Source organism: Rhodococcus sp. TAF43, assembly GCF_052113525.1.
Taxonomy (GTDB): Bacteria; Actinomycetota; Actinomycetes; order Mycobacteriales; family Mycobacteriaceae; genus Prescottella.
Window position 1 is genome coordinate 1 of record NZ_JBFRDL010000040.1, and the last position, 56,639, is coordinate 56,639.

At 68.5% G+C, this 56,639-nt stretch carries 53 protein-coding genes, 2 tRNA genes and 2 pseudogenes; 30 read left to right on the top strand and 27 right to left on the bottom strand.

Features of this window, described 5'->3' with window-relative positions; genetic code table 11:
- Positions 1 to 276 precede the first annotated feature (276 nt).
- On the bottom strand, positions 277 to 1,449 hold the full coding sequence (locus tag AB4Z09_RS20840) for an aminotransferase class V-fold PLP-dependent enzyme (RefSeq protein ID WP_442240577.1): 1,173 nt from the start codon (positions 1,447 to 1,449) through the stop codon (positions 277 to 279).
- 86 nt (positions 1,450 to 1,535) lie between these two features.
- Here AB4Z09_RS20840 and egtA point away from each other — a divergent pair, with 86 nt between their 5' ends.
- Genes egtA through egtD form a run of 4 tightly spaced genes read left to right on the top strand, consistent with a single transcriptional unit; the run spans position 1,536 to position 5,789 of the window.
- Positions 1,536 to 2,765: an ergothioneine biosynthesis glutamate--cysteine ligase EgtA gene (gene egtA, locus AB4Z09_RS20845; RefSeq protein WP_442240578.1), complete on the top strand. Its 1,230-nt coding sequence runs from the start codon at positions 1,536 to 1,538 to the stop codon at positions 2,763 to 2,765.
- Positions 2,726 to 4,054, top strand: a complete 1,329-nt coding sequence (egtB, locus tag AB4Z09_RS20850) for an ergothioneine biosynthesis protein EgtB (protein ID WP_442240579.1) — start codon at positions 2,726 to 2,728, stop codon at positions 4,052 to 4,054. Before egtA ends, egtB begins: the two co-directional genes overlap by 40 nt.
- Entirely contained in the window at positions 4,054 to 4,782 is a 729-nt protein-coding gene (gene egtC, locus AB4Z09_RS20855) for an ergothioneine biosynthesis protein EgtC (protein ID WP_442240580.1), read from the top strand. Before egtB ends, egtC begins: the two co-directional genes overlap by 1 nt.
- Positions 4,783 to 4,817: 35 nt before the next feature.
- Positions 4,818 to 5,789 carry an L-histidine N(alpha)-methyltransferase gene (gene egtD / locus AB4Z09_RS20860; RefSeq protein ID WP_442240581.1) on the top strand — a complete coding sequence of 324 codons (972 nt, stop codon included), beginning with the start codon at positions 4,818 to 4,820 and terminating at the stop codon, positions 5,787 to 5,789.
- On the opposite strand, the gene AB4Z09_RS20865 is transcribed toward egtD, so the two are convergent.
- From AB4Z09_RS20865 to AB4Z09_RS20890, 6 genes are all read right to left on the bottom strand, one after another.
- Complete coding sequence (locus AB4Z09_RS20865) at positions 5,790 to 6,299, bottom strand: GNAT family N-acetyltransferase (protein ID WP_442240582.1); 510 nt, start codon at positions 6,297 to 6,299, stop codon at positions 5,790 to 5,792.
- 16 nt (positions 6,300 to 6,315) lie between these two features.
- On the bottom strand, positions 6,316 to 6,993 hold the full coding sequence (locus AB4Z09_RS20870; protein ID WP_114718547.1) for a hypothetical protein: 678 nt from the start codon (positions 6,991 to 6,993) through the stop codon (positions 6,316 to 6,318).
- Positions 6,994 to 7,138: 145 nt separating this feature from the next.
- A complete protein-coding gene (locus tag AB4Z09_RS20875) occupies positions 7,139 to 7,771 on the bottom strand; it encodes a DUF2461 domain-containing protein (protein WP_442240583.1) in 633 nt (210 codons plus the stop codon).
- Between the two features lie 65 nt (positions 7,772 to 7,836).
- On the bottom strand, positions 7,837 to 8,817 hold the full coding sequence (locus AB4Z09_RS20880) for a ribose-phosphate diphosphokinase (RefSeq protein WP_114718281.1): 981 nt from the start codon (positions 8,815 to 8,817) through the stop codon (positions 7,837 to 7,839).
- A complete protein-coding gene (glmU, locus tag AB4Z09_RS20885; protein WP_442240584.1) occupies positions 8,814 to 10,292 on the bottom strand; it encodes a bifunctional UDP-N-acetylglucosamine diphosphorylase/glucosamine-1-phosphate N-acetyltransferase GlmU in 1,479 nt (492 codons plus the stop codon). Before glmU ends, AB4Z09_RS20880 begins: the two co-directional genes overlap by 4 nt.
- Before the next feature lie 302 nt (positions 10,293 to 10,594).
- Positions 10,595 to 10,665 (bottom strand) — tRNA-Gln (locus tag AB4Z09_RS20890).
- A 220-nt stretch (positions 10,666 to 10,885) separates the two neighbouring features.
- Between AB4Z09_RS20890 and AB4Z09_RS20895 the strand changes: the two genes are divergently transcribed.
- The 3 genes from AB4Z09_RS20895 to AB4Z09_RS20905 all read left to right on the top strand — a co-directional run bounded on the left by AB4Z09_RS20895 (position 10,886) and on the right by AB4Z09_RS20905 (position 15,979).
- Positions 10,886 to 11,476, top strand: coding sequence for a TetR/AcrR family transcriptional regulator (locus AB4Z09_RS20895; RefSeq protein WP_114718283.1), 591 nt, complete (start codon positions 10,886 to 10,888; stop codon positions 11,474 to 11,476).
- Positions 11,477 to 11,642: 166 nt separating this feature from the next.
- The gene (mfd, locus tag AB4Z09_RS20900) at positions 11,643 to 15,290 is read left to right on the top strand and encodes a transcription-repair coupling factor (protein WP_442240601.1); all 3,648 of its coding nucleotides are present in this window, start codon (positions 11,643 to 11,645) and stop codon (positions 15,288 to 15,290) included.
- A 5-nt stretch (positions 15,291 to 15,295) separates the two neighbouring features.
- Entirely contained in the window at positions 15,296 to 15,979 is a 684-nt protein-coding gene (locus tag AB4Z09_RS20905) for a MazG family protein (RefSeq protein WP_114718285.1), read from the top strand.
- A 69-nt stretch (positions 15,980 to 16,048) separates the two neighbouring features.
- On the opposite strand, the gene AB4Z09_RS20910 is transcribed toward AB4Z09_RS20905, so the two are convergent.
- The 4 genes from AB4Z09_RS20910 to efeU form a co-directional block, all read right to left on the bottom strand.
- Entirely contained in the window at positions 16,049 to 16,789 is a 741-nt protein-coding gene (locus tag AB4Z09_RS20910; RefSeq protein WP_442240585.1) for a class I SAM-dependent methyltransferase, read from the bottom strand.
- Positions 16,790 to 16,917: 128 nt separating this feature from the next.
- Complete coding sequence (gene efeB, locus AB4Z09_RS20915; protein WP_442240602.1) at positions 16,918 to 18,165, bottom strand: iron uptake transporter deferrochelatase/peroxidase subunit; 1,248 nt, start codon at positions 18,163 to 18,165, stop codon at positions 16,918 to 16,920.
- A 70-nt stretch (positions 18,166 to 18,235) separates the two neighbouring features.
- Entirely contained in the window at positions 18,236 to 19,369 is a 1,134-nt protein-coding gene (gene efeO, locus AB4Z09_RS20920; protein ID WP_174908908.1) for an iron uptake system protein EfeO, read from the bottom strand.
- Positions 19,370 to 19,381: 12 nt separating this feature from the next.
- Positions 19,382 to 20,278, bottom strand: coding sequence for an iron uptake transporter permease EfeU (gene efeU, locus AB4Z09_RS20925; RefSeq protein ID WP_174908910.1), 897 nt, complete (start codon positions 20,276 to 20,278; stop codon positions 19,382 to 19,384).
- 195 nt (positions 20,279 to 20,473) lie between these two features.
- Between efeU and AB4Z09_RS20930 the strand changes: the two are divergent.
- The 6 genes and pseudogenes from AB4Z09_RS20930 to AB4Z09_RS20955 form a co-directional block, all read left to right on the top strand.
- A pseudogene (locus AB4Z09_RS20930) lies at positions 20,474 to 21,292 on the top strand (lytic transglycosylase domain-containing protein); the annotation flags it as partial.
- Complete coding sequence (gene eno / locus AB4Z09_RS20935) at positions 21,292 to 22,554, top strand: phosphopyruvate hydratase (protein ID WP_442240603.1); 1,263 nt, start codon at positions 21,292 to 21,294, stop codon at positions 22,552 to 22,554. The pseudogene AB4Z09_RS20930 and the gene eno, both read left to right, overlap by 1 nt.
- Complete coding sequence (locus tag AB4Z09_RS20940) at positions 22,554 to 23,273, top strand: FtsB family cell division protein (protein ID WP_254622840.1); 720 nt, start codon at positions 22,554 to 22,556, stop codon at positions 23,271 to 23,273. The genes eno and AB4Z09_RS20940 overlap by 1 nt, the downstream gene beginning before the upstream one ends.
- Positions 23,270 to 23,806, top strand: coding sequence for a DUF501 domain-containing protein (locus tag AB4Z09_RS20945; RefSeq protein ID WP_114718291.1), 537 nt, complete (start codon positions 23,270 to 23,272; stop codon positions 23,804 to 23,806). Before AB4Z09_RS20940 ends, AB4Z09_RS20945 begins: the two co-directional genes overlap by 4 nt.
- The gene (locus tag AB4Z09_RS20950) at positions 23,803 to 24,759 is read left to right on the top strand and encodes a Ppx/GppA phosphatase family protein (RefSeq protein ID WP_442240586.1); all 957 of its coding nucleotides are present in this window, start codon (positions 23,803 to 23,805) and stop codon (positions 24,757 to 24,759) included. Before AB4Z09_RS20945 ends, AB4Z09_RS20950 begins: the two co-directional genes overlap by 4 nt.
- 77 nt (positions 24,760 to 24,836) lie before the next feature.
- Positions 24,837 to 24,910, top strand: a tRNA-Leu gene (locus AB4Z09_RS20955).
- Positions 24,911 to 25,105: 195 nt separating this feature from the next.
- Here the strand turns inward: AB4Z09_RS20955 and AB4Z09_RS20960 are convergent.
- The gene (locus AB4Z09_RS20960; protein ID WP_147283438.1) at positions 25,106 to 25,351 is read right to left on the bottom strand and encodes a hypothetical protein; all 246 of its coding nucleotides are present in this window, start codon (positions 25,349 to 25,351) and stop codon (positions 25,106 to 25,108) included.
- A gap of 404 nt (positions 25,352 to 25,755) precedes the next feature.
- Here AB4Z09_RS20960 and AB4Z09_RS20965 point away from each other — a divergent pair, with 404 nt between their 5' ends.
- Entirely contained in the window at positions 25,756 to 26,208 is a 453-nt protein-coding gene (locus AB4Z09_RS20965) for a hypothetical protein (RefSeq protein ID WP_114718294.1), read from the top strand.
- 163 nt (positions 26,209 to 26,371) lie between these two features.
- Positions 26,372 to 26,575, top strand: a complete 204-nt coding sequence (locus AB4Z09_RS20970) for a cold-shock protein (RefSeq protein ID WP_114718550.1) — start codon at positions 26,372 to 26,374, stop codon at positions 26,573 to 26,575.
- A gap of 81 nt (positions 26,576 to 26,656) precedes the next feature.
- Here AB4Z09_RS20970 and AB4Z09_RS20975 read toward each other — a convergent pair whose 3' ends face one another.
- The 4 genes from AB4Z09_RS20975 to AB4Z09_RS20990 form a co-directional block, all read right to left on the bottom strand.
- A complete protein-coding gene (locus tag AB4Z09_RS20975; protein ID WP_114718295.1) occupies positions 26,657 to 26,914 on the bottom strand; it encodes a hypothetical protein in 258 nt (85 codons plus the stop codon).
- Positions 26,915 to 26,942: 28 nt separating this feature from the next.
- On the bottom strand, positions 26,943 to 27,284 hold the full coding sequence (locus AB4Z09_RS20980) for a GNAT family N-acetyltransferase (protein ID WP_442240587.1): 342 nt from the start codon (positions 27,282 to 27,284) through the stop codon (positions 26,943 to 26,945).
- 229 nt (positions 27,285 to 27,513) lie between these two features.
- Positions 27,514 to 27,996, bottom strand: a complete 483-nt coding sequence (locus AB4Z09_RS20985; protein ID WP_302675478.1) for an SRPBCC family protein — start codon at positions 27,994 to 27,996, stop codon at positions 27,514 to 27,516.
- 10 nt (positions 27,997 to 28,006) lie between these two features.
- Positions 28,007 to 29,644 carry an acyl-CoA dehydrogenase family protein gene (locus AB4Z09_RS20990; RefSeq protein ID WP_174908919.1) on the bottom strand — a complete coding sequence of 546 codons (1,638 nt, stop codon included), beginning with the start codon at positions 29,642 to 29,644 and terminating at the stop codon, positions 28,007 to 28,009.
- 145 nt (positions 29,645 to 29,789) lie between these two features.
- On the opposite strand from AB4Z09_RS20990, the gene AB4Z09_RS20995 reads away from it, so the two are divergent.
- The 3 genes from AB4Z09_RS20995 (at position 29,790) to AB4Z09_RS21005 (ending at position 32,619) form a co-directional block, all read left to right on the top strand.
- Positions 29,790 to 30,878, top strand: a complete 1,089-nt coding sequence (locus AB4Z09_RS20995; RefSeq protein WP_442240588.1) for an LLM class flavin-dependent oxidoreductase — start codon at positions 29,790 to 29,792, stop codon at positions 30,876 to 30,878.
- Positions 30,875 to 31,501 carry an FMN reductase gene (locus AB4Z09_RS21000; protein ID WP_442240589.1) on the top strand — a complete coding sequence of 209 codons (627 nt, stop codon included), beginning with the start codon at positions 30,875 to 30,877 and terminating at the stop codon, positions 31,499 to 31,501. Before AB4Z09_RS20995 ends, AB4Z09_RS21000 begins: the two co-directional genes overlap by 4 nt.
- Positions 31,502 to 31,563: 62 nt before the next feature.
- Positions 31,564 to 32,619 carry an alpha/beta fold hydrolase gene (locus AB4Z09_RS21005; protein WP_174908923.1) on the top strand — a complete coding sequence of 352 codons (1,056 nt, stop codon included), beginning with the start codon at positions 31,564 to 31,566 and terminating at the stop codon, positions 32,617 to 32,619.
- A 3-nt stretch (positions 32,620 to 32,622) separates the two neighbouring features.
- Here the strand turns inward: AB4Z09_RS21005 and AB4Z09_RS21010 are convergent, their stop codons facing one another.
- Positions 32,623 to 32,829, bottom strand: coding sequence for a hypothetical protein (locus AB4Z09_RS21010; RefSeq protein WP_442240590.1), 207 nt, complete (start codon positions 32,827 to 32,829; stop codon positions 32,623 to 32,625).
- A gap of 139 nt (positions 32,830 to 32,968) precedes the next feature.
- Here AB4Z09_RS21010 and AB4Z09_RS21015 point away from each other — a divergent pair, with 139 nt between their 5' ends.
- A complete protein-coding gene (locus tag AB4Z09_RS21015) occupies positions 32,969 to 34,105 on the top strand; it encodes a class I SAM-dependent methyltransferase (protein ID WP_442240591.1) in 1,137 nt (378 codons plus the stop codon).
- Between the two features lie 8 nt (positions 34,106 to 34,113).
- Here the strand turns inward: AB4Z09_RS21015 and AB4Z09_RS21020 are convergent, their stop codons facing one another.
- Positions 34,114 to 34,452, bottom strand: coding sequence for a hypothetical protein (locus tag AB4Z09_RS21020; RefSeq protein ID WP_114718302.1), 339 nt, complete (start codon positions 34,450 to 34,452; stop codon positions 34,114 to 34,116).
- A 244-nt stretch (positions 34,453 to 34,696) separates the two neighbouring features.
- Here AB4Z09_RS21020 and AB4Z09_RS21025 point away from each other — a divergent pair, with 244 nt between their 5' ends.
- Together AB4Z09_RS21025 and AB4Z09_RS21030 are read left to right on the top strand one after the other, a co-directional pair.
- On the top strand, positions 34,697 to 35,542 hold the full coding sequence (locus tag AB4Z09_RS21025; RefSeq protein WP_442240592.1) for a Bax inhibitor-1/YccA family protein: 846 nt from the start codon (positions 34,697 to 34,699) through the stop codon (positions 35,540 to 35,542).
- A gap of 141 nt (positions 35,543 to 35,683) precedes the next feature.
- Positions 35,684 to 36,544: pseudogene (locus AB4Z09_RS21030) on the top strand (DUF559 domain-containing protein).
- 76 nt (positions 36,545 to 36,620) lie between these two features.
- Here AB4Z09_RS21030 and AB4Z09_RS21035 read toward each other — a convergent pair.
- Positions 36,621 to 37,838, bottom strand: coding sequence for an acetyl-CoA C-acetyltransferase (locus tag AB4Z09_RS21035; protein ID WP_114718304.1), 1,218 nt, complete (start codon positions 37,836 to 37,838; stop codon positions 36,621 to 36,623).
- 284 nt (positions 37,839 to 38,122) lie between these two features.
- Here AB4Z09_RS21035 and AB4Z09_RS21040 point away from each other — a divergent pair, with 284 nt between their 5' ends.
- The 5 genes from AB4Z09_RS21040 (at position 38,123) to AB4Z09_RS21060 (ending at position 44,899) form a co-directional block, all read left to right on the top strand.
- Positions 38,123 to 39,508 (top strand): cystathionine beta-synthase, encoded by a 1,386-nt coding sequence (locus tag AB4Z09_RS21040; RefSeq protein WP_174908930.1) that lies wholly within the window; start codon positions 38,123 to 38,125, stop codon positions 39,506 to 39,508.
- Positions 39,509 to 39,586: 78 nt separating this feature from the next.
- Positions 39,587 to 40,195 (top strand): hypothetical protein, encoded by a 609-nt coding sequence (locus tag AB4Z09_RS21045; protein ID WP_174908932.1) that lies wholly within the window; start codon positions 39,587 to 39,589, stop codon positions 40,193 to 40,195.
- Positions 40,196 to 40,255: 60 nt separating this feature from the next.
- A complete protein-coding gene (locus tag AB4Z09_RS21050; protein WP_174908934.1) occupies positions 40,256 to 41,410 on the top strand; it encodes a cystathionine gamma-synthase in 1,155 nt (384 codons plus the stop codon).
- Between the two features lie 162 nt (positions 41,411 to 41,572).
- Complete coding sequence (locus AB4Z09_RS21055; RefSeq protein ID WP_442240593.1) at positions 41,573 to 42,934, top strand: C40 family peptidase; 1,362 nt, start codon at positions 41,573 to 41,575, stop codon at positions 42,932 to 42,934.
- A gap of 57 nt (positions 42,935 to 42,991) precedes the next feature.
- On the top strand, positions 42,992 to 44,899 hold the full coding sequence (locus AB4Z09_RS21060) for an SEC-C metal-binding domain-containing protein (protein WP_254622843.1): 1,908 nt from the start codon (positions 42,992 to 42,994) through the stop codon (positions 44,897 to 44,899).
- 58 nt (positions 44,900 to 44,957) lie between these two features.
- Here the strand turns inward: AB4Z09_RS21060 and greA are convergent, their stop codons facing one another.
- Positions 44,958 to 45,452 (bottom strand): transcription elongation factor GreA, encoded by a 495-nt coding sequence (gene greA, locus AB4Z09_RS21065; RefSeq protein ID WP_174908938.1) that lies wholly within the window; start codon positions 45,450 to 45,452, stop codon positions 44,958 to 44,960.
- A gap of 258 nt (positions 45,453 to 45,710) precedes the next feature.
- Positions 45,711 to 46,136 (bottom strand): DUF4307 domain-containing protein, encoded by a 426-nt coding sequence (locus AB4Z09_RS21070; protein ID WP_174908940.1) that lies wholly within the window; start codon positions 46,134 to 46,136, stop codon positions 45,711 to 45,713.
- A 201-nt stretch (positions 46,137 to 46,337) separates the two neighbouring features.
- Between AB4Z09_RS21070 and mca the strand changes: the two genes are divergently transcribed.
- Genes mca through AB4Z09_RS21085 form a run of 3 tightly spaced genes read left to right on the top strand, consistent with a single transcriptional unit; the run spans position 46,338 to position 49,571 of the window.
- A complete protein-coding gene (mca, locus tag AB4Z09_RS21075) occupies positions 46,338 to 47,213 on the top strand; it encodes a mycothiol conjugate amidase Mca (RefSeq protein WP_174908942.1) in 876 nt (291 codons plus the stop codon).
- A 2-nt stretch (positions 47,214 to 47,215) separates the two neighbouring features.
- On the top strand, positions 47,216 to 47,536 hold the full coding sequence (locus AB4Z09_RS21080) for a hypothetical protein (protein WP_442240594.1): 321 nt from the start codon (positions 47,216 to 47,218) through the stop codon (positions 47,534 to 47,536).
- Positions 47,537 to 47,543: 7 nt separating this feature from the next.
- Positions 47,544 to 49,571 carry a thioredoxin domain-containing protein gene (locus AB4Z09_RS21085; protein ID WP_442240595.1) on the top strand — a complete coding sequence of 676 codons (2,028 nt, stop codon included), beginning with the start codon at positions 47,544 to 47,546 and terminating at the stop codon, positions 49,569 to 49,571.
- Between the two features lie 65 nt (positions 49,572 to 49,636).
- Here AB4Z09_RS21085 and AB4Z09_RS21090 read toward each other — a convergent pair whose 3' ends face one another.
- The 5 genes from AB4Z09_RS21090 to trhA form a co-directional block, all read right to left on the bottom strand.
- The gene (locus AB4Z09_RS21090; RefSeq protein ID WP_429516529.1) at positions 49,637 to 49,783 is read right to left on the bottom strand and encodes a hypothetical protein; all 147 of its coding nucleotides are present in this window, start codon (positions 49,781 to 49,783) and stop codon (positions 49,637 to 49,639) included.
- Between the two features lie 1,025 nt (positions 49,784 to 50,808).
- Positions 50,809 to 51,759, bottom strand: a complete 951-nt coding sequence (locus AB4Z09_RS21095) for an alpha/beta hydrolase (protein WP_254622844.1) — start codon at positions 51,757 to 51,759, stop codon at positions 50,809 to 50,811.
- A gap of 568 nt (positions 51,760 to 52,327) precedes the next feature.
- Complete coding sequence (locus AB4Z09_RS21100) at positions 52,328 to 52,525, bottom strand: hypothetical protein (RefSeq protein WP_442240596.1); 198 nt, start codon at positions 52,523 to 52,525, stop codon at positions 52,328 to 52,330.
- A 123-nt stretch (positions 52,526 to 52,648) separates the two neighbouring features.
- Positions 52,649 to 54,157 carry a wax ester/triacylglycerol synthase domain-containing protein gene (locus tag AB4Z09_RS21105; protein ID WP_174908950.1) on the bottom strand — a complete coding sequence of 503 codons (1,509 nt, stop codon included), beginning with the start codon at positions 54,155 to 54,157 and terminating at the stop codon, positions 52,649 to 52,651.
- 111 nt (positions 54,158 to 54,268) lie between these two features.
- Positions 54,269 to 54,937, bottom strand: a complete 669-nt coding sequence (trhA, locus tag AB4Z09_RS21110; protein WP_174908952.1) for a PAQR family membrane homeostasis protein TrhA — start codon at positions 54,935 to 54,937, stop codon at positions 54,269 to 54,271.
- Between the two features lie 180 nt (positions 54,938 to 55,117).
- Between trhA and AB4Z09_RS21115 the strand changes: the two genes are divergently transcribed.
- Entirely contained in the window at positions 55,118 to 55,885 is a 768-nt protein-coding gene (locus AB4Z09_RS21115; RefSeq protein WP_174908954.1) for an isoprenyl transferase, read from the top strand.
- 7 nt (positions 55,886 to 55,892) lie between these two features.
- Here AB4Z09_RS21115 and AB4Z09_RS21120 read toward each other — a convergent pair whose 3' ends face one another.
- Positions 55,893 to 56,528, bottom strand: coding sequence for a TetR/AcrR family transcriptional regulator (locus AB4Z09_RS21120; RefSeq protein WP_254622845.1), 636 nt, complete (start codon positions 56,526 to 56,528; stop codon positions 55,893 to 55,895).
- Positions 56,529 to 56,639: the final 111 nt, after the last annotated feature.

A 56,639-nucleotide genomic window follows, 5' to 3' on the forward strand; every position in this document is an offset into this window, starting at 1 on the left:
CGGTGGCGCCGAGGTCGTGGTGCTGGGCGCGGTGGACGTGGTTTCGGGCACCGGCGTCCCGTCGTCGTCGTTGCACGCGGCGAGCAGGAGACCCGCCGCGAGGATGCCCGCCGACAGAACGGCGGCCTTGGTGCGCTGCATAACTCAATTCCTCCCCAGTGATCGGTTGATGCCAGTCATGTGACTACCGGCGCGTCGGGGCAGTTATATGAGCATTGCGAAACAGTTGTCCGAAATGTTACTCGAGGGTCAGATGTGGCCGAAGTGGCCGATGCGCTATCGGAGCGTCGACAGCGTCCTGAGGACCCACTCGATGTCGCCGTCGGAGACGAAGTAGTGCGGCGACGCGCGGACGACGGCGTCGAGACCGCGTGCGCTCATGTCCAGCAGGGTCGACGAGCGACCGCTCACCGTGACGGTGATCCGATTGTTCGCGAGGTGTTCCCGGACCAGTGCGGGATCGACGCCGTCGACGGTGAAGGTCACGATGCCGCTCCGGTCGACGCCCAGGTCCCGGACCTCGACACCGGACAGTGCGCCCAGTCCCTCGCGGAGGGAATCGGCGCGATCGGCGATCGCCCTTGCGGCGTAGTCGATTCCGATGCCCAGGAGGTAGTCGACCGCGGCGCCGAGGCCGAGCCTCGCCGCGACGYCGCACTCCCACAGTTCGAAGCGGGTCGCGTCCGGCGCGGGCCGGTAGTCGTCCGCCGAAATCCATTCCGCACCATGAAGATCGAGGGCCGACGGCGTCAGTGATCCGGCAAGTTCGGTCCGCAGGTACAGGAATCCGGTTCCGCGCGGGCCCCGCAACCACTTTCGCCCTGTCGCCGACAGTGCATCCACCCCGAGGTCGTCGACGTCGATCGGAACCTGCCCGATCGACTGGCACGCGTCGAGCAGTACCAGCGCGCCGTGCCGGTGCGCGAGTTCGACGACCTCACGGACCGGGTTGATCAGCCCGCCGTTGGTGGGCACGTGGACGAGCGAGACCAGTCGTACCCGGTCGTCGAGCATCCGGTCGAGGGCGTCGAGATCGATCCGGCCACTGGGATCGCTCGGCACCACCTCCACCGTCGCCCCCGCCGCGCGGGCGCGGTGCAGCGCGGTGATCGCGTTGCTCGCGTACTCCACCCGTGAGACCAGGATCCGGTCGCCGGCGCGCAACGGGACGGCCCCGAAGAACTCGCACCACGCCCGCGTCGCGCTGTCGACCAGGGCGATGGCGGCCGGTGTCGCGCCGATCAATCGGGCGATCGAGCCGCGGACGGCGGCGAGGTCGTCGGCGCGCTCGTCGGCCGCGACGTACCCGCCGACCTCGGCCTCGCGGCGCAGGTGCCCGATGACGGTCGAGAGGACCGGCTGCGGCGGTAGCGACGATCCGGCGCTGTCGAGGAACACCCGCTCGAGGCATCCCGGGGTGTCCTGCCTGAGCCGTTCGAGATCGAGCACGGCAATTCCTCCTCATCGGTAGCCACATCGGGGAGCGGGCTCTACCCTCGAGAAGGACGCTCGACCGCCCCCGAGGGGAGGATGGCATGGTTGTCGCTGTCGAGTCCACCAGTCTGACGTCGCGCCCCGCAGCGGAGTCGTACGTCGGCGGTGTCTGCTTCAAACTGGGTCCGCCGAGGCTGATCGGCGCGGAGCTCGAGTGGCTCACCGCGCACCACAGTCCTGCTCCCACGCGCCCCGGGCTGGCTGCCATCGCCGCAGCTCTCGGCCCCCACGCACCCCGATCGCTCGTGCCCGATTCCCCCGCTCTACCACTGCCGGCAGGCAGTCTCGTCACCGTCGAACCCGGCGGTCAGATCGAACTCTCCAGCGCTCCCCGTGACAGCGCCTTCGCGCTCTGCGAAGCCCTCGCCTCCGACGAACGGGTTCTGCGCCATCTCCTCGCCCGCCGCTCCATCGCCGCCCATTCGGATGCCGCCGATGCGCGCCGCGCGGCTCACCGACTCCTCCAGCTGCCCCGATACCGGGCGATGGAGGAGCGCTTCGAGGACATCGGCCCGTTCGGCAAGCTCATGATGTGCAACACCGCCGCCGTGCAGGTCAGCGTCGACGCGGGTGCCGATGTCGACGAGGTGGCCCGTCGGTGGAACCTCCTGCACGCCGTCGGGCCCGCGCTGCTCGCCGCGTTCGCGTGCTCGCCGCGGCTGTGTGGCATTCCGCCGGGGGACTGGGCGTCGCAGCGGATGCGTACGTGGCTCGAGTTGGACCCGCCGCGCACCACCGGAACGGCCGACGTGACGCTCGATCCGGTCGGTGACTACGCGCGCTGGGTCCTCGATGTCCCGCTGCTGTGCGTGATCCGGGACGGGCCGTGCTGGACGGCGCCACCCGGCGCGACGTTCGCGGACTGGATCGACGGCGGGCTCGACGACGAACTGGGGCGCCGGCCCACCCACGCCGACCTGGACTACCACCTCACCACCGTGTTTCCGCCGGTGCGCGCGGTGGGTCACCTCGAAGTGCGGTATTTCGACGCCCAGCCGGGGGACCAGTGGCGGTTCCCGATCGCGGCGATCGAGGCGCTGTCGACCTCGCCGGACGCGGCGCTCGCGGCCGTGGGTGTGGGAACGACGACGCGCGGACGGTGGTCCGACGCGGCCCGCTTCGGGCTCGGGGACGGTGAACTGCGCACCGCTGCGGGCGATCTGCTCGAACTCGCCGCCGAGTACGCACCCGACCGGGGGTTGGCGTCGGGCCTCGGTGCCGCCGCCGCGCGATGTCGCCGCGGGCAGTGCCCGACGGGGGAGCGGTCGTGACGGGGGTGCGCGAGCAGTTGGAGGCGGCGCTGCTGCGGGCCCGGGAACGCAGCAACTCCCTGATCGAGTGCGTCGACGATGCCGATCTGGTGGCCCAGCACTCGCCGCTGATGAGCCCGCTGGTGTGGGACCTGGCGCACATCGGCAATCAGGAGGAGCTGTGGCTGGTCCGCGACGTGGGCGGCCGCGAGCCGGTGCGCCGCGACATCGACGAGCTGTACGACGCGTTCAAGCACGCGCGATCCGCGCGTCCGACGCTGCCGCTGCTCGGGCCCGCCGAGGCGCGGCACTACGTCGGTCAGGTTCGCCGCAAGGTATGGGATGTTCTGGACGCGAGCAGTTTTCGTGGGCGTCGGCTCGAGCAGGACGGTTTCGCGTTCGCGATGATCGCGCAACACGAGCAGCAGCACGACGAGACGATGCTCGCGACCCACCAGTTGCGGAAGGGACCCGCGGTGCTCACCGCGCCGCCGGTCCGGGCCGCCCGCCGGCCGGTGACCGAGCGCGAGGCGGTGATCCCCGCGGGGGAGTTCACGATGGGGACCTCGGACGATCCGTGGGCGCTGGACAACGAGCGTCCCGCGCACCGGGTGCATGTCGAGGAGTTCGCGATCGACACCGTCCCGGTCACCAACGCCGACTACGCGCACTTCATCGAGGACGGCGGCTACCGGCGGCGGGAACTCTGGAGCGAGCGTGGGTGGCGGCATCGACGCGAGTCCGGGCTCGAGGCGCCGCTGTTCTGGACCGGTGATGGCGGCGGGAACTGGTGGCGGCACCGTTTCGGGATCCTCGAGCCCGTTCCGCCGGACGAGCCGGTCGTGCACGTCTGCTGGTTCGAGGCCCAGGCGTACGCGCGATGGGCGGGCAAGCGGCTGCCGACCGAGGCCGAATGGGAGAAGGCCGCACGGTGGCACCCGGTGAGCGGGCGCTCGCGCCGCTTCCCCTGGGGCGACGACGAACCCGACCGGACCCGGGCGAATCTCGGGCAGCGCCATCTGGGCCCTGCGCCGATCGGCTCGTACCCCGCGGGCGCGTCCGCGCTCGGGGTGCAGCAGTTGATGGGCGACGTGTGGGAGTGGACGTCGTCGTCGTTCACCGGCTACCCGGGGTTCGCGGCGTTTCCGTATCTCGAGTACTCGGAGGTGTTCCTCGACGGCGACTACAGGGTGCTGCGCGGCGGCTCGTTCGGCACCGACCCGATCGCGTGCCGGGGCACCTTCCGGAACTGGGATCATCCGATCCGGCGTCAGATCTTCGCCGGTTTCCGTTGTGCCCGGGACGTGTGATGTGCCGGCACCTGGGCTACATCGGACCGACGCGATCCGTTCGTGAGGTGGTCTCGGCGGGGGAGTTCTCGCTGCTACGGCAGTCGTGGTCGCCGCGGGACATGCGCGGCGGCGGCACCATCAATGCGGACGGGTTCGGCGCGGCGTGGTGGGGGCCGACGCTGTCGCGGTACCGCAGCGCGATGCCGATCTGGTCGGATCCGGCGTTACCCGAGATGCTTTCGCGGGTCCGCTCGCATGCGGTGCTGGCCGCGATCCGCTCGGCGACCGTCGGGATGCCCGTCGAGCGCAGCGCGTGTGCCCCGTTCGTATCCGGGCATTGGGCGTTCAGCCTCAACGGCCGCATCTCGAACTGGCCCGAGTCGATGATCGGTCCCGCGGCCGGGCTTCCCACCGTGGATCTCCTGGGGCTCGAGGCGCCCACCGATTCGGCGCTGCTGTGGTTGCTCGTGCGCCACGCCCTGCGCGACAACAGCCCCGAGGTGGCGCTGATGCAGGTGACGACGGCGGTCACCGAGGCGGCGCCCGGGTCGCGGCTGAACATGCTCCTCGGTGACGGCCGGCAGCTGTGGGCGACCACGTGGGACCACTCGCTCTCGGCCCTCGTCGACGACGACCGTGCGGTCGTCAGCTCCGAGCCCTACGACCGTAACCACAACTGGAAGGAGATTCCGGACGCGCACATCGTCACCGCGCGTCCCGGCCACCTGATCACGACTCCGCTGTGAGCGTCATCCGAGAAAGTTCTGGAGATCGGAGAGGTATGAGAGCACCGACCCTGGAAGTCCACATCACACCCGACGAACTGGCGGCCGCGCTGCGCGGCGACGCGGCCCGGGGGCTGACGGCGACCCCCAAATGGTTGCCGCCCAAGTGGTTCTACGACGCGCGGGRCAGCGAGCTGTTCGAGCGGATAACGCGGCTGCCGGAGTACTACCCGACGCGGACCGAACGGGCGCTGCTCGAGGAGCATGCCCGCGAGATCGCGGCCCTCGCGGCTCCGCAGGTCCTGGTGGAACTGGGGTCGGGTTCGTCCGAGAAGACGCGGCTGTTGCTCGATGCACTGGGCACCCGGGGCTCGCTGGAGAAGTACGTCCCGCAGGACGTGTCCGAGAGTGCCCTCCGCGATGCGACGCACCGGATCGCGGCGGAGTTCCCGGAGATCGACGTCCACGGGGTGGTGGGGGACTTCACCGACTCGCTGCACCACCTGCCGGGCGGCGGACACCGGATGATCGCGTTCCTCGGTGGAACGCTCGGGAACCTCGTGCCGGACGAGCGCCGCGTCTTCCTGGCCGGTATCGCCGATGTCCTCGACCCGGGCGAGCATCTGCTGCTCGGCGTCGCGCTGGTGACGGATCCCGCGGTGCTGGTGCCGGCGTACGACGATGCCGCCGGGGTCACCGCCCAGTTCGACCTCAACGTGCTGTCGGTGTTGAACAAACAATTGGGGGCGGACTTCGACCTGGACCGGTTCCGGCACATCGCGCTGTGGGACCCGGTCGAGGAGTGGATCGAGATGCGACTCGAAGCCGACACCGCGATGAGCGTCCGCGTGGCCGACCTCGGTCTGACGGTGCCGTTCGCGGCGGGCGAGCAGATCCGTACCGAGATCTCGGCGAAGTTCCGCAAGAACGGCATCCGCGCGGAACTCACCGCGGTCGGCTTCGACGACGTCCAGACCTGGACCGACGCGGACGAGCGGTTCGCGTTGGTGTGTGCCCGCCGGGGCTGACTACTCAGCGGCGTACGGATCGGGCAGCGTCAGCTGCATGTAGGTCATGTCCAGCCAGCGGTCGAACTTTCGCCCCACCTCGGGCATCTGCGCGACGATCCGGAACCCGAAGCGCTCGTGCAGGGCGACGGATGTGGTGTTCGACGACTCGATGCTCGCCACGATCACGTGGATGCACGCGGCGCGGGCCCGGTCGATCAGCTCCGCCATCAGCGCAGTGGCGATACCCCGCCGGTGATAGTCGACGTGCACGTACACCGAGTTCTCGACGGTGTGGCGGTACCCGCTCTTGGGCCGCCACACCCCGTACGACGCGTAGCCCGCGACCGTGCCGTCGATGTCCGCGACGAGGATCGGGAAGCCGAGTCGGCGGCGGTCGTCGAGCCACCGCCGCCGCTCGTCCAGATCGGCCGGCGCGTCGTCCCAGTTCGCCGTCGTGTTGGCGATCGCCTCGTTGTCGATCTCGAGGATCCCCGGCAGATCGCCCTCGACCGCGTCGCGAATCAGCATGCCGACCGATCCCTGTCTACTCGCCCGCGCTGCGGCGCGCCTTCTCGAGCGCCGCCAGCGTGCGGAGGATGGTCGCCTTCTGGCTGTTGAGGTCGTTGAGGCGGGCGCGTGCCGCCAGACCCTGGGCGGCCTCGGCCAGTCCGATCTGCGTGTCCACCTTGGTGAGCTGGTCGAGCAGGCCCGTCACCCGCTCCTCGAGCGCGGCGACGTCGAGCTTCTTCGCCGGTGCAACGGCAGCGGTCGGGGCGGGGGCCGGCGCGGAGGATGCGGTGCGGGGCCGCGCGGGTGCCTTGCGGGCCGGAGCCGACTCGGCCTCGAACGCGGTCACGATGCGAGCGGCCTTGGGGCGCATCGACTTGCGGATGAGCGCCGGGTCCGGCGGCTCGGGCAGACGGATCTGGTTCAGGGCCGCGCGGGCGTCGCGGGCGTTGACTCGCCATTCGCGCTCTTCGTCGTCGTCGGACTGCAGCGTGCCGCCGATCGGGCGCAGGCCGTACATGCCCATGAACTTGCGGGCCTCGTCGATGACGGTCTCGTGCTCACGGCAAACCTCACAGCGCGGTTCGTTGCGGAACACTTCGATCGATTCGGCGCTTCCACACCACACACAAGACCCGGGAGTCCATCGGCGAACCGGTTGCGGATTCGGAACAGAGGCGGCGGCGGGGTTTTCCAGGGTCTGCGCGTCGATCACGACGAGCCACAATAAGGCACCGCTCCGACCCCGGCTACACCGAGGTCCACTTTTCTCGTCGCGCGTGACCAAACTCATGTTCGGGAGCACTGGATCTCGGCAAAGTCTTGTGGCACATCAACTCTCCGCGTCGGCCGAGTCCGGCTCACGCCACCCCGAAAGCGTCGGCGAACCAGTCCACGAGGGGGCGCATCGCCCGCCAGGCATGCCGGACCTCGTCGGCCGTATCGGCGGTGCCGAGCCAGTCCGGGCACCCGTAGTTGCGACCGGCCGTGAGCGATCGATGACGCAGCAGGTCGAGGCGGGGATGGTCGGCCGCGACACCACGGGGCCGGGTCGCGAGACGGTCCCCGCCGATGTCGTAGCCGGCGGACTCGAGCTTGCGCACGATGCGTTGCAGGGAGCGGCCGCGGCGCTCGTCGTCGACCGTCTCTCGGTAGCGCGCGAGTTGCTCGGGGGTGTGGGCGTAGTGGCCGCCGGCGAGGAACAGCCCGGACGCGTCGATCTGCACGTAGAAACCCACGCCCGAGCAGACCTCGACGAAGCCGCCCTGATGAGTCTTGTACGGCGACTTGTCCTTCGAGAACCGGACGTCCCGGTACGGCCGAAAGACCTTGCCGGAGCCGAACTCGGGCTCGAGGTCGGTGAGCAACTCGACCATCGGCGCGCGGACGTCGGTGTCGTAGACGGACTTGTGCGCCGTCCACCAACTCTTGCTGTTGTCGGCCTCGAGGTCCTCGTAGAAGTCCAGTGCGGCCGTCGGGAATCCGGAGAACACACTGGAAAGGCTACGCCCGTGCCCGGCTCGCGAAGCGCGAATCGGGCACGGGCGCAGTAGACCGCCTAGGCGATGCCGTTGAAGAGGGAAGTCACCGAGCCGTTCTCGAAGACCTCCTGGATGGTGCGGGCCAGCAGCGGCGCGATGGACAGCACCGTCAGCGTCGGGAACCGCTTCTCCTCGGGGATCGGCAGCGTGTCGGTCGCGATGACCTCCTTGGCGCCGCAGTTCGCGAGGCGCTCCGCGGCCGGATCCGAGAACACACCGTGCGTGGTCGCGATGATCACGTCACCGGCACCGGCGTTCTTGAGGACCTCGACGGCGCCGGCGATGGTGCCGCCGGTGTCGATCATGTCGTCGATCAGCACGCACGTGCGGCCGCTGACGTCACCGACGACGCGGTTGGACTTGACCTGGTTGGGCACCAGTGGATCGCGGGTCTTGTGCACGAACGCCAGCGGCGCGCCGTCGAGGGCGTCGGCCCACTTCTCGGCGACCTTCACGCGGCCCGCGTCGGGGGAGACGACGCAGATGTTGTCGGTGCCGTAGTTCTCGCGCACGTACTGGGCGAGCTGGCCCTGCGCGTGCATGTGATCGACCGGACCGTCGAAGAAGCCCTGGATCTGGTCGGTGTGCAGATCGACCGTGATGATCCGGTCGGCGCCCGCGGTCTTGAGCAGATCCGCGATCAGGCGGGCCGAGATGGGCTCGCGTCCGCGGTGCTTCTTGTCCTGGCGGGCGTACGGGTAGAACGGCAGCACCGCCGTGATCCGCTTGGCGGATCCGCGCTTGAGAGCGTCGATCATGATCAACTGCTCCATGATCCACTGGTTCAGCGGTGCCGGGTGGCTCTGCAGCACGAACGCGTCGCTGCCTCGCACCGACTCTTCGAACCGGACGAAGATCTCGCCGTTGGCGAAGTCACGAGCCGTCTGCGGCGTGACCTTGATGTCCAATTCCTTGGCCACCTGCTCCGCCAGTTCGGGGTGTGCGCGGCCCGAGAAGAGCATCAAGTTCTTCTGCACGTCGCTGGATATCGCGCTCACTGGTCTTCGCCATCCTTTGGTTCTAGCTGATCGGTTTGTTGCGGGGCTGCTAGTGCCGCTGCCTCGGCAGCGGGAGTGCCGGGTCGATTCCGCTCGACCCAACCCTCGATGTTGCGTTGTTTGCCACCCGAGACGGCGAGCGCCCCCGGCGGCACGTCGTTGCGCAGGACCGTGCCTGCACCCGTGTAGGCGCCGTCACCGACACGGACGGGTGCGACGAACATGGTGTCGGATCCGGTGCGCACATGCGAACCGACGACGGTGCGGCTCTTGTTCACGCCGTCGTAGTTCACGAAAACACTGGATGCTCCGATGTTGCTGTGCTCGCCGACCGTCGCATCGCCGACGTAGGTCAGGTGCGGCACCTTCGAGTGTGCGCCGATATCGGCGTTCTTGGTCTCGACGAACGCCCCGAGCTTGCCGGACGCGCCCAGGGCGGTGCCGGGCCGCAGGTAGGTGTACGGGCCGACGGTCGCGGACGGGCCGATCTCGGCGCCCTCGCCGTGCGTGCGGATCACCGATGCGCCCTCCCCGACGGTGACGTCGGTGAGCGTGGTGTCGGGGCCGATGACGGCGTCCTCGCCGATCGTGGTGGCGCCGCGGAGCTGGACGCCGGGACGCAGCGTGACGTCGCGGTCCATCGTGACGTCCACGTCGATCCACGTGCTCGACGGATCCTCCACGGTCACCCCGGCCCGCATGTGCCGCTCGAGGATGCGGCGGTTGAGCTCGCCGGCGAGCTGGGCCAGCTGGACCCGGTCGTTCGCCCCGGCGACGAGGAGGTTGTCGGTGATGTGCTGGGCCCGAACGGTTTTCCCCGCCTGTCGGGCGATCGCGATGACGTCGGTGAGGTACAGCTCGCCCTGCGCGTTGTCCGCGCTCAGCGACGACAGCGCGGCGCGGAGCGTGGCGGCGTCGAAGGCGTAGACGCCCGAGTTGACCTCGGTGATCGCGCGCTGGGACTCGGTGGCGTCGGCCTGCTCGACGATCGCGGCGACCTCGCCGTCGGTGGTGCGCAGGATCCGCCCGTACCCGGTGGGGTCCGGCGCCGTCGAGGTCAGGACGGTCACCGCGGCCGCAGGCTCGGCGGTGTGGGTTCCGACCAGCGCGCGCAGCGTCCCGGCGTCGAGCAGTGGGACGTCGGCGGCGGTCACCAGCACGGTGCCGTCGAAGTCGTCCGGCAGCGCGGTCAACCCGCATCCGACGGCGTGCCCGGTGCCGTTCTGCTCGTGCTGGACGGCCGTCGCGACGGCGCGCCCCAGGTCCTTGGCGACCTCGTCGACCGCGGCACCGACCGCGTCACGATCGTGTCCGATCACCGTTACCAGTTCGGTGGGCTCGACGGCCGCCGCGGCGTGCAGGGAGTGCGCGAGCAGCGAGCGCCCGGCCAGAGTGTGCAGCACCTTGGGGGTCTTCGACCGCATTCGCGTCCCGGCACCGGCGGCGAGGACGATGACGGCGGTCTTCGGTGGCATGAAGCTCCCTCGAGTTTCGATCTACGCTTGGCCGCTTGCGCGGGCGGACTCGTCGCGCACGTTCCGACAAAGAATATCGCGACGAGTTCTCGTGATGGCAACGCGCCCGACACTAGCCGCGGGGGAGCACGGTCGTCCGGAGAACCGGGCGGCCCGGGATCGGGCAACCGTGCAAACCCCCGCTCTCGCGCGGGAGCGAAAGTTAACGGGACGGTAGCAACATCGAACTTACCGGTCGGTAGGTGGTGTCGGGAATCACATTCGATCGGGTGAAGTGAGGGAGGGAAGAGAGCTCGGGAGAGCTCCGCCGCCAGGACTCGAACCTGAACTATCTGAACCAAAATCAGAGGTGCTGCCATTACACTACGGCGGATTACCGCGACCACGAGCTGTCGCTCGTAATGCGGGAACGATCCTCGCATGTCGACGCGCCGCGCGTCGAACCGTAGGCGAAATTCGTTCGCCGGGGAGCTATAAGCTGGCCTCTACCAGCGCCGTCGGTGTTCCGCGCGGCGTGTCGGAAAGGACGGTTACCTCGAGTGTCGCGACCATCACGAGAATCCCAGGGTGCCGAACGCGCGCCGCGCACACGGATGACGGGCACCCAGCGTCGGGAGCAGTTGATCGAGATCGGACGCGCGCTCTTCGCCGAACGCGGGTACGAGGCCGCCTCGATCGAGGAGATCGCCGCGCGGGCCCAGGTGTCCAAGCCGGTCGTCTACGAACACTTCGGCGGCAAGGAAGGCCTCTACGCCGTCGTCGTCGACCGTGAGATGTCCAAGCTGCTCGAGATGATCACGTCGTCGCTGACCCAGAACCGCTCGCGCATCCGCGTCGAGCGGGTGGCACTCGCGCTGCTCACGTACATCGACGAGCGGACGGACGGCTTCCGGATCCTGGTTCGGGACTCGCCGGTCGCCGCCGACGAGGGCACCTACTCGAGCCTGCTCAACGAAGCGGTCCGGCAGGTCGGGCACATCCTCGCCGGCGACTTCGCCAAACGCGGATTCGATCCGGAACTCGCGCCGCTGTACGCGCAGGCCCTCGTCGGCATGGTCGCCACCACCGCCACGTGGTGGCTCGACGAGCGCACCCCGTCGAAGGAGGTCGTCGCGGCGCACCTGGTGAACCTCTGCTGGAACGGGCTGACGAACCTCGAGGCCGACCCGCAGCTCGGGCAGTGATCCGGCGCCCGGGCGCGGGCGCGGATCGGGCGGTCGGCCCCCGTGTCGGCACACGCGCATAGAATCGAGCGGTCTGCATTTCACGACATCAGGAGCGCCGTCGTTGTCTTCCGTGTCCTCTTCAGCTCCGTCCTCGGCTGCCTCGGCCCGCGCGGTCTCGGCCGGAGTGGCCACTCCGCTCGCCGGGCTCGCGAGGACCGCCCTCGCGGACAGCGCCATCGGTCGCGTGCGCGAGTACATCGGCCGGTCGGCCGTCGACATCGTCGCCCCCAACCCCGTGCGGCCGTTCGTCGCCGCGGCCCTGGCCGAGCAGACGCAGCTGTTGCTGGTGACCGCGACCGGTCGTGAGGCCGACGACCTCACCGTCGAGTTGCGCGAGATCATCGGTGACGCGGTGGCCCAGTTCCCGTCGTGGGAAACGCTGCCGCACGAGCGGCTGTCGCCGGGCGCCGACACGGTCGGTCGCCGGCTCCAGGTGCTCCGCCGGCTCGCGCGGCCCGAGGATCCCGACTACGGCCCGCCGCTGCAGGTGATCGTGACCACCGTCCGCTCGCTGGTGCAGCCCATGGCGCCGGGCCTGGGCGAGATCGAGCCCGTCATTCTGCGGGTCGGGGCCGAGCGCGAGTTCGAGGGCCTGATCTCGAGGCTCGTCGAGCTGGCCTACACGCGTGTCGACATGGTCGGCAAGCGGGGCGAGTTCGCGGTGCGCGGAGGCATTCTCGACATCTTCCCGCCCACCGCGGACCACCCCGTGCGCGTCGAGTTCTGGGGTGACGAGGTCACCGAGCTGCGCGCCTTCTCGGTCGCCGATCAGCGGTCGCTGCCCGAGCTCGAGCTCGAGGTCGCCACCGTCATCGCGCCGCCGTGCCGCGAACTGCTGCTCACCGAGCAGGTGCGCGACCGGGCCGCACAGCTCGCGGCCGACAACCCGGCCGACGCGGCGCTGGTCGAGATGCTGGACAAGCTCTCCGCCGGCATCCCGGTCGAGGGCATGGAGGCGCTGCTGCCGCTGCTGCAGCCCGGCGAACTGCAACTGCTCTCGGACGTCCTTCCCCGCGACGCGCACGTGCTGCTGTGCGATCCGGAGAAGATTCGCACGCGCGCAACCGATCTCGTGCGCACCGGGCAGGAGTTCCTCGAGGCGTCGTGGACGGCGGCCTCGATCGGCGGTGCCGCACCGATCGACACGTCCGTGCTCGGGGGCGGCATCGATCTGGGCGCCTCCGCGTACCGGTCGCTGCGCCAGGTGCGGGAGAGCGCCGAGGCGCAGGGCCGGCCGTGGTGGACCATCAGCCCGCTGGCGTCCGGCAGCGACGACGAGACGGTGCTGCCGGTGCAGCCGGCGCCGGAGGTGCGCGGTTCCGACGAGTTGCTCTCGATGCTGTTCGCGAACCTGCGTGCGCATGTCACCACCGGTGGACGCGCGGTGGTCGTGGTGGCGGGTTCCGGTACCGCACACCGGGTCCTGGAGCGGCTGCGTGACGCCGACGTCCCGGCGGGCGAACTGGCGCCGGGCGCCGAGCCGGCCCGCGGACTGGTCGGTGTCCTGTGCGGATCGCTACACGAGGGGCTGGTGCTGCCCGGCGACGACACCGACGGTGTCCCCGGGCTGGTGATCGTCACCGAGTCCGACCTCACCGGCAATCGAGTCGCGGCCGCGGGCGACGGGAAGAAGATGCCCGCCAAGCGCCGGAACCAGGTCGATCCGCTCGCGCTGCACGCCGGCGACATGGTGGTGCACGACCAGCACGGCATCGGTCGCTTCGTGGAAATGGTCGAGCGCACCATCGGAGGCGCCCGCCGCGAGTACCTCGTCATCGAGTACGCCGCGAGCAAGCGGGGTCACCCCGGAGACCGGTTGTTCGTGCCGATGGAGGCGCTCGATCAGCTCTCGCGCTACGTCGGCGGTGAGTTGCCCGCCCTGAGCAAGCTCGGCGGCTCCGACTGGGCCAACACGAAGCGCAAGGCGCGCAAGGCTGTTCGTGAGATCGCGGGTGAGTTGGTCCAGCTGTACGCGGCTCGACAGGCGGCACCCGGTCACGCCTTCGGCGCGGACACGCCGTGGCAGAAGGAGATGGAAGACGCCTTCGCCTTCACCGAGACCCACGACCAGCTGACGGTGATCGACGAGGTCAAGGCCGACATGGAGAAGCCGGTCCCGATGGACCGGGTCGTGATCGGTGACGTCGGCTACGGCAAGACCGAGGTGGCGGTCCGCGCCGCGTTCAAGGCCGTCCAGGACGGCAAGCAGGTCGCGGTGCTCGTGCCGACGACGCTGCTGGCTCAGCAGCACCTGCAGACGTTCACCGAGCGGATGGCGGCGTTCCCGGTGAAGGTGCGCGGGCTGTCCCGGTTCACCGACGCCGGCGAATCCAAGGAGATCATCGCGCAGTTGGCGGAGGGGGAGATCGACATCGTCGTCGGAACCCACCGACTGCTGCAGACCGGCGTCCGGTGGAAGGATCTGGGCCTGGTGATCGTCGACGAGGAGCAACGCTTCGGCGTCGAGCACAAGGAACACATCAAGGCGCTGCGCACGCACGTCGACGTGCTGACCATGTCGGCGACGCCGATCCCGCGAACCCTCGAGATGAGCATGGCCGGGATCCGGGAGATGTCGACCATTCTCACCCCGCCCGAGGAGCGTCACCCGGTGCTCACGTATGTCGGTGCGTACGCCGACAAGCAGGTTGCGGCCGCGATCCGCCGCGAACTGCTGCGCGACGGCCAGGTGTTCTACGTGCACAACCGGGTGAGCTCGATCGACAAGGCCGCCAAGCGGATTCGTGACCTGGTCCCCGAGGCTCGGGTGGTGGTGGCACACGGACAGATGAACGAGGACACGCTCGAGAAGACCGTGCAGGGCTTCTGGCAGCGTGAGTTCGACGTGCTGGTGTGCACCACGATCATCGAGACCGGCCTCGACATCTCCAACGCCAACACGCTCATCGTCGAGCGGGCCGACTCGCTCGGTCTGTCGCAGCTGCACCAGTTGCGTGGCCGCGTCGGCCGCAGCCGGGAACGCGGCTACGCGTACTTCCTGTACCCGCCGGAGAAGCCGCTCACCGAGACCGCGTACGACCGGCTCGCGACCATCTCGCAGAACTCCGACCTCGGCGCCGGTATGGCCGTCGCGATGAAGGACCTCGAGATCCGCGGCGCCGGTAACGTTCTCGGCGCCGAGCAGTCCGGGCACGTCGCGGGTGTCGGCTTCGATCTGTACGTGCGGCTCGTCGGCGAGGCCGTGGAGGCGTACCGCGCGGTCGCCGACGGACGCCCGGTCGTCACCGAGCAGGAGACCAAGGAGGTGCGGATCGACCTGCCGGTCGACGCGCACATTCCGCCCGACTACGTCACCAGCGACCGGCTCCGTCTCGAGGGATACCGCAAGCTCGCCGCGGCCACCGACGCCGAGGCGATCGCCGCCGTGGTCGAGGAGTTGGTCGACCGGTACGGACCGCTCCCCGAGGAGGTGGGGCGCCTGGTCTCGGTCGCGAAGCTGCGGCTGCTGTGCCGTGAGTACGAGATCGAGGAAGTGGCCGTCACCGGCACCCAGCTCAAGATCTCGCCGATGAGTCTGCCCGACTCGAAGCAGTTGCGCCTCAAGCGGATCTACCCCAGCGCGCAGTACCGTGCCACCACCGGACTGGTGCAGATGCCCCTGCCGCGTGCCGGCTCCGGTGGCATCGGATCGGATCGGGTGCGCGACGTCGAGCTGCTGCAGTACATCGCCGACTTCCTGCTCGCGATGGACGGCAAGGCGGCGGGTTCGGTCGACGTGAGCACCCCCAGCGGTGTGCAGGCGGGGGTCTGAGCCCGATGAGTGCCGGGGGCGAGCGCGGCGACCAGTGGCGCGCCGGCGACGCGCTGATCGAGGCCGTCGAGGTGATGGATCGGCTGTGGGGATTCGGCGGCTGGGAGGTGACCCAGACGCACGACTCGCTGCGGCCGTACCTGCTCGAGGAGGCGTATGAGCTGCTCGACGCCGTACAGGTCGGTGACCCTGTCGGTGTTCGCGAGGAACTGGGGGATCTGCTGTTGCAGGTGCTCTTCCACTCCCGGATCGCGGAGGCGGCAGGTCAGTTCACCGTCGACGACGTCGCCGCGACCCTGGTCGCCAAGCTCGCACACCGCAGCCCACACTTGACCGACGGTGTCACCGGGCCCATCGACGTCGCGGAGCAGGAACGCGCGTGGGAAGTGCGCAAGGCCGCCGAGAAGGCCCGGCAGTCGTGCATCGACGGCATCGCGTTGATGCAGCCCGCGCTCGCGTTGGCCGAGAAGGTGATCTCCCGCGCCCGCAAGGCCGGGCTGCCCGACGAGTTGGTACCCGACGAACTGCGCGTGATCCGACTCGGCGGTCCGGGGAGCGCCGAGGACGAACTACGCAAGGCGACATTGCGATTCGTCGAACGGATCCGGGCCGCCGAGTCCGCCGCGCACGCGGCCGGCGTGCCGTGGGGCGGACTCGACGCCGAGGCGTGGCGAACCTACTGGGTGTAGAACGGCGGGCGGTGTGCATGGCACGGCCGCCACGTCGCTCTCGTTCGGCACGGGTGGTCCCGGTTGGCGTCAGCCCTTGCGGCAGTTCAGTATCGCCGCATGGGGCTCCTCCCAGTAGCCGCGCAGGAGAGACGCCGCAGCGTCCGCTTCCGGGGAACGTACCTGCGCATGATCGACCCACTGTGCCAGTTGGAACCCCGAGATGTGCATTGCGTCGTCGATGCTCTGCCTCGTCCAGACGTAGGCAGTGACGGTGTCCTCGTTTTCGGGGGCGGCAGGGTCGAAGAGATCGAGCTGCACCTGCCCGCCGTCCACATCGGGTCCGATCGGAGTGAGCCGGAAGCCGAACCGTTCGTAGTACGACGGATCGCGCTCGTAGTCCGGATGGATCGGAAGGGTGACCAGACGGCCACCGGGCCGAAGCGGTCGCGCCATCTGCGCGCACATGTCGTGGAGTTCTTCTCGTGTCGTGGCATAGGGCAGCACGTAGACGGCCAATACCAGGTCGAATTGGCCTTCGAGGTCGGGTGTCAGTTCGGAAGTGAACGTGATTCCGCGAGGGCTGCTCTGTTCCCACGTGCGCGCATAGTCGAGCATGCCGTCCGAGACGTCGTAGCCGACTACCCGGCGTGCGCCCTGTTCCTTGAGCCATCGCGAGTACATCCCGTTGCCGCAGCCGAAGTCGAGGACGTCGCGTCCCGTCAGATCTCCGAGTGTTGCGAGCACGTTCGGAATCTCCAGATGTCTTCTGAACGGCCAGGCGGCCATGTCCTCGTAGAGATCGGCAAGCTCGTCGAATTGGCTCTGCATACGCACCTCTCCTGTTCAGCGTGGTGTGATGCCTCGAGCCCTCCGGATATGAGGGGGAGACCACACGCTCGTCACGCTAGGCCGAACAGGAGCTACCCGCAGGTACGTTCTGCGCGTCGGGGCGTGCGTTACCGCTGCGCCTCGAACAGCGTCGACCCCCAGTAGCCGCCGTCGCCGACGCCCGGCGGTACCGCGAACACCGCGGAGCCGACGTGCTTGATGTACTCGTTGAGCGCGTCGTTGCGGGCGAGGTTCTGCTGCATCGGGACGAACTGCTTCTGCGGATCCCGGCAGTACGCGATGAAGAACAGCCCCGCATCGAGGTGGCCGAAACCGTCTGTGCCGTCGGTGAAGTTGTAGCCGCGGCGCAGGATCTGGATGCCGCCCAGTTCCTCGGCCGACGCCAGACGCACGTGGGCGTCCCGGTCGATCACCGGCTTGCCACCGGCACCCTTGGCCTCGAGGTTGAGGGGATCGAACTCGTCCTTCTCGCCGAGCGGTGCGCCGCTGCCCTTGGTGCGTCCGAACACCCGCTCCTGCTCGTGCAACGTGGTGCGGTCCCACGGCTCGATCAGCATCCGGATGCGCCTGGCCACGAGGTACGAGCCGCCCGCCATCCACGCCTGATCGTCCTGCGGGTCCACCCACACGAACTCCGAGACGGCCGACGGATCCTCGGCCTTGATGTTGCGGGTTCCGTCCTTGAATCCGAACAGGTTTCGTGGCGTCGTCTGGCTCGTGGACGTCGACGACGTGCGACCGAACCCCAGCTGAGACCAGCGCACCGCGACCACACCGAAGCCGACGCGGGCGAGGTTGCGCACCGCGTGGACCGCGACCTGCGGGTCGTCGGCGCACGCCTGGATGGCGATGTCGCCACCGGAGCGGGCCGGTTCGAGGGCGTCGCCGGTGAACTTCGGCAGGTCCACCAGCGCGGCCGGCTTGCGGCCGGCGATACCGAATCGGTCCTTGCCGTTCACCTCGAACAGCGACGGCCCGAACCCGATCGTCAGCGTGAGCTTGGACGCGTGCAGGTCGAGCGCCTCGCCGGTATCGCTGGGCGGGTTGTACTCGCCGGCACCGACGGCACCGTTCTCGGTGGCATCGTCGCCGGCGGTCATCCGCTCGGCCATCTCGGTCCACTTCTTCAGCATCGTCACCAGCTCGTCGCGCGAATCGGTGATGACGTCGAACGCGACGAAGTGCATGCGATCCTGTGTGGGCGTGACGATTCCGGACTGGTTCGCGCCCCGGAAGGCCACCGTCTGCGTGGTCGACTCGGCCGCCTCGGGTGCGGTCAGTCGGCCCACCGCGACACCGGCGCCGGCCAGCACCGCGCCCGCCCCGACGGCGCCGAAGAGGCGCCGCCGGGACAGGCCCGGACGAGGCTCGGGCCGGGAGTTCCCGTCCTGCGGGTTGCTGTCCCGCTGGTTGCTGTCCTGCTGGTTACTGTCCTGCGATGACACCCTGCACCTGGCTCACTTCTGCGGACAACGCATCGATCTTCTGCGACAGGGCCTGTCGCTGCGGTTCGGTCACCGTGTCGTACGAGACGAAGCCGTCGCCCCGGCGGTACTGCGCGAGTGCCTGGTCGAGCTCCGCGAACCGCTGGTCGATGCGTCCGGCCAGCTCGGGGTTGCGCGCGTCGAGGATGGGGCGCAGCGATGCGATCGCGGCCTGCGAACCGTCCGCGTTGGCCTGGAAGTCGTACAGGTCGGTGTGCGAGAAGATGTCCTCCTCGCCGGTGATCTTGGTGCGCGCGATCTCGTCGAGCAGGGTCTGCGCGCCGCCGGCGACCTGGATCGGGTCGATCTGGAAGTCGGGTGCGGCCACACCGTCCGCGAGTTCCTGGATGTCGGTGAGGAGCTGGTCGGCCATCGCGTTGGTGTCGGGCTGCAGGCCCTGCACCCACAGGTCCTTCTCGAGTCGGTGGAAGCCGGTCCAGTTCCAGCCCGGTTCGACGTCCACCTCGCGCAGGTCGATGCGCGGATCGAGATCGTCGGGGAAGCTCTCGGCGATCGGTTCGATGCGCTCGTAGTAGGTGCGGGTGAGCGGGTACTGGGCCTTCGCGCCGGCGACGTCGCCGGCCTTGATCGCGGCGACGAACGAGCCCGCGGTCTCCTGCAGCGCGGTGAGCTGGCTGTCGACGTAGCGCTTGTATCCGGCGGCGGCCTCCTCGAGGCGGCCGTCCTGGTCGGTTGCGGCCACCGAGTCGCCGGTGACGGTGAACTCGGTCCGGATGCCGTCGCCGACCATGCCCGGCTTGCACGCGGTGTGGTAGGTCCCGGCCTCGGCGAGGTTGACGATGAGCTGACGCGTGAGGCCGGGGCCGACGTTCTCGACCTCGCCCATCACCCGGTCCCCGTCACCGAAGACGTAGAACTCGGTGACCTTGGCGCCGTTGTTGGTGATCGAGAACGTGGTGTTCCCGGTCTCGGCGGTGTTGCCCGAGATCTCGCAGGAGGTATCGGTGGCGGTCACCGTGATCGCCTCGTCGCCCGCAGCCGACTTGGATGTGCACGCCGCGAGGGCGAGGGGAGCGATCGCGAGCAGGGCGAGCGCGGAGGTGGAACGACGCACGGGCGGAACCTTTCAGGAAACGGTGATCGAGGAGTCTTGTTCGGCGGCAACCGACTTCGGTCGTGCGGCCACCGGGCGCAGGAACAGCGGCAGCACGATCACGAGGTACGCCACCCACGCGACGAGCTGGAACACTGTCGGGTCCGGCCGGAAGTTGAAGATGCCCGAGAGGACGGTGCCGTACCAGCTGGAGCTGTCGAACACCGACGAGATGTCGAACGCGACGGTGGAGCCGCCGGGAAGCCAACCGGCGATCTGCAATGCGCGGACGCCGTAGGCGAGGATGCCCGCCGCGACGACCACGAGGAACGCGCCGGTGTAGCGGAAGAACCGGGCGAAGTCGATGTGCACGGCGCCGACGTACATCAGCACGGTGAGCACGGCCGCGACGGCGATTCCGAGCAGCAGGCCGATCAGCGGCCACGCACTGCCGGCGGTGTTCTCGGCGTAGCCGACGAGCAGCAGGGCGGTCTCGACGCCTTCGCGGCCGACGGCGAAGAACGCCATCGCGGCGACGGCCACCGGGCCGACGGTGAGGGCCCGGTCCATGCCGGCCTTCAGGTGCCCGGAGATCGATGCGGCTGCGGTGCGCATCCACAGCACCATCGCGGTCACGATGCCGACCGCGACGAGCGACGCGAGGCCACTGATCAGTTCGGCGGCGGTGCCGGTGACGGTGGAGGTGCCGAAGTGGATCGCGACGAAGATGCCGACCACCATCGCGACGGCCGCACCGACGCCGGCCCACACCCACTTGAGTGCGTCACGGCGCTCGGACTTGACCAGGAACGCGACCAGGATCATCACCACGATCCCGGTCTCGAGTCCCTCTCGGACGCCGATCAGACCGCTGCCGAACAGCTGTGTCGCGATGGACGGTGCATCGGCGCCGGCGGCGAGGACTGACACTTCATGTCTCCTGATCAGAGTCGGAACGGCCGCCGTGAGATAGGCAAGGCAAACCTGGAGTGGCCACGCCGAAAGTAGCATCCCCTAAGCCCGTCGGGAAACCGCCCCCTACCAGGTCTTTTTTGTCCGAAATGGGGCGTTGGTCCCGATTCCGGCAAGCGTCACAACCGTGCGGTCTGGATGATGGACGACGTGATGAGAGATGCCGCGACGCGCACCGGGGTGCCGCGAACGCCAGCGACGGGACTGCCGCCGGCCCCACCGCCGAAACGGCGGCGTCCGTTCCGCACGTTCCTGATCGTGACGTCCTCGCTCCTCGTCGGGACCGCGGTCGTGACGCTCGCGGTGGGACTCGACGAGCTGGACCAGCGGGAGCCGCGGATCGAGATCCCCGAGGGAATCCCCCCGGGGCCCGGTGCGCCGCTCCCGCCGATCGACGTCGACGCGCCCGGACGAACCGCGAACCTGCTGGGGGACTGGGCGGCGCCACTGGCGGACGCCCTGGCGATTTCCCCGACCGCACTCGAGGCGTACGGCTACGCCGCCGCGGTCATGGCCGCGACACGCCCCGAATGCGGCATCGGGTGGACCACCCTCGCGGGCATCGCCGCTGTCGAGAGCAAGCACGGCACGCACGGCGGCTCCCGCGTCGACGACGGCGGGAAGGTGACGCCACCCATCCGCGGCATCCCGCTCGACGGGTCGCCCGGAGTCGCGGAGATCCCCGACACCGACGGGGGAGCGATGGACGGCGACGCCACCCACGATCGCGCCATGGGGCCGCTGCAGTTCATCCCCGAGACGTGGAGCCGCTGGGGCGTCGACGCCAACGGGGACGGGGCGGCCGATCCGGACAACATCGACGACGCCGCGCTCACCGCGGCGCGCTACCTGTGCGCGCGTGGCGGCGACCTCACCACCGCAGACGGTTGGACCGCGGCGCTCATGGCCTACAACCTGTCCGGCGAGTACCTGCTGGATGTCCGGGATCGTGCCGCGGCCTACTCGGTGGGATCCTCGATTCCCGTGGCAACCCCACGGTGGAGGTCGAGGTGCTGCTCGAGGACGGCAGCTTCGCCCGCGCCGCCGTTCCCTCCGGTGCCTCCACCGGTGAGCACGAGGCCGTCGAGCTGCGTGACGGTGGCGACCGCTACCTGGGCAAGGGTGTCGAGAAGGCCGTCGAGGCCGTCCTCGGTGAGATCGCGCCGGCCATCATCGGCCTGGACGCCACCGAGCAGCGCACCGTCGATCAGGCGCTGCTCGACGCCGACGGCACCCCGGACAAGTCCCGGCTCGGCGCGAACGCCCTGCTCGGTGCGTCGCTGGCCGTGGCCCGCGCCGGTGCCGAGTCGTCCGGTCTGGAGCTGTTCCGTTACGTCGGTGGCCCCAACGCCCACGTGCTGCCCGTCCCGATGATGAACATCCTCAACGGTGGCGCGCACGCCGACACCGGTGTCGACGTCCAGGAGTTCATGGTCGCCCCCATCGGCGCACCGACCTTCAAGGAGTCCCTGCGCTGGGGCGCCGAGGTGTACCACTCGCTCAAGTCGGTGCTCAAGGCCAAGGGCCTGTCCACCGGTCTCGGTGACGAGGGCGGCTTCGCCCCGGATGTCGCCGGCACCAAGGAAGCGCTGGACCTGATCATCGAGGCCATCGCCAAGACGGGCCTCAAGCTCGGCACCGATGTCGCGCTGGCGCTCGACGTCGCGGCCACCGAGTTCTACACCGAGGGCACCGGCTACAAGTTCGAGGGCAAGATCCGCACCGCCGAGGAGATGGGCGCGTTCTACGCGGAGCTGCTGGGCCAGTACCCGCTCGTCTCGATCGAGGATCCGCTCAGCGAGGACGACTGGGAGGGCTGGGTCGCGCTCACCGAGCAGATCGGCAACAAGATCCAGCTCGTCGGCGACGACCTGTTCGTCACCAACCCGGAGCGCCTCGAAGAGGGCATCGCCAAGGGTGCGGCCAACGCACTGCTGGTGAAGGTCAACCAGATCGGCACCCTGACCGAGACCCTGGACGCCGTCGACCTGGCCCACCGCAGCGGCTACAAGACGATGATGAGTCACCGTTCGGGTGAGACCGAGGACACCACGATCGCCGACCTGGCCGTCGCGGTCGGCAGCGGCCAGATCAAGACCGGCGCCCCCGCTCGCAGCGAGCGCGTCGCGAAGTACAACCAGCTGCTGCGCATCGAGGAGAGCCTCGGCGACGCCGCCCGCTACGCCGGCGAGGTGGCGTTCCCGCGCTTCGTCTTCGAGGGTTCCGCCAGCTGATGAATCAGCGCGGTAGGTCGCGGTCGGGTCGCCCCTCTCCGGGTGGGCGTCCCGGTCGCCGCGGTGCCGGGTCGGATCAGGGGCCACGTCGGCCCCGCCGGGTCCGCTCCGGCGCCACTGCCGCGCCCACCGGCCGCGTCGAGCCGGCGGCACCGGGTGAAGCCGGTGCCGCCGCCGCGGCCGATGTTCCCGCCCCGTCCCGGGCCCGCTCCAAACGAGCCGGCCCGGGACGCAGGACGTCCCCGGAACGACCCGAACGCACGTTCTTCGGGCTCTCGACGGGACGTGCCGTGATCCTCGGCGTCGTGATCTGCGCGTTGGCGCTCACCCTCGCGATGCCGCTGCGCACCTACCTGACGCAACGTTCCGAAGCGGACCGCCTCGCGTCCGAGCAGCGCGATCTCGAACAGCAACTCGACGATCTGCAGCGGCAGAAGGAGCAGATCGAGGATCCCGCGTGGGTCGCCACGCAGGGCAGGGAACGCCTCGGCCTGGTCCGGCCGGGGGAGACCCCGTACAAGGTGCAACTGCCCGGCGACTACAAGCCGCCGGAGAAGGATGCGCCGCCCCCACCGCCGTCCACCGGGGCGTGGCACAGCGACCTGTGGCAGCGGCTCACCGAACCGCCGCCGTCCGTCGAGCCCGAACCAGAGTCACCGCCGGCGGCCCCCGTGGTGCCGGCTCCCGCACCAGAAGAACCAGGAGTACCCACCGGGTGAGCGAATCGTCCGTCCCCCAGGAAGACCTCGACGCCGTAGAGGCCCAGCTGGGTCGTGCCCCGCGGGGCGTCCTCGAGATCGCCTACCGCTGCCCGGACGGGCAGCCCGGCGTCGTGAAGACGGCCCCCCGGCTGCCCGACGGCACGCCGTTCCCCACCCTCTACTACCTCACCGACCCCCGGCTCACCGCCGAGGCCAGCCGGCAGGAGTCCGCCGGAGTGATGCGGGAGATGACGGAGCGACTCGGGACCGATCCGGAGCTGGCCGCGGCGTACCGCCGTGCCCACGAGTCCTACCTCGCCGAGCGTAATGAGATCGATTCCCTGGGAACCGATTTCACGGGTGGCGGCATGCCCGATCGGGTCAAGTGCCTGCACGTGTTGATGGCGCACTCCCTCGCGAAGGGGCCGGGTGTCAACCCGTTCGGCGACGAGTCGGTCGCCCTCGCCGCGCGAGGCAAGCTGCGGGGCACCGCGATTCCCGCGGACTGGCCCGAGTACCGCGGACCCGGCGAGGCGGGAGACGGAGAGTGACCAGGGTCGCCGCGATCGACTGCGGCACCAACTCGATCCGACTGCTCGTCGCGGACGCCGACGAGCACGGCCGGCTCACCGACGTCGCCCGGCTGATGCGGATCGTGCGTCTCGGCCAGGGCGTCGACGCCACCGGGGCGTTCGCGCCCGAGGCGATCGAGCGGACCCGCGTCGCGCTCGTCGAGTACGCCGACATCATCCGCGAGACCAGGGCGACGGCCGTGCGGATGGTCGCCACGTCGGCTACCCGCGACGCCTCGAACCGCGAGGACTTCTTCGCGATGACCCGTGAGGTGCTCGGTGCCGTGATCCCCGGCGCCGAGGCCGAGGTCATCACCGGCGACGAGGAGGCGCGGCTGTCCTTCTCGGGTGCCGTCGGTGAACTCGATCCGGCCGCGGGGCCGTTCGTCGTGGTCGATCTGGGCGGCGGGTCCACCGAAGTCGTGCTCGGCGACGCCGCCGGCGTCCACGCCGCGTATTCCACCGACGTCGGCTGTGTGCGAGTGACGGAACGCTGCCTGCACGACGATCCGCCCACCGCGGAGCAGATCGAGTCCGCGCGCTCGTTCGCGTCGGACCGGCTCGAGCAGGCGTTCGCGAGGGTGCCGGTCGAGCAGGCCCGCACGTGGGTCGGTGTCGCCGGCACCATGACGACGCTGTCCGCCGTCGCGCAGGATCTGCCGGAGTACGACGCCGAGCGGGTGCACCTGTCGCGGCTCAGCGTCGACCAACTGCACGAGGTCGCGCACCGCCTCGTGACCATGACACACGACCAGCGGGCCGCCCTCGGCCCGATGCATCCCGGTCGGGTCGATGTGATCGGTGGCGGGGCGATTGTCACCGCCGTTCTGGCCGACGAGCTTTCCAGGCGTGCCGGAATCGATGAGCTCGTCGTCAGCGAACACGACATCCTGGACGGGATTGCAATGTCAGTCTCGCTGGGCGGGTCGTGAATTAGCTCACTGTTTGTTCCGCCTACACTGTTCCTTGGTTTCCACTGTCGTGGCCACCGGAGTCGGGCCGGTGGTGGGCCCCCATAGCCCAATTGGCAGAGGCAGCAGACTTAAAATCTGCAAAGTGTGGGTTCGAGTCCCACTGGGGGCACCTCCGTCCCGCCGCCCGCCGGCACATGGCATCGCAGGTCCCGCCCATCGCAATCCGGTGGGTGGGACCTCCGCCGTTGAGCACATCACGAACCGTCGGGCCATTCGCGGTATCCGCCGCTGACGTCACTGCGCTGCAACCCATTGCGATGACTCCTTATCGGAGTGGCTCGCCTGAGCGTGCTCGACGGTCGGGCTAGCGGCAGTGCCAGTGTCCGTACGCCTGTGGGTTCTGCCAGCGTCGGCACGGGGCGGTGTGGTCGACGCCTGCCTGTGTCGCCGCGACCGCAGTCGGTCGATCTGCGGTGTATGCCGTCTCGGCCGCTGCCGGAGCCGTGGAGATGCTCAGCGGAATTGCCGCGAGTGCGGCCGCCGCCAGGATGTTCGCGAGCATTCGCCCTCCGTGCGTGGCGCTGTGGTGTGGGTCGTTCTCCTGTGTCATCGGTCGATCCTTTCCACGCGGACCAGTGGGCGCCGTCACCGCGAGAGCGCGGGTTCGAAAGGCGCATCGCTCCTGTTCCACTACCCATGTTAGGGCGGGCCACCGCCGAGACGGGAGGTCTGGGGGGATTGGCGGAGCGCCGGGCGCGGGGGGTGACGGTCGCCTTTCCCTGCGCATGCCGTACAGTGGGTGTGTCAGGTGCGCCATCGAGGCTGCATGCCGGCTCGGACACTGGTCCTGAGCCGCCGGACGACGACACCGTCGAATCCCTGACCTCCTCACGAACTCACAGGTCGAGCGCTCGCGAGTCGGGCCCATCGTCGACCGAAAGATCACAGTCAGGCGCGAAGGCGCCGATACGTGTTGTCGCCGAGGCGAACTCGCGACGACCACGAAGGAATTTCATGCACTACAGCACTGTCCATTCGCCGGTCGGGATCCGTCCGGCTTCCTCGGGAGCGCGTCGAGAGCACGCACGCGGCCGGTCCGCGGCGCTCCGGGCGCGCGCCCTGGAGATCGTCGGCATCCTCTACCGGTGTGAACCCGACGCCGCCGCGCAACTGCTGATGCGGCACTCGCAGGAGAACAACCTCAAGGTTGCTGCTCTCTCGGAGGCGTTGGTCGCCGTCGTCGACGGCGCGTCGGATGAGCCGGACGCCTGTGCGCAGACGACGCTCGCGGCGCACTTCTGGCTCCGCGAGATCCGTCGGCTGGGCCGCACGCACCGCCGCAGCGATCGCTGGGTGCGCCACGTCGCGGCGTCCGGCGGCTGCGTTTCCGGGTCGCGGACCGAGGCCCGGAAATCTTCTGTCCGGCAAAGTGATCCGAATCGCGTCGACTTCTTGACTCAAGTGTGATTGACTGAAAGTGGTCATAGTGTTTTGTGGTTGCATGTTTGTGCGCTCGCAATTCCTTTAGTTGTGGGGGATAGATCTCCTCTTCGGGTATCGCTTTCGGCAGTACCGGCCCGGGTCGCTCGAACATCGGCGATTCGTGATCGGCAAGCATGAGGAGTACAAAATGGCAACCGGCACCGTGAAGTGGTTCAACGCTGAAAAGGGCTTCGGCTTCATCGCTCCCGAGGACGGCAGCGCTGACGTGTTCGCGCACTACTCGGAGATCCAGGGCGGCGGCTTCCGCAGCCTCGACGAGAACCAGCGCGTTTCCTACGATCTGGGCCAGGGCGCCAAGGGCCCCCAGGCCACGAACATCAACGCGATCTGATCGCGCGTCGCCCGAATCGGGTGACGACTGACGACAGGCCCCGCTCCGGAAACGGAGCGGGGCCTGTCGTGTTGTCTGGGGTCAGATAACCAGCGCGGCGACACCGACGGGTAGCGCGGCCAGCGATCCCACTGCGACTCCGGTGGCCGCGGTGCCGGTGACGGCCCAGTCGACCACGCCGGTCGGGACGCCGGCCGCGGCCACGAGCGAGGGGCGCCCCGGACGCCGTCGGACCTCGACGGGGTCCTCGGATGCGACGGTGCACAACTGGTGTCCGGGCCTGCTCGACGGCGGCAGGGACGAGGTCAGGAAATCGGGACCGGTACGGTCCGGACTCACTTCGGTGCGGAGGCGGGGTGGTCACCGGTCAGAGTTGTGAGTTGATGACCGCCTGCTGGGTGGCGGGCGTGACGGCGTCGACGTAGCCCTTGAAGTCGTCGTGCTTCTCCAGGAATCCGGCCACGAACGGGCAGATCGGCACGATCCGCTTGTCGTGCGCCACGGTGTCCTCGAGTGCCGCGCGGATCAGCGTGCTCGCCACACCCCGACCGGCGAAACGCTCGCCGATCTCGGTGTGGAAGAAGATGCGCTGGTCACCGCTGTCGACGAATTGGGTGAATCCGGCGGTGGCATCTCCGACGCGTACCTCGTAGCGGCGGAGGTCCGGTGCGGCATTCACTTCGGGCTGTGCGTCCAGTTCGTCGGCCATGACTCCACTATGACAACGCGGACGCCTCGGTGCGAGCGTTCCGGCGTCCTCATCGTCGGCGGACACTGGGTCGTGGGCGCCGATCTGCAGCCGACGCGGACGGCCACGACGGTCCGCAAGTCCGACGGCGGTGCGGCTTCGGTGACCGGGTCGGCATGCTTCGTGCCGAAAGCCACTCTTGCCCAGCGGATAACGCGGGCCGAACGGAAGATCCGTCTGGCGTGGTGCGCTACGCCCGGCGCTCGTGCGTGACGGCCTCGTCCCCGAGTCGGTCCAGCGTCGTCGTCATGCCCTGTCGCAGATGCTCGGCGCGATCGGTCACCCCGGTCCAGCGCTGGATCATCCGGACGGGCAGCGGCGACGGCACACCCTGTTGCATCGCCTCGGTCACCAGCGTGCCGCCCTCGGTGGCTTCGAAGGTGTACGTCCACAACGCGCCCGATCGCCCCGGCACCCGGAACGCGAAACGGTGTCCCGGCTCTGCGGTGACGACCTGCGGTTTCGTCGACCACCGTGCGCGGCCGATCCGGTTGGAGCCCTCGAACCGAGCCCCGACCCGTGGGCCGGTGGCCCCGTCGAGCCAGTGGGCCGACACGGTTTCCGGACTGTAGTCACCCATTCGAGTGATGTCGCTGATCAGGGCGTACAGCGTGCTCGGCCGTGCCTCGATCATCTTGCTGACGGATACGCACACGGGTGAGGGACGGGACATGAGTGGCCTCTCAGGAACCTACTTTGGGGGTCGCACGGTCGATGATCGGGGCCAGATCCAGGCCGGTCGGCAGGGTGCCGAACACGGTGCCCCAGTCGCCGTCCAGGCGGGTCGCGCAGAAGGCGTCTGCCACCGCGGGGTGCCCTTGCCGCACCAGGAGGGCGCCCTGCAGCGCCAGCGCCATGTCGCCGACCACCCGCCGCGCACGGTGCTGCAGCGTGTCGAAATCCGTGAACGCGTCCTTCAGATTCGCGACAGCGGCGTCGAGGCGGGCGTCGGCACCGGCACTGTCGTCGAGTTCGTCGAAGAACGCCTCCACGGACTCGGGCTGGCGGCCCATCGCGCGCAGGACATCGAGGGCAGCGACGTTGCCGGAGCCCTCCCACACCGACAGCAGCGGCGCCTCCCGGTACAGCCGGGGCATCCGCGACTCCTCGACGTAGCCGTTGCCGCCCAGGCATTCCAGGGCCTCGGCTGCGTGCGCGGGGCCGCGCTTGCACACGTAGTACTTGCTCACCGCGAGGGCGACGCGGCGCAGGGTCGACGCCTGCGGATCGCCGTTGTCGGCGCGGTCGGTGAGCGCAGCGAGCCACAGCGCGACGGTGGTGGACGCCTCCGACTCGACGGCGAGATCGGCGAGCACGTTGCGCATGAGGGGCTGATCGATGAGGTGGGCGCCGAAGGCGCTGCGGTGCACGGCGTGGTGGGTGGCCTGCGCGACGCCGACGCGCATCCCGGTCGCGGTCCCGATCGTGCAGTCGAGCCGCGTCATGTTGACCATCTCGACGATGGTGCGGACGCCGCGGCCCTCGTCGCCGACCCGCCACGCGACGGCCTCGTCGTACTCCACCTCGCTGCTCGCGTTCGAGTGATTGCCGAGCTTGTCCTTGAGCCGCTGCAGGTGCATCGCGTTGCAGGTGCCGTCGGGCAGGATCCGGGGGAGCAGGAAGCACGTGAGTCCGCCGGGCGCCTGCGCGAGGACGAGAAAGACGTCCGACATCGGCGCCGACGTGAACCACTTGTGCCCGGTGAGCAGGTAGGACCCGTCCGATTGCGGGACGGCGCGGGTGGTGCCGGCGCGGACGTCGGAGCCGCCCTGCTTCTCGGTCATCGACATACCCGCGATCAGCCCGGGCTTGGTGAGCGGGGCGCGCAGCTCCGGGTCGTACACGCGGGCGGTGAGCAGCGGCTCGTACTGCAGCGCGAGTTCGGGATTGTGGCGCAGTGCCGGCACCGCGGCGTACGTCATCGAGATCGGGCATCCGTGGCCGGCGTCGACCTGCCCCCACACCGCCATCTTCGCGGCGCGCACGAGATGCGCGTGCGGTCGGGGATCCCCCCACGGGGCGCCGTGCAGCCCCAACTCGACGGCGGTGTCCATCAGCTGGTGGTAGGCCGGGTCGTAGGTGACCTCGTCGATGCGGTGGCCGTACCGGTCGTGGGTCCGCAGGACGGGCGGATGAGCCTCCGCGAGATCGCCGAGCGCCTGCGCGTCGGCGCCGCCGGCGAGCCGTCCGACGTGGTGCACCTCGTCGAGCGCGTGGTGGGCGCCCTCGCGCTGCAGGGCTTCGAGGATCGGCGGGTAGTCGGCGGCGTCGTAGTCGATCAGCGGCGGAGCCTGGTTGGTGACGTCGTGCGTGACCCTCATACGACCCCCTGGTCGGTGGTGACGGCGATCCTTGTCAGCAGTCAATGACGGTTGGGGGCGATCGTCAAGCAGATCGGTGGAATATCGGGGAGTCGCCCGCGGTTGGTCGCATATAGTTGAAACTTGAAATACTTTGGAGGTAGGCATGCAGTTCGGAATCTTCACCGTCGGTGACGTGACCACGGACCCCACGACCGGCCGGACCCCGACCGAGGCCGAGCGCATCAAGGCGATGGTCGCGATCGCGGAGAAGGCCGAGGAGGTCGGGCTCGACGTGTTCGCCACCGGCGAGCACCACAACCCGCCGTTCGTGCCGTCGTCGCCGACGACGATGCTCGGCTACATCGCCGCCCGCACCGAGCGGATCATGCTGTCGACGTCCACGACGCTGATCACGACCAACGACCCGGTAAAGATCGCCGAGGACTTCGCGATGCTCCAGCACCTCGCGGACGGTCGCGTCGACCTCATGCTCGGCCGTGGCAACACCGGTCCCGTGTACCCGTGGTTCGGCAAGGACATCCGCGAGGGCATCCCTCTGGCGGTCGAGAACTACGCGCTGCTGCACAAGCTGTGGCGTGAGGACGTCGTGAACTGGCAGGGCCGCTTCCGCACGCCGCTGCAATCGTTCACCTCGACGCCGCGTCCGCTCGACGACGTCCCGCCGTTCGTGTGGCACGGGTCGATCCGCAGCCCGGAGATCGCCGAGCAGGCCGCGTACTACGGCGACGGCTTCTTCGCCAACAACATCTTCTGGCCCCGCGATCACTTCGTCCGACTGATCGACCTCTACCGTCGTCGCTTCGAACACTACGGTCACGGCTCGGCCGATCAGGCGATCGTCGGCCTCGGTGGCCAGGTGTTCATGCGCAAGAACTCCCAGGACGCGGTCCGCGAGTTCCGGCCGTACTTCGACAACGCCCCGGTCTACGGGCACGGGCCGTCGCTCGAGGAGTTCACCGATCAGACGCCGCTCACCGTCGGCAGCCCGCAGGAAGTCATCGACAAGACCCTCTCGTTCCGGGAGAGCTTCGGCGACTACCAGCGTCAGCTGTTCCTGATGGACCACGCCGGACTCCCGCTGAAGACCGTCCTCGAGCAACTCGACCTGCTGGGCGAGGAGGTCGTGCCGGTGCTGCGACGCGAGTTCGACGCGCTGCGCCCCGCACACGTCCCCGAGGCTCCCACGCATGCGAGCCTGCTGGCCGCGAAGAAGACGGAGGTGCTGTCGTGACCGGCGCGAAAACCCGTACGCTGACGGTGATCTCGGCCGGACTGACGCAGCCGTCGTCGAGCCGGTTGCTGGCCGACCGGCTCGCCGCGGCCACCGTCGACGCCCTCGCCGAACGCGGCATCACCGCGGATGTCGAGATCGTCGAACTGCGCGACCACGCGCACGCCCTCACCGACAACCTGCTCACCGGGTTCGCCGGTGGCGGGTTGCGGGCGGTCATCGACCGGGCGGCGAAGTCCGACGGACTGATCGCGGTCACGCCGATCTTCAACGCGTCGTACAGCGGGCTGTACAAGTCGTTCTTCGACGTCCTCGAGCGGGGGACGCTCGACGGCATGCCGACCCTGCTCGGCGCGACCGGCGGGACCGGTCGGCACTCGCTCGCACTCGAGCATGCCGCCCGGCCGATGTTCGCGTATCTGCGGGCCGCGACCGTCCCGACCGCGGTCTACGCGGCATCCGAGGACTGGGCGGGGTCCGGCGACCAGGGTCTGGCCCAGCGGATCGAGCGGGCGGCCGGCGAGTTGGCCGCGGCGATGATCGCGCGTGAGAACGTCGGCCCGGCCGATCCGTTCGCGAACTCGGTGCCTTTCGAGGAGTTGCTGTCCCGGCAGGCGCACTAACTGACTCGCGAGTAAGATTCCCGCAACGAACGTCGTCGTCGATCGATACGGGGGAACGGGCTGTGCGGGAATCGGACTGGGAAACGCGGTTGAACGTCGCATTGCGCAACGCGTGGGGGCTGACGTTCGGTGACGGCGTCGGGTCGTCGGAGCGGACGCCGTCCGAGCTGATTCATCAAGAGCCGCATCGGGATCTGCACCGCTACGGCCCCGTCGACTCCGGTGCGCCGGTGCTGCTCGTGCCACCGCTCGCGGTCCCGATGCACTGCTACGACCTGCGGCCCGGGCAGAGCCTCGCGGCGCACCTGCTCGGGTCCGGTCGCACGCCCTACGTCGTGGACTACGGGACGATGGGCTACGCCGACCGGAACCTCGGATTCGAGGACTGGACCGACGACATCGTGCCCGGCGCGGTGCGACGGGTCAGCGAACTGCACGGCGGCGCACCGGTGGACGTCGTCGGCTGGAGCCTCGGCGGCACGCTCGCGCTGCTCACGGCCTCGGCGCATCCCGATCTGCCGATCGCGTCGGTCACCGCGCTCGGCACGCCGATCGACTACTCGAAGATTCCGACGATGGCCGTGGCGCGCGCCGTCGCCCGCGTCACCGGACACCGCCCGGTCACCGAACTGACCCGGCTGATGGGTGGACTGCCGGCGCCCCTGGTGCAGGTGGCCTACCGCGCGACGGCGCCGTCGCGGGAACTCCTCAAGCCGTGGTTCGTCGCGCGCAACCTGCACGACACCGAGACCCTCGCCCGGATGGAAGCGATCGATCGGTTCATGGCCGAGATGCCCGGGTACCCGGCCCGGCTGTTCTATCAGATGGCGGAGGAGTTGGTGCTCGGCAACGGACTCCTCGAGGGCCGGGTCACGGTGGGCGGCACCACGATCAAGCTCGCCGAACTCGCCGTTCCGGTGCTGGCGGTCGGTGGTACCGGTGACGTCATCGCCACCGCCGACTCGGTCGGTGCGATCGTCGACGTCCTCACCGGGTCGCCGTCGGTGCGGTTCGAGACCGCGCCCGGCAGCCACCTCGGCCTGCTCGCCGGACCGGGAGCGCGCGACACCACGTGGCGGCACATCGACGCGTTCCTCGGTGAGCGACCGGCCGGCTGAGATTCAGCTTCCGAACAGTGGGCCGAGCGAGGCGAGCGATCCGGTGGCGGGTGACGTCGACAGCCGGGCCGGTATGCGCTCGTGGACTCCGTCGACCAGGTAGGTGGCGCCGGTGTCGACGGTCAGACCGCCGATCTGATTCTCCGCGGTGAAGGGCAGGACGATCGGCGTCGATGCGATTCCCGCTACGCACCTTCTCCTGAACGCCATCGAATCCCGCCACTGTTTGTCCGGTATGCGCCTTCGGGCGGAGCCTAGCGGCAGTAGGAGACCCGAAATTGCGATTCGCCGGGATTCGGGACGGTCCCCGATCCGGCTGCCGTCACGGGGTACGCGCACACTTACAGCCATGCTCTCCGCGGAAAACCTGTTCACCCTCATGCGTCGATTCCCCGACGTCGAGGCCCCCAACCTGTTCGCCGTCGACGCGGCGGACCGTCTGATCCTCGACGAGGCGGCGGACGCCCTGGGCTCGGTCCCGGGCGATTCGATCGTCGTGATCGGCGACCATTACGGCGCGCTCACCCTCGGCACCGCCGTCCAGTACGAAGTGACCGGGATTCGTGTGCACCAGGATCCGCTCACCGGGGAACGCGCGCTCGCGAACAATGCGTCGACGTTCGAGTTGTCCGACTGCTACCGGTCGTGCGGCCTGGGGGAGGAACTGCTGGCCGGCGCCCGCGTCGTCCTGCTGCAGCTGCCGCGCAGCCTCGACGAGCTCGACGAGATCGCCGACGCGATCGCCCGCTACGCCGACCCCGGCGTCGTCGTGTTCGCGGGTGGACGCGACAAGCACATCACCCCGACGATGAACGAGGTGCTGGCCCGGTCCTTCGTCAACGTGCGTGCCAGCCGCGGGCGGCAGAAGTCACGCGTGCTGATCGCCGACACGCCGCGGGAGATCTCGACGGCAGCACGGTTCCCGATTTCCGAGCACCTCGACGAACTGGACCTCGACGTCTTCGCACACGGTGCGGTCTTCGCCGGCACCAAACTCGACATCGGCACGCGATACCTGCTCGAGTTCCTGCCGCGGGCGCTGCCCGACGCGCGAACCGCGGTCGACCTCGGCTGCGGCACCGGCATCCTGGCCGTCGCGCTCGCGTCGTGGCGCCCCGAGATCGAGGTCGTCGCGACCGACCAGTCGGCGGCGGCCGTTGCGTCGGCCGAGGCGACGGCCCGTGCGGCAGGCGTGGGCGATCGGGTCCGGGGACTGCGCGACGACGCCATGGCATCGCTTCCGGACGCGAGCGTCGACCTGATCGTCTGCAACCCGCCGTTCCATGTGGGCGCGGCGGTGCACACCGGCGCGGCTACCAAGATGTTCGCCGAGGCCGGACGCGTCCTTCGTCCCGGCGGCGAGATGTGGACCGTCTTCAACTCGCATCTCGAGTACAAGAGCGGCCTGGCCCGTGCGGTGGGGCGCACCGAGGTGGTCGGGCGCAACCCGAAGTTCAGCGTCACGCGGTCCGTCCGCGCGCAATAGCAGGGGGACTACTGGACCGGTCCGCCGCCGGCTGCGTCCCCGTCAACCTGGCCGCGGTGGAGTCCGATGTCCTCGACGATGACCCCGTCCACGATCTCGGCGCCCTGCAGTTCGTCGTCGTCCTCACGGTCGGGGCCCGACGGCGGCGTGTCCGGCTCCTCCTCGGCGAGGCGTTGGTCGAGGCTCTCGCCCTGCTCGGCCTCCCTGAGGGTGGTGCCGAAGCGGTCGGCCTCGCTCCACTCGTCGGGGGCGTCGACGACGTCGTCGCCGTCGGCGTTGCGGACCTCGTCAGAATCGAGGCTCTCGCTGACATCCAGTGTCTCGTCGAATCCGTCTTCGATTCCCATGCGCCCATTGTCGGCCGAATCGTGGTTTTCCGCTGGATTGCGGCCGAACGACGTTACCGTTGATCAGGTGCTCGTATAGCGGTGGCAGACGCGTCCCCGGTACAGTCCGAAATGTCCAACTCGGCTCGGCGCGCGGGAACTTTCCCCTCGGTGCCGGACGTTTCACGGACAACGACGCCGGTCCGACCCGGCCGAGACGGGCCCCGACGGGCACGACAGACGACCACGAGAAGGGATGTGCACGGTGCGCACCACCAGCAACCCGGTATTCAAGAACCTGCCCAAGCAAGAGGGCAGCGGATACGCCACCTTCGGATCCGCGCAGGCCGGCGCCGCGCAGGTCACGCAGGAATACGGGCAGCAGTACCAGGCGCCCGAGCAGTACCAGACCACCCAGCGGGCCATGACGATCGACGACGTGGTCACCAAGACCGCGATCACGCTCGGCGTGCTGACCGTGGCGGCGATCATCTCGTTCTTCCTGGTCAACAACAACGAGGCGCTGGCCGCACCGTTCGTCATCGTCGGCGGCCTCGTCGGCTTCGTCCTCGTGATGGTCGCGTCGTTCGGCCGCAAGATGGACAACCCGGCGATCGTGCTCGCCTACGCGGCGTGCGAGGGCGTGTTCCTGGGTGCTTTCTCCTTCATGTTCACCAGCTTGGTCGTTGCGGACAGCGTTGAGGCGTCCGTGCTGATCGGCCAGGCCGTGCTCGGCACGTTCGGTGTGTTCTTCGGCATGCTGGTCGTCTACAAGACCGGCGCCATCCGCGTGACCCCGCGCCTGACCCGCATGATCATCGGCGGCCTCATCGGCGTCCTGGTCCTGATGGTCGGCAACCTGATCGCGAGCTTCTTCACCGACGGCGGCTTCGGCCTGCGTGACGGCGGCACCATCGCCATCGTCTTCAGCCTCGTCTGCATCGCGCTCGCCGCGTTCAGCTTCCTGCTCGACTTCGACGCCGCCGACCAGCTGATCCGCGCCCAGGCGCCGGAGAAGGCCGCCTGGGGCGTCGCCCTCGGCCTCACCGTCACCCTGGTGTGGCTGTACGTCGAGATCCTGCGCCTGCTGAGCTACTTCAACAACGACTAGCCTCACGCGCCCCACGAACGGGCGGTTTTCTGACAGGCCACGCGGCCGATTGTCAGAAAACCGCCCGTTCGTCGTCGTCGGCCTGGGGATAACTCGCTGGCGGTGGCGGTCCTGCCGGTCGGGGTGGGTGATGCTGCACGGATGGGGGAGTACGACGAGCCATTCCTGCGATCGACTGTGGCCGGCAGGCTGACAGATCACCAGCTCTATCACGACTTCGTCCGGATCTACCGTGGCGTGTACCTGAGCAGGCACGTCGAACTCACGCCGGACAAACGGGCCCGAGCCGCGGCGCTGTTCGCCGGCCCCGATGCGGTGCTGACCGGATTCTCGGCCGCTGCGCTCCACGGGGCGAAGTGGATCGGTGGCCATGAACCTGCCGAGGTGATCCGTTCGGGTCACTGGCGGCCGCCGTCCGGGATGATCACTCACAACTGTCGGATCGAACCGGACGAGTTTCGCCTTCTTGGTGGGATCGGGGTGGCAACTCCGGCCCGTACCGCATTCGATCTGGGACGCAGGTTGCCGCGGCTCGAGGCGATCGCGGCAGTCGATGCGCTGTGCAATGCGACGGGCTTGAAGCCGATCGACGTGTCGCGGTTGGCCGACCGGTACGCCGGCATGCGCGGGATAGCTCGGCTCCGAGGGATCCTCGACGACGTGGACGGTGGTGCGGAGTCGCCGCCGGAGACCCATACGAGGCTGGTTCTCGTCGATGCGGGACTCCCCCGGCCGCAGACTCAGATACGTATCCGGAACCGGAGTGGACGTGTCTTCGCGCGGTCGGATCTGGGCTGGGTCCAGTGGTGGGTCCTCGTGGAGTACGACGGTGCCGATCACTGGAACCGAGGGTAGCGCGCGAGGGACATCGAGCGGCTTGCCCAACTCGAGGCGCTCGGATGGACGGTAGTTCGGGTAGGTGCAGAGCTGTTGTACGACCGGCCGGAGGCCATGGTCGCCCGCGTACGGGAAAAGCTCCGAGCCGCCGGTGCTCCTGTCTGACGACGAACGGGCGGTTTTCTGACGGGCCTCTCGGCCGACGTTCAGAAAACCGCCCGTTCGCGGAATCAGGTGAGGACTAGCTCAGGCGCTCCAGCACCATTGCCATGCCCTGGCCGCCGCCGACGCACATGGTCTCGACACCGAACTGCTTGTCGTGGGTCTGCAGGTTGTTGATCAGCGTCGCGGTGATGCGGGCGCCGGTCATGCCGAACGGGTGGCCGACGGCGATGGCGCCACCGGAGACGTTCAGCTTGTCCTCGTCGATCTTCAGCTCGCGGGCGGAGCCGAGGACCTGCACGGCGAAGGCCTCGTTGATCTCGAACAGGTCGATGTCGCTGACCGACTTGCCGGCGAGCGCGAGGGCCTTCTTGGTGGCCTCGATCGGGCCCAGGCCCATGATCTCGGGGGACAGGCCGGAGACACCGGTGGAGACGACGCGGGCCAGCGGGGTCAGGCCCAGCTCCTTGGCCTTGGTGTCGCTCATGATGACCAGCGCGGCAGCGCCGTCGTTGAGCGGGCAGCAGTTGCCGGCGTTGACGGTGCCGTCGGGGCGGAAGACCGGCTTGAGCTGGCTGACGGCGTCGTACGTGACGCCGGCGCGCGGGCCGTCGTCGGTGCTGACGACGGTGCCGTCGGCGAGGGTGACCGGGGTGATCTCGCGCTCGAAGAAGCCGGCCTTGATGGCCTCCTCCGCACGGTTCTGCGAGCGGACGCCCCAGCGGTCCTGGTCCTCGCGGGAGATGCCGGTCAGCTGCGCGACGTTCTCGGCGGTCTGGCCCATCGCGATGTACGCGTCGGGGACGATGCCGTTCGACCGCGGGTCGCTCCACTGGACGCCACCCTGGGCGGCGGTCGCGGTGCGCTCCATGGCCTCGGCGAAGAACGGGTTCTTCGTGTCCGGCAGCGAGTCCGAGTTGCCGGCGGCGAAGCTCGACACCGACTCGACACCGGCGGAGATGAAGACGTCACCCTCGCCGGCCTTGATCGCGTGCAGGGCCATACGGGTGGTCTGCAACGACGACGAGCAGTAGCGGGTGATCGTGGTGCCGGGCAGGGTGTCGTAGCCGAGCTTGATGGCGACGATACGGCCCATGTTGAAGCCGGCCTTGCCGCCGGGCAGGCCACAGCCGAGCAGCAAGTCGTCGATCTCGGTGGGGTCGAGCTCGGGAACCTTGGCCAGCGCGGCGGCAACCATCTGCGCGGCGAGGTCGTCCGGACGCATGCTCGCCAGCGAGCCCTTCATGGCGCGGCCGATGGGCGAGCGGGCAACGGAGACAATGACTGCCTCGGGCATGGAAACTCCTTCGTACGTTGGTCTCTTCGACCATGAACTTACGTTGCCTGCGCCACATCACCACGCGGCAGTCAGTCGTCGGCGGCCCGGAACTCGTCCTACCGCGGGTTTTGCCCGGCCGCAGGGGCCGCGACCTGGTCGGATGCACGCGGTTCTGAAACACGTTCCCGGAAGTCGAGTGACGAACGCCCGTCCCACTCAGCGAGAGCCCGTGCCGGGGCGGTTTCGCGCAGGTAAGGACCCTTCGCGACACGTGTCCGAATCGGATCTGGAAGCATGGGGTCATGCGCATCGCGGATCATGTCGTCGATCTCATCGGCAACACCCCTCTGGTCAAGCTGTCCTCCGTCGTCGGCGAGAACTCCGGGCTGGTTGCTGCCAAGGTCGAATACCTCAATCCGGGCGGCAGCTCCAAGGACCGCATCGCGGTCAAGATGATCGACGCCGCCGAGGCGTCGGGCGAGCTGAAGCCGGGTGGCACCATCGTCGAGCCCACGTCCGGCAACACCGGCGTCGGCCTGGCCCTGGTCGCGCAGAAGCGCGGCTACAAGTGTGTGTTCGTCTGCCCCGACAAGGTCAGCGAGGACAAGCGCAACGTGCTGCGTGCATACGGCGCCGAGGTCGTGGTGTGCCCCACCGCGGTCGCTCCCGAGCACCCGGACAGCTACTACAACGTCTCCGACCGTCTGGTGAAGGAGATCCCCGGCGCCTGGAAGCCCAACCAGTACGCCAACCCGGGCGGACCCGACAGCCACTACGAGACCACCGGGCCCGAGATCTGGCGGGACACCGAGGGCAAGGTGACGCACTTCGTCGCCGGCGTCGGCACCGGCGGCACCATCACCGGCACCGGTCGCTACCTCAAGGAGATCTCGGGCGGCAAGGTCAAGGTCATCGGCGCCGATCCCGAGGGCTCGGTGTACTCGGGCGGCACCGGACGGCCGTACCTGGTCGAGGGTGTCGGCGAGGACTTCTGGCCCACCGCCTACGACCCGTCGGTTCCGGACGAGATCATCGCCGTCTCCGACGCCGACTCCTTCGAGATGACCCGTCGTCTCGCCCGCGAGGAGGGCCTGCTGGTCGGCGGCTCGTGCGGCATGGCCGTCGTCGCGGCGCTCAAGGTCGCCGAGCGTGAGGGCCCCGACGCCGTCGTCGTCGTGCTCCTGCCCGACGGTGGCCGCGGCTACCTGTCGAAGATCTTCAACGACGAGTGGATGTCGTCGTACGGCTTCCTGCGCAGCCGCCTCGACGGCTCGACCGGCGAGCAGACCGTCGGCGACGTGCTGCGCGGCAAGTCCGGTGAGCTGCCGGACCTCGTGCACACGCACCCGTCCGAGACCCTGCGCGACGCGATCGAGATCCTGCGCGAGTACGGCGTCTCGCAGATGCCGGTCGTCGGCGCGGAACCGCCCGTCATGGCGGGCGAGGTCGCGGGCAGCGTATCCGAGCGCGACCTGCTCAGTGCGGTCTTCGAGGGCCGGGCCGCTCTCGCCGACCCGGTGGAGAAGCACATGAGCAAGCCGTTCCCGCTGATCGGTGCGGGCGAGCCGGTGTCGTCGGCGACGAAGGCCCTCGGCGACACGGATGCGCTCATGGTGGTCGACGACGGCAAGCCCGTCGGCGTGATCACCCGGCACGACCTGCTCGGTTTCCTCAGCGCCGGCGCGTAACGCCGCGAGTTTCACGGAGAATCCCCGACGGCCACCGTCGGGGATTCTCCCGTTTCGGGGCTCGGTTACGCTCTCGGCATGCAATGGGGGAGAGCAGTGGGGGCTGCCGCATGTCTTGCGGCGGTGGTGATGTCGGGTTCGGCGTGCGGGAGCACGATCGAGGGGACGCCGCAGGCACAGGGCGACAGCATGGTCGTGGCGGGACCGCCCGACAGCGATTCGGGGTCGCCGGCGACCGAGCCGCGGGTGCCGGGCGGCGCTGCCGTCCAGGTGTCGAAGCCGCCGACGTGCGCCGAGATCGAGAAGCCGGTGCTGGGCGTGCTGAAGGGCTACCGGTTGGACCGGACTCCCTCGGTCGACGGCGGATCGACCATGTGCTGGTTCAACCAGTCCGGTGCCGGGGGCTTGACGAAGGCGGTCACCGTCTCCGTCAACTCCGTGGACCAGACCGCCGAACAGCTGGCCCGGACCCGGGACTACATGGCGAAGGAGCGGCCCGACAGGTTCGTGTCGTCTCCTGCCGCGGAACGGCTGGGTGGCTACGTCTCGACCCCACTGGGTGGTCGCGATGTGGCGTTGTCGTTGCCCGGCGCGCAGATTCTCCTCATCGTTCCCGACGGGGCGGACGTGTCGAAGGAGCAGGCCGTGGAGGTCGTTCTCGCGGTCGGCGCGGCCATGTCGAACTGAGGCGGGTGGGCCGACGGCCGGAGGACGGGTGCGGCGGCCCGGGTCGCTAGGCTGGTCGCCATGAGCGAGCAGGGATTCTCCAGCGGTTTCTCCACCAAGGCCATCCACGCGGGGTACGAGCCCGACCCGCAGACCGGTGCGGTCAACGTGCCGATCTACGCCAGTTCCACCTTCGCCCAGGACGGCGTCGGCGGGATGCGCGGCGGCTTCGAGTATGCGCGCACCGGCAACCCGACCCGTCGCCCCCTCGAGGCGAACCTCGCGGCGCTCGAGTCGGGCACGTTCGGGCGGGCGTTCGGTTCGGGGATGGCGGCCACCGACTGCGTGCTGCGGTCGATGCTTCGCCCGGGCGATCACCTGGTGATCCCGAACGACGCCTACGGCGGCACGTTCCGGCTCATCGACAAGGTCTTCACCCAGTGGGGCATCGAGTACACCCCCGCCGCGGTGTCCGACGTCGACGCCGTCCGCGCCGCGATCCGGCCGAACACGAAGCTGGTGTGGGTCGAGACCCCCACCAACCCGCTGCTCAACATCGGCGATATCGCCGCCATCTCCGAGGTGGCACACGCCGCCGGGGCAAAGCTGGTGGTGGACAACACCTTTGCGTCGCCGTACCTGCAGCAGCCGTTGCAGTTGGGTGCGGACATCGCGTTGCACTCCACGACGAAGTACATCGGCGGACACTCCGACGTCGTGGGCGGCGCGCTCGTGACGAACGACGAGGAACTGGATACGAAGTTCGCGTTCCTGCAGAACGGCGCGGGTGCGGTCCCGGGACCGTTCGACGCCTTCCTGACGATGCGCGGCATCAAGACCCTCGCGCTGCGCATGGAACGGCACAGCGACAACGCCGAGAAGATCGTCGATCTGCTCACYGGCCACGCCGCGATCTCCCAGGTCATCTACCCGGGCCTCGAGTCGCACCCCGGCCACGTGGTGGCGGCCAAGCAGATGCGGCGCTTCGGCGGCATGATCTCGGTGCGACTGAAGGGTGGCAAGCAGGCCGCGCTCGACTTCTGCTCGCGCACCCAGATCTTCACGCTCGCCGAGTCCCTGGGCGGCGTCGAGTCGCTTATCGAGCATCCGGGCGCGATGACGCACGCGTCCACCGCGGGCTCCGCGCTGGAGGTGCCGGAGGATCTGGTGCGCCTGTCCGTGGGTATCGAGGATGCGGCCGATCTGCTCGCCGATGTGGAGCAGGCGCTCGGCTGATCCCGCGCTGATCTCGCGTTTCGCGCACTTGTCGTCGTGTTCGGTGAACACCGGTCGACGACAAGTGCGCGAAACACTGAGGGTTTCCTGAATCCCGCCCGCGGCAGTCTGTTTGCCCGTTACCGTGAGTCCTCGGACAAGCACGACCCCCAGGAGCGGTGTATGACATGGGAGCCCGCAGCCGCGATCGTGGCTGTCGCAGCAGTAACAGGTGTCGCGTTCCCCGCGGTTGCGAACGCAACACCCGACCCGGCTCCCGAAGCCCCACAAGCGCCCGCCGCCGTGCAGTCCGCGCCGCAGCTCGTGGAACCGGTGAACAGCATCGTCGCACTGCTCCCACCCGAAATGCKGGAGCAGGCGGCGACCGATCTCGTCAGGGTGATACCCGCCCTCGAAGCTCCGAAGGCCCCCGACTCGCTGCCGTCCACCGATGTGGTCCCGACGCCGGAGGCTCCCGCGCCCGAACCTGCCCCGCCGGTCGCCACACCCCCCGCGGCGGTGCCGACCGTGATCCCTCCCGCTGTCGGCGCGAACACCGCTCCCACGATCACGCTGCCCGGTGTCGGCGGTCTGACATTGCCGTCGCTGTCGGCGGTACTCCCGCCCGGCAATCTCCTCGGGCAGGTCGGTTCGATCGCGGTGTTCGCGCCGTGGCTGCGTCAGGCCGGCGAGATCTGTGGGGGCGTCAAGGCGCCCACCCTCGCGGCGCTGTTCTCGGTGGAGAACGACTTCCGCTACGGTCCGACGGCTCCGGTCTCGCTCGCCGGTGGGCGTGGTCCCGCGAAGTTCATGCCGAGCGAGTGGGCCAAGTACGGCAAGGACGCCGACGGTGACGGCACGGCCGACATCCTCGGTGTCGCCGACTCGGTGATGGCCGCGGGACACATGCTGTGCGACAACTATGCGCAGGTCGACGCGTGGAAGCAGGAGGGCCTGGTCCAGGGCGACACCCTCGATCTCGCGCTCGCCGCGTTCAACGCCGGCACCCGCGCGGTGCGCAAGGCGGGTGGTGTGCCGTCGGGTGTCGACGACGCGGCCGACCAGAGCGGGCCGTACGTGCAGAAGATCCGCGCGTCGGAGGGCCAGTTCGAGCAGTTGCTGTCGCCGTTCGCGAACCTCGACCTCGGCAACATCACTCTCCCGACGTCGGGCATCGGGGGCGCGGTCGTGCAGCTCGCGATGCGCTACCTCGGTCTGCCGTACGTGTGGGGCGGCGGCAATATCAGCGGACCGTCGATGGGTGGCTTCGACTGCTCGGGTCTGACGTCGTTCGCGGTGTTCGCCGCCAGCGGCGGCAAGGTCGCACTGCCGCGCACGTCGGAGACGCAGTGGGGGGTCGGCACCGAGATCCCGATGGCCGCGGCGCAACCCGGCGATCTGGTGTTCGGTAATTGGCAGGCCGGGGGCCCCGGACACGTCGGCATCTACATGGGCAACGGGATGATGGTCCACGCCCCGACCTTCGGCGATGTCGTCAAGGTCGGGCCGGTCTTCGGCGACATGAAGGCACGCCGGGTCATGTGACGGTCCGCGCCTCGGCGTGGCATTCGCGGTCACGGGAATCGAATACGATCGATCCCCGTGACCGAGCCCGATCCCCGTGACCGCATCGCCGACGCCGCGATGACCATTCTTCGTGAGCACGGAGCGCTGACCACCGAGGAGTGGGGGCGGCGTCTGGCCGACGCGGGGTACGGCTCCGCCCGCGAGATGGAGGACGTCGTCGAGGCACTCGACGACTACGATCTCGGTTTCCTCCCCGATGGGCGGAACCTTGCGCTCGGTCCGCTCCTCGAGGGCCGGACGCTGACCCATCGGCTCACGGATGCGGAGATCGCCGCCGGCATCCTCGACGCCAACCCCGACCTGACGCCGCTGACTGCCTTTGCATTCGACTCCGAGCAGGGGTTCCGTGTGGTCTTCGAAGGGCTGGACGACGACGTCTTCGCGGAGCGGGGTGTCACCGATCCCGATTTCCTGTACGACGAGGGGCTGCTGCTCGAGCCGGGGGCTCTGGCCGGTTACGCGGCGGGGGACCTCGTCGCGATCACCGCCGTCGACGGTGGGCTGGAGTTGCGAAGGGTGACCGGCGAACCGGCTTCCGCGCCCGACCTCACCGCGGCCCTGCGCCGGATCGTGCCCGAGGATGCCGCCGAGCACCTGGACGCCCTGGTCTGGCAGCTGATGATCGACGACCCGGCGTTGTTCGTCGCCCCCACCGTCCCACTCGCCGAGCTGATCGACGCCGCCGGCTACGTGCGTGACGGTGACTACCTCGCGGTGCGCGGATTCGATTTCGCCACGCACCGCCTGGCCGTGCAGATCGGGATGGTCGCACGCGAGCACGAACTGCACCCGGACGAGGCCCGCGCAGTGGTCGAGTTCCTGAACCTGGTGCGGCAGACGCAGGAGCAGGCGGCGCTCGGTGCCGATCCGAGAACCTATGCGCACGAACAGATCTCCGCCGACGTCGACGCGTTCGTGCTGCTGTCGGATCCGGTGGTGGCCGCCGCCGCGCTGGAACTGGTGAGCGAGTTCGACGACCGGACCGAGGCGCTGCACGCGGTGGCCGTCGGACTCGTGGACCTGGCGCCGCGTCGTGCGAAGGCCGCGGCCTGTTGGCTGGCGGGTAAGGCCGCCGACCGGCTCGGCGACGTCCTGGCCGCGCGGTCGTACTACGACGAGGCTCTCTCCCACGATCCCGACTGGATCCCCGCGATCTTCGACCTCGCACTGCTCGCCGCCGACGGCGGCGACGTCACCCGCGCGCAGTCACTGCTCGGCCGGATCGAGGGCGGGGAATCGGAGGCATTGCACGACGTGCTGCAACGCTTCGCGCCGCGCGAGCACCCCGAGTTGGGACGCAACGACCGCTGCTGGTGCGGATCGGGCCGCAAGTACAAGGCGTGCCACCTCGGTCGGTCCGAGCTGACCTCCGACGACCGGGCGGCATGGCTGTACAGCAAGGCACAGCTGTTCATGCGGTCCCCGGAACTGTTCGACATCCTCTTGGATCTCGCCGAGATCCATGCGGCGCCCGGGGCGGACGACGGTGAACTGTTGCGTGCGATCGAGGGCGGACCGGCCGTCGATGTCGCGCTGTTCGAGGGCGGCCTGTTCGAGTTGTTCGTCGGTCGGCGCGGCGCGTTGCTGCCGGCGGAGGAACTCGAGCTCGCCGGGCAGTGGGTGCGCACCCGGCGGTCGGTGTACACCGTGGTCGCCGCGGCCGACGACGTGGTGACGCTGCAGGACCTGCGCGGAGACGACACCGTCGAGGTCACGCACGAGGGTGCCGGTCGCGATCTGAACGTCGGGGCAGTGGTCTGCGCCCGACTGTTGCCGACCGGATCGGCGACGCTGCTCGCGCTCGGTGGGATGGAGCCGGTCGAGGCGTCCGCCGCGGACGACCTGGTCGCGCTGCTCGCCGAGCATCCCGAACCCGAGGCGCTGGTCGAGTTCCTCGGCGCGCACTCCCTGCTCCGGAGCTGAAACGAGAGAACCCCGGCCGAGGAATCCTCGGCCGGGGTTCTGCGTCTGTGCGCCTGTATCAGGCGTGGTACGGCTCTGCGCTGACGAGGGTGACCTTCATCAGGCTGCCGTTGGGCAGGGTGTACTCGCGGGTCTCGCCGACCTTGGCCTGGAGCAGCGCGGCGCCCAGCGGGGAGTTCGGCGAGTAGACCTCGAGTGCGTTATCGCGGGCGCCCTCTTCGCGGGTCGCGATCAGGAAGGTCTCGGTGTCGGTCTCGTCGCCGTCGTAGTAGACCTTGACGACCGAGCCGGGCAGTGCGACGCCGGACTGGGTGGGGGCCTCGCCGACCTTCGCGCTGTTCAGCAGCTCCTGCAGCTGGCGGATGCGCGCCTCCTGCTGGCCCTGTTCCTCGCGAGCGGCGTGGTAGCCGCCGTTCTCCTTGAGGTCACCCTCTTCGCGACGCTCGTTGATCTCGGCGGCAATGACCGGACGATTGGCGATGAGCTGGTCGAGCTCATTCTTGAGCCTGTCGTGAGACTCCTGAGTAAGCCAGGTCACCTGGGTCTCGGTCATTCTCGATCACTCCCTTGTAGTTGAAGTCCGGGTGGACTCCCTCGGCAGATCACTGCGAACAGCAGCGATCAACGGGCAGGGCCGCTCTCGTCCGTAGCGAATGTCCGGTGGCGAAGACCCCGGCTCGCCCATCTCGTGAGCAGACTCGTCCTGCCGTCAATGCAGCAATACACGGCTCCGAGTGGAACCGTGTATTGACTCATTTTAGCACGATGAGGGGTATCGACCGATCCGAACGAAGACCGATCGGTCCACTTGTCAGCCTGCGTGAAGGTAGTCCGGAACGTCCAGACTGCAGCCGTACAGATCGCCCATAGCGGGCGGCTGAGATGCGCGAACGGGGGCCGTGATCTCGACGGTCCCCGAGTCCGACGGCCCGACGTACACCTCGCGGCGGCCCGTCTCGGAGCCGTCCTTGGAGCGGGTACGGATGATGCAGACGGCGGGCTCGGACGGGTCGTCGCGCGTGACGGTGAATCGGATGTTCATCGTCGTCTGGTCGACGACGTCGAACGCGACCTGCTCGCCCTCGATCTCCTTGACGGCGAACTTGGTGTAGGCGATGTACGCGAGGCCGACGCCGGCGAGGACGACGAGACCGGTGAGAATCCACTTGGCCCAGGGGATGGGGCCGGACGTGCGGCGGGTGGACCCGTAGCGGTCCGGGGAAGGCGTACTGCTCATCACTCTGCTCTCGCCGGTGGTGGTGCTCTGCACGGCCGTCGGAGTCGCCGTTTTGCCGCGCGTAGCGGGGGTACGACAGACGGTCGTATGTGTCAGGTGGAACTATAGGGGAAGGACGACGACGACCGACGAGTGGTAGTGGTCGACGACTGCAGGCGACACGCCACGCCGGTGACACGCGAAGCTGAGGTGAAGACACACGTGAGCGGATACCGACTCATGGCCGTTCATGCCCATCCCGACGACGAGTCGAGCAAGGGTGCGGCGACGATGGCCCGTTACGCCGCCGAGGGCAACGAGGTACTCGTCGTGACCCTCACGGGTGGCGAGCGCGGTGACATCCTCAACCCGGCGATGGACGTCCCGGGCATCCGGGAACGGATGCACGAGGTTCGGCAGGAGGAGATGGCCGAGGCTGCGCGCATCCTGGGTGTGCAGCAGACGTGGCTCGGGTTCGTCGACTCCGGCCTGCCGGAGGGTGACCCCAAGCCGCCGCTGCCCGAGGGTTGCTTTGCGCTCGAACCGCTCGAGATCCCCACCGAGGCGCTGGTCCGGGTGATCCGCGAGTTCCGGCCGCACGTCATGACCACGTACGACGAGAACGGCGGCTACCCACACCCCGACCACATCAAGTGCCACGAGGTGTCGATGGCCGCCTACGACGCGGCCGGCGACCCCGAGCAGTTCCCCGACGCGGGCGAGCCGTGGGAAGTGCAGAAGGTCTACTACTCGCACGGCTTCATCCGGAAGCGCCTGGTGCAGTTCCAGGAGGAGTACGAGCGCCGCGGGGAGGAGTTCCCGATGGCCGAGTGGCTCAAGAAGTGGAAGACCGAGCAGGGCGACTTGATGGCGCGCGTCACGACGCAGATCGCGTGTGGCGACTACTTTCCGCAGCGTGACGACGCCCTGCGGGCCCACGCGACGCAGATCGATCCCAACGGGTCGTTCTTCGCGGTCCCGCTCGACATTCAGCAGAAGATCTGGCCCACCGAGGAGTTCGAGTTGGCCAAGACCCGGGTGCACACCGCCATCCCGGAGAACGACCTGTTCGCGGGCATTGTGGAGGATGAGCAGTAGTGATGACGACGTTGGCCTGGGACTTGCTGGCGCAGGGGACCAGCACCCCGAGTAGCCCGCAGGGTCCCGAGTTCGGCAAGGCATCCCCGCTGGGGCTCGTCCTGATCGTGGCGCTGCTGATCGGCACCGTTCTGCTCATCCGCTCGATGAACAAGCAGCTGCGGAAGCTGCCGGACGACTTCGAGCCGGAGCATCCCGAGGCCGATCAGGCGGCGGACGAGGGCACGGACCGCGGCGCTGCGATCGCCGAGGTCGTCGAGCCGAGTCGGCCGGACGAGGACCCGCAGGCCAAGCACGATCCGCCCGCGAAACCGGCGAGCTAGGACTTCCGTGACCGGGCCGGGGCCGCGCGAGCGCAACACGCTCGGCGATGCGACCAGTCCGTATCTGCGTCAGCACGCAGACAATCCGGTGCACTGGCACCAGTGGGGGCCGGAGGCCCTGGAGTGGGCGCGGGAACGCAACGTGCCGATCCTGCTCTCCATCGGGTACGCGGCGTGCCACTGGTGCCACGTGATGGCGCACGAATCGTTCGAGGACCCCGAGACGGCGGCCGTGATGAACGAGAGCTTCGTGTGCATCAAGGTCGATCGGGAGGAACGCCCGGACCTCGACGCGGTCTACATGAACGCGACGGTCGCGATGACGGGTCAGGGCGGCTGGCCCATGACGTGCTTCCTCACCCCGGACGGCAGCCCGTTCTACTGCGGCACCTACTACCCGGCGCAGCCGCGCGGCGGGATGCCGTCGTTCACCCAACTGCTGCACGCGATCACCGACACCTGGCTGACGCGGCGCGGTGACGTCGACGACGCAGCGGCGTCGGTGGTGGCCGAACTGCGCCGCAGCGCCGGTGCGTTGCCGCTCGGCGGGGTGCCGGTCGACGTCCCGCTGCTGTCGGGCGCGGTCGCGAGCATCCTGCGCGACGAGGACCGCGAACGCGGCGGATTCGGTGGTGCGCCGAAGTTCCCGCCGTCCATGTTGCTCGAGGGTCTGCTCCGCTCGTATGAGCGCAGCGGGGCCGAGCCGACGCTGCGTGCCGTCGAGCGCACGGCCGACGCGATGGCGCGCGGCGGAATATACGACCAGCTCGGCGGGGGTTTCGCGCGCTACGCGGTGGATGCGGAGTGGGTGGTTCCGCACTTCGAGAAGATGCTCTACGACAACGCGCTGCTGCTGCGGTTCTACGGGCACCTCGCTCGCCGCACCGGATCCGAGCTTGCGTACCGCGTCGCCGAGGAGACCGTCGAGTTCCTGTTGCGCGACCTGCGCACCGCCGCGGGGGCGTTCGCGTCGGCGCTCGACGCCGACACCGACGGCGAGGAGGGGCTCACCTATTCGTGGACGCCGGGCCAGTTGGTCGAGGTCCTCGGTGCCGAGGACGGCGCATGGGCGGCCGAGGTGTTCGCGGTGACCGACGTCGGGACGTTCGAGCGGGGTGCATCGGTCCTGCAGTTGCCGGTGGACCCGTCCGACGGCCGGCGCCTCGCGGCGGTCCGGGCCCGACTGCTCGCCGCGCGTGCCCGACGTCCGCAGCCCGGCCGTGACGACAAGGTGGTCACGGCGTGGAACGGGCTGGCCGTCACGGCGCTGGCCGAGGCGGGTGCGGCGTTCGGACGGTGGGAGTGGGTCCGCGCGGCCGAGGAGTGCGCCCGCGTCCTGCTCACGACGCATCTGGTGGACGGACGTCTGCGGCGCGCGTCGCTCGCCGGCGCGGTGGGGGAGCCCGCCGGGATCCTCGAGGACTATGCGGCCCTGGCGACGGGGCTGCTCGCGCTGCACCAGGTGACCGCGGCGGCCGAGTGGCTGGACGCGGCGACGTCCCTGCTGGACACCGCGATCGAGCGCTTCGCCGATCGCGACGAGGCCGGCAGTTGGTTCGACACCGCGGACGACGCCGAAACGCTGGTGGCCCGACCGCGTGATCCTCTCGACGGGGCGACGCCGTCGGGGGCGTCGGCGATCGCGGAGGCGCTGCTGACCGCGGCGGCGTTGGTGGAGGCGGACCGGTCGTCGAAGTATGCAGCGGCCGCGGAGGATTCGCTGGCCCGTGCGGCGGTGGTCCTGCAGCGCGCGCCGCGTTCGGCGGGGCACTGGCTCGCGGTCGCGGAGGCGTCGGTGCGGGGGCCCATCCAGATCGCGGTGGCAGAGATGGCGCCGTCGGACCTGGCCGAAGCGGCCCGACGACTGGCGCCCGGCGGTGCCGTGGTGATCGCGGGCCCACCGGATTCGGCTCCGCTGCTGGCCGATCGGCCTCGGATCGACGGTGCACCGACGGCCTACGTGTGCCGGGGTTTCGTGTGCGACCGGCCGGTGACCGGGGTCGATGATCTGCGGGATTCGGTCGAAGAGCGCTGAAACGTGCAGGGCCCGTGTGGTATTCCACACGGGCCCCGGTTCGATCCCTGGATGGGATCAGCGTTCTACGAGCCGAGGCTGCCGGTGACGCCGTTGAACCAGTTGGTGAGGCCGGCGATGGCGCCGTTGGCGGCATCGATGTAGCCGCTGATGATGGTGTCGGCACTGCCGACGGGGATTGCGATGAGACCGGTGATCGATCCGAAGTCCATGGATTGCCTCCATAAGGGTTGTAGTGCGGCCGGGCCGCGCTACACGGTGGGGAAGCTCCTCAGTGGGAGCGGGGCGTTCGTGTCGACAGCGTCAGCTGTTGAAGATGCCCGCGACCGAACCGGTGATCGTGGTGAACAGGCCCTGGAGCGCGTCCAGCGAGCCGAGTCCCTTGAAGATGTCCTCGATCGAAGCCATGTAACTCTCCTAACGTGAATGCGGGTGGCGCAATTGTCCGCAGCTGTGTGCGGGCATGCGTCTATGTTCAATCGCAAGCATGTGCTTGTGACCGGAGTGAAGGTAGCAACCCATTGATGCCAGTGTGGTGAATTTGGTGAATCTGATCGACGCGGTTTCGCGGTGCAAAATGCCGGGGGAGCGCCGAATTCTGCCACTTCAAACAAATATTTGATCACTTGCCCGTTCGTCGGGTCGGGGAATGCCCGCGCGACCGAAGGGGCGACGTCGCTCTTGGGTCGACGAGGTGAATGCGCCAGGGGCCCGCGCATGGACGCACGGGCCCCTGGAATCGCACTCACGGAGTCTTGAAAGTTGCGACGTGCCTCAGCTCAGTGCGAGACCGGCGTAATCGATCAAGTTACGGAGCGACTGAAGCACTCCCACGCCGAGAGCGTCGAGGCTCATGACGGGAATCTTGATCAGGTCTGCGAGCGAACTCATGTCTTACCTCCAGGTAGATGCAGGCCTCGTGGAGGCTCTGCCAGTCGAATGATTCGAATCAGGGCAGGACCGCGGGCCAGGTCAGGCCTCGCTGCTCGTGACGATGTCGCCGAGCCAATCGAGAATGGTCTTGACCGTGTTTCCCGCCAGTTCGATCGACTGGATGGAATCGAAGATGTCCGCTAAGGAACCCATATCTACTCCCGACAGGTTGCGGCAACACACTGCTGTCGAGCTCCCGACAGTAATGCGAGTGCCGAGTTCTGCACGAGCAATTGCGCGTGCCAGTCGACTGTAACAACGACTGGTCGGTTCGTCCGGGTAACACCAAATGGTCGATCGGTGGCTATCGAAGAGCCGCCTCGATGGTGGGCCACGAGCGACCGAGTTCGTCGCGCCAGTACGGCCACGCGTGCACACCCACCGGTTGGGCACTGCGGGTCACGTCGGCGCCCGCGTCTCGAAGAGCCTGCGCCAGTTGGTCGGTACACAGATTGGAGCCGGCCTCGAGCAGTCCGCCGACGACGACCCGGTCCTGAATGCCCTGTTGGTCGAGGGATTCGTGAGGGCCGGGTAGTCCGTTGCCGGACGAGAGATACACCTTCTTCCCGGCGAGGGCGGACGCGTTGCGGAACAGATCGTGTTCACGCCAGACGTCGTTGCCCTCCGGGCCCCACATCATCTCGGAGTTGGCCATGCCGTTGAGCACGACCAGATCGGTCAGCGCGCGCCCGACGGGACCGTCGGTGACGTAGCAGCCGCTGTAGCCGACGACTCCGTCGTACAGCTGTGGTTCGCGTGCGGCCAGCATCACGGCTCCCTGTGCCCCGGAGGAGATTCCGCCGATGACGTTGCGGCCGTTGGTGTCAAGTTGGGCATCGATGAGTGGGGGCAGTTCCTTCGACAGGAACGTCTCCCACTGGGTCCGCCCGAACTTCGGGTGGTCCTGGGTCCAGTCGGTGAAGAGAGTTCCGGTACCGCCGACCGGTAGGACGACATTGACGTTCTTGTCGGCGAAGAAGTCCTCCGCGTTGCCCCTGGTTCGATCGAGCCAGTTGCTGCTCTCGACCTGGCCGGAGTTGCCGTCGAGGAGGTAGAGCGCACCGCGGGGTTGACTCCGCTCGGCGGGCAGCAGCACGTTGACCGGCACTTCGCGGCGCATAGCCGGAGACGCGACCTGCAGAAGTAGTAGTCGATCGTCCACCGTCGTGATGCTGGTGATCGACGGTTGCGCGTCCGCGGCCACCTGGACGTATTCCGGTACGACCGTCCCGATCTCGGGTTCGGCTGCTGCCACTGAAGGAAGCGCCGTGAGGAGTCCTACAGTCAGCAGTCCCGCGGACAGTGCTCGAATATTCTTCCGCTGCATACTTGTTCGATCTCCCCAGCTCGACGCGTTCAGATGCCTGGTGGCCGTGCGATCATCGGTCACGAGTGCATGCAAGTTCTCATCGCAGTATCCCTCCACGAGTGGGAGGCTGCGGGACGGAGGTCGGTGCGGCTCGGGTCCTGCAGGCGATTGCTTCCCCGTGGGTCCGTCGCCATGCATTTCCGGTGCCGTACAGACACAATCGGGGCCCGCGCACACAGCGCGAGCCCCGATGAGGTGCCCAGGGCACCAGTGTCTTACTGCTTCGGCAGTCCGTCGGGGTAGCCGCTCAGCGTGAAGAGGGACCCGATGCCCTTCATGATCTGCGCGCTCAGGCTCCCGGTCACATTTCCGAGTACTTCGTAGATGGATCCCATGACTCTCCTTAGATCAGACGATTCCGAGCGATTGTCAAAGCTGGATCGAGGCGGGCCGTATCACTCGATGCTGCCCGCCGCGGCTAGTAATCGCGGGGTTGGTAGGCCCGGTTCAGCTATTAGCCCTTGGCCGGAGGCGCCGAGAAGCTGTCGATCGAGCCGAAGCCGATGGTGACGAGGTCACCCAGCGAGCCGAGGGCATCGGTGATGCTGGTCTGAGCGGAGCCGAGGAATGCGGGAAGCAGGCCATCGGCCGCGAKGGAGTTGAGCCCACCGTTTCCCAAGATCGCTCCCATAAGTCCTTCGAGTGAACCCATTTGTGCCTCCTGAAGACGTTATGTGTTGCCCGGTACCGAATCCCGCACGCAATTCGGATCGCACACCGGTTTTCCGTGTATCACGAGCGGATTGCCTGTGATCAAACGAACGGTAACAACGTGTCACGGGATGGCGGGTCGGTTTCGAGAAAGTTCTCGGGAATCGGAGGAAGGTCCTTCGGTCTCTGGGAGCGTTGCGCGCTCGACCAGTGCGCGGAACGACTCGGTGAGGAGGGCCTTGTAACGATCGGTGTCCGGCATCATCGCGGTGTCGGTGCAGAACGAGATCTCGATCTCGTCGCCGTGGTGCGACACGATCAGATGTCTCAGTCCGACCTTGTCGATGATTCCGAGAATGCCGAAGCTCTTGACGAGAGGCGCACCGCGCAGGACCATGTCGTTACCGGTCCATGGGATGTTGCTGACCATCGTGTTGATGGTTTCGACGGTTCCCTCGGGCTGTTTGCGTAGACCCATCAGGCTTATGACGAGCTTCAGGAGCCAGGCCGGCGATGTGTCGATCCTGGACGCGGCTTCCTGGACATCCGGGTTCCGGTGCCGCTCCTTCTCGGCGCGGACCGATGCGTTGATGGCTCGGAGTCGTTGCACCGGGTCGTCGATATCGGTGTGGAGATCCACCGCCATCAGCGCGAGATGGTTCGCACGGTTCCCGTCCGGATGGTCGGCCACGCCGGGGCGAGTGCCTCGCAGCGACATCGGCACCAGCGTCGATAGAGAACTCGGCGGGGTTTCGCCCTTCTCGGCCAGGTAGGCGGCGAGAGCGCCGGAAATCGTAGCCAGGAGAACGTCGTTGAAGGTGACGCCCTCGACCGCTGCCTGCACGGCGCGGATGTCCTCGGGCGGGAAGCTCACGACGTCGAACGTGAGGTCAGGGGTGATGGCCGTGTTGAAGCGGGTTGCGGGTCGCCGTGGCGGTGCCGGGGCGATCGTGCCGGCCTCGACCTGTTCGGTGACTCGGCGCGCCGCCTCGCCCGACGTCGTGAGCCCCTGGCGGAAGTCGCGCCACTGCTGGGGGAGCCGGCCGATGGCCTTGACGAATTCTGCGGGCGTGAACCAGTTCGCCGACGTCGTCGGAACGGGCGGGTGAGTCTCCGAGCGACCGAAGATGCGCAACGCCAGGTCGCGGGCGGCCAGGCCGTCCCCGGAACTGTGATGGCAGCGCAGGACCGCGACGGTCATCCGGTCGGGCAGTCCGTCGATGCCGGTAACACCGGTGAGGAAATGCAGCTTCCACGGCGGCCTGGTGAGGTCGAGTGATTTGCCCGAGAATCGGGCGATGTGGTGTCGCAGGGCATCCCATCCCGGCCCGTCGACCGGCTCGACGATCACGTGCTGTGCGAGATCGAGGGTGGGGTCCGGAACCCAGAATGGATAGTCCAGCGCCAGAGGAATGTGCCGCAGACGTCGGGTGAAGACTCCGCTGTAGCCAAGGCGCGGGCGCATCCACTCGATAGCCTCGGCCTGTGTGATCGGCGCGGCCTCGCCGGTGGTGTCGAACAAATAGATGCCCGTCGAGTTCGAGATGTGGTTCTCGCCCTCGTGGTAGACGAAGTCGGCATCCTGCGGTGCCAGCCGGGTGATGCCACCCACTTCTCGCTCGGTCGTCGTCACAACGGTCCCTCCCAGGTCAGATCCGCCCAGGGTAAGCAGGTGAACCCGGATCTCGGGGTGTTTCGGGGACCTTCCGCGCATTCTCCGCAAAGGGGAATCTGGGTAATCCCTCTACCCGAACACGACCAGGCAGACCGCGACGAAGTGGCACAGCGCCGCGACCGCGGTGGCGGCGTGGAAGAACTCGTGATGGCCGAACGTCTGCGGCCACGGGTTGGGCCACTTGGTGGCATAGAGGATGGCGCCGACGCTGTAGAGGACGCCGCCGATCGCGAGCAGGACCAGGGGCAGAACGCCGGCCTCGTGGACGAGATCTCCGGCCACGGGGACGATGGCCCAGCCCAGCAAGAGGTAGAGCGGGACTCCGACCCAGCGAGGGGCGGTGGGCCACAGCATCTTCAGCGCGATCCCGGCGAGGGCGCCGCACCACACGACCGTCAGCAGGATCGCGCCGGTGCGCGGCGGGAGTGCCAGCAGGCCGAACGGGGTGTAACTGCCCGCGATGAACAGGAAGATCATCGAGTGGTCGGCACGCTTCATCCATGTGCGGGCGCGCACGGTGTGCCAGTGGATGCGGTGGTAGGTGGTGCTCACCGCGAACAGGCCGCACACGGTGACGCTGTAGATCAGTGTGGCGAGGCCGGCACGTGGCGATTCCTTGGCATAGGCGAACGAGACCAGCACGGCGCTCGCCAGGATCGCGACCACCAACGACCACGCGTGGATCCAGCCACGCATGCGTGGCTTGACCGGCAGGTCGTCCAGTCCGAGTGCCGTCATGTGGTGCCCCTGTCGTTGTTCCGCCTGGTGGAACCGTCCGGGCCACCAAACCTACGCAACCGTAACCTACGGAAGGGTAACTACTGTAGCGGTGGCGAACGTCTCCGAGGCGACACTGTGACCGCCGTCGCGGGTGCGCGGGGTTCGCGGCGTAGTCTTTCTTCTCGTGGTGATGTCCAGGTGAAGTTGCGCGGCCTGCTGTACAGCATCTACGAGCGACGGCTCCTGCGCCGTCTCGACGGTTTACAGCATCCGCGCCATGTGGCGGTGATGTGCGACGGCAATCGCCGGTGGGCGCGGGAGAATGGATTCACCGACGTCAGTCACGGGCACCGGATGGGTGCGCGCAAGATCGCCGAACTGCTGCGCTGGTGCGACGCGGCCGATATCGAGATGGCCACCATCTACCTGCTGTCCACCGAGAACCTGCGTCGCGAACCCGAGGAACTCGACACGCTGCTCGAGATCATCACCGACGTCGTCGAGGAGATCTCCGCTGCGGGCCAGAACTGGAGCGTCAAGATCGTCGGCACCCTCGACCTGCTCCCGGAAGCGCAGGCCCGTCGGTTGCGGGAAGCGGCGGAGAGCACCCGCGGGCGCACCGGCACACACGTCAATGTCGCGGTCGGGTACGGCGGCCGGCAGGAGATCGCCGACGCGGTGCAGTCGTTGCTCCGCGAGAAACTCCATGAGGGACTGGCCGGGGACGACCTCGTCAAGGCGATGAGCGTCGAGGGCATCGACAGTCACCTCTACACGTCGGGTCAGCCCGATCCCGATCTGGTGATCCGGACGTCGGGGGAGCAGCGGCTGTCGGGATTCCTGTTGTGGCAGAGCGCCTACTCCGAGATTTGGTTCACCGAGGCCTACTGGCCCGAGTTCCGGCGCGTCGACTTCCTGCGTGCGCTGCGCGATTACGCCGCCCGGCATCGCCGGTTCGGCGCCTGACCGACCGCTACCGCGCCGGCGGCGTCATCGCCGGGAACCAGACGTCGGTGAGGATTTCCGCGGCCTGCTCGCGGGGAACCTCGATGGTGCCCTGCACTGCCCATCGCGTGAAGAACCGTTCGAGTTGGGTGACGAGTAGTTCGATCCGCAGCCGGGCTTCCTGTTGGCGATCGTCTCCCCACCGCGCCAGGTACGACGGCATCGCGTCCGGAAGTGCCGAGATCGCATCGCGCGCCGCCTCGCGGAACTCCGGTTCGAGCACCAGTGCCTCGTCCCAAGCCGGCAGGATCGCGCGGTTGCGGTCGAACCAGTCGATCGCCCGACCGACCCAGCGTGCGAACTCGTCGCGAGATCCGCTGTCGAGAACCTCGTCGAGGTCGGCGTAGACCGACGCCGCACGCGGCTCCATCGATTCGGAGCCGATCTTGCGCAGGACGTCGGTTTTTCCGGTGAAGTGCAGGTAGAAGGTGGCGCGGCTGCAGCCGGCCGCGGACGTGATGTCGTCGATCTTCACGGCCGCGTAGCCGCGCGCCGAGAACAGTTCGCGCGCGCAGTCCAGTAGCCGGAGTCGGGTGATCCGTTTCTGTTCGTCGCGCTGTGTCGGCCTTCTGTCGGCCTCGGTCCTGACCTCGATCTCGTTCACCTCACACCTCCGGTCGCATCGTACGGACCCGTTCCACATCGGCCCGTGGAAGCTGTCGCTTGACAGTGTGTCAGTGAATCCGGTTCTATGACGCAGATCACGTTCTGTCAG

What these genes read in the sequence shown, in the direction of transcription:
- greA (WP_174908938.1), bottom strand. Translation starts at nt 45,452, where the DNA reads ATGACCGAGACCCAGGTGACCTGGCTTACTCAGGAGTCTCACGACAGG.
- AB4Z09_RS20940 (WP_254622840.1), top strand. Translation starts at nt 22,554, where the DNA reads ATGAATCAGCGCGGTAGGTCGCGGTCGGGTCGCCCCTCTCCGGGTGGG.
- AB4Z09_RS21070 (WP_174908940.1), bottom strand. Translation starts at nt 46,136, where the DNA reads ATGAGCAGTACGCCTTCCCCGGACCGCTACGGGTCCACCCGCCGCACG.
- AB4Z09_RS21090 (WP_429516529.1), bottom strand. Translation starts at nt 49,783, where the DNA reads ATGGACTTCGGATCGATCACCGGTCTCATCGCAATCCCCGTCGGCAGT.
- AB4Z09_RS20990 (WP_174908919.1), bottom strand. Translation starts at nt 29,644, where the DNA reads ATGAGGGTCACGCACGACGTCACCAACCAGGCTCCGCCGCTGATCGAC.
- AB4Z09_RS20980 (WP_442240587.1), bottom strand. Translation starts at nt 27,284, where the DNA reads ATGGCCGACGAACTGGACGCACAGCCCGAAGTGAATGCCGCACCGGAC.
- trhA (WP_174908952.1), bottom strand. Translation starts at nt 54,937, where the DNA reads ATGACGGCACTCGGACTGGACGACCTGCCGGTCAAGCCACGCATGCGT.
- AB4Z09_RS20985 (WP_302675478.1), bottom strand. Translation starts at nt 27,996, where the DNA reads ATGTCCCGTCCCTCACCCGTGTGCGTATCCGTCAGCAAGATGATCGAG.
- egtA (WP_442240578.1), top strand. Translation starts at nt 1,536, where the DNA reads ATGGTTGTCGCTGTCGAGTCCACCAGTCTGACGTCGCGCCCCGCAGCG.
- AB4Z09_RS20965 (WP_114718294.1), top strand. Translation starts at nt 25,756, where the DNA reads ATGCACTACAGCACTGTCCATTCGCCGGTCGGGATCCGTCCGGCTTCC.
- AB4Z09_RS20910 (WP_442240585.1), bottom strand. Translation starts at nt 16,789, where the DNA reads ATGCAGAGCCAATTCGACGAGCTTGCCGATCTCTACGAGGACATGGCC.
- AB4Z09_RS21080 (WP_442240594.1), top strand. Translation starts at nt 47,216, where the DNA reads ATGACGACGTTGGCCTGGGACTTGCTGGCGCAGGGGACCAGCACCCCG.
- AB4Z09_RS21035 (WP_114718304.1), bottom strand. Translation starts at nt 37,838, where the DNA reads ATGCCCGAGGCAGTCATTGTCTCCGTTGCCCGCTCGCCCATCGGCCGC.
- AB4Z09_RS20865 (WP_442240582.1), bottom strand. Translation starts at nt 6,299, where the DNA reads ATGCTGATTCGCGACGCGGTCGAGGGCGATCTGCCGGGGATCCTCGAG.
- AB4Z09_RS21045 (WP_174908932.1), top strand. Translation starts at nt 39,587, where the DNA reads ATGCAATGGGGGAGAGCAGTGGGGGCTGCCGCATGTCTTGCGGCGGTG.
- AB4Z09_RS21015 (WP_442240591.1), top strand. Translation starts at nt 32,969, where the DNA reads ATGCTCTCCGCGGAAAACCTGTTCACCCTCATGCGTCGATTCCCCGAC.
- glmU (WP_442240584.1), bottom strand. Translation starts at nt 10,292, where the DNA reads ATGCCACCGAAGACCGCCGTCATCGTCCTCGCCGCCGGTGCCGGGACG.
- AB4Z09_RS20905 (WP_114718285.1), top strand. Translation starts at nt 15,296, where the DNA reads ATGAGTGCCGGGGGCGAGCGCGGCGACCAGTGGCGCGCCGGCGACGCG.
- AB4Z09_RS20995 (WP_442240588.1), top strand. Translation starts at nt 29,790, where the DNA reads ATGCAGTTCGGAATCTTCACCGTCGGTGACGTGACCACGGACCCCACG.
- AB4Z09_RS20960 (WP_147283438.1), bottom strand. Translation starts at nt 25,351, where the DNA reads ATGACACAGGAGAACGACCCACACCACAGCGCCACGCACGGAGGGCGA.
- AB4Z09_RS21040 (WP_174908930.1), top strand. Translation starts at nt 38,123, where the DNA reads ATGCGCATCGCGGATCATGTCGTCGATCTCATCGGCAACACCCCTCTG.
- AB4Z09_RS20895 (WP_114718283.1), top strand. Translation starts at nt 10,886, where the DNA reads ATGACGGGCACCCAGCGTCGGGAGCAGTTGATCGAGATCGGACGCGCG.
- AB4Z09_RS21020 (WP_114718302.1), bottom strand. Translation starts at nt 34,452, where the DNA reads ATGGGAATCGAAGACGGATTCGACGAGACACTGGATGTCAGCGAGAGC.
- egtC (WP_442240580.1), top strand. Translation starts at nt 4,054, where the DNA reads ATGTGCCGGCACCTGGGCTACATCGGACCGACGCGATCCGTTCGTGAG.
- AB4Z09_RS20970 (WP_114718550.1), top strand. Translation starts at nt 26,372, where the DNA reads ATGGCAACCGGCACCGTGAAGTGGTTCAACGCTGAAAAGGGCTTCGGC.
- AB4Z09_RS21010 (WP_442240590.1), bottom strand. Translation starts at nt 32,829, where the DNA reads ATGGCGTTCAGGAGAAGGTGCGTAGCGGGAATCGCATCGACGCCGATC.
- egtB (WP_442240579.1), top strand. Translation starts at nt 2,726, where the DNA reads ATGTCGCCGCGGGCAGTGCCCGACGGGGGAGCGGTCGTGACGGGGGTG.